Below are 57,028 nucleotides of genomic sequence, written 5' to 3'. Positions count from 1 at the left end.
CACCACCCTTCAAAGGTGCAGCACGCACCCCGCCTGCGGGCCTGCCAGAAAAAATTCGCGAAAAAATCTGCGTCGATGTCACAGGGGCCAATCCTGGCTCGTCATGTAGTCGGAACCAACGAAAGGAAACGGAACCATGACTGCCAAGATCGACCTTTTCGCCGCCGCTCCGCAACTGATGAAGAGCTGGACCAGCGTCTCTATGTCCGTCGCCGCCAGCCTCGAGTCTGATCTCATCGAACTCGTCAAGATCCGCGCATCCCAGATCAACGGCTGCGCCAACTGCATCAACATGCACACCCAGGAAGCGCGCGCCAAGGGCGAGACCGAGCAGCGTATCTACCTGCTGTCGGCCTGGCGCGAAGCCCCCTGCTATTCCGAACGCGAGCGCGCCGCGCTAGGCTGGACCGAGGCGCTCACTCGCCTGTCGGAGGGCCATACCCACGAAAGCGCTCGTCAGGCTCTGCAGAACCATTTCACCGAGGAGGAGCAGGTGAAGCTCACGCTCATGATCAACGTCATCAACGGCTGGAACCGCCTGGCCGTCGGCTTCGGCCTCTGGATCGAGCCGGCAGCGGCAAAGGCAGTCGCCGAGGTCGCCGCCTGATGACGGGCAACGCCCAGCTCGACGCAGCGGCCGGTTTCGACCCGCTGCGTCCGAAACTCATGCGCGTTGCCTATCGCATGCTCGGCTCGGTCGCCGACGCCGAGGACATAGTGCAGGAGGCCTTCATCCGCTGGATGGGGGCCGACCGCTCCGCGGTGCGCGAGCCCGAAGCGTTCCTGCGAAGCACCGTCACCCGGCTCTGTCTCGACCAGCTGAAGTCGGCGCGGCGCCAGCGCGAGACTTATGTCGGCCCCTGGCTTCCCGACCCCGTCGTCGAGGAGGAACCGGAAGAGGACGTCACCCTGCCCCTGATGCTCGCTCTGGAGCGCCTGTCGCCGCTCGAGCGCGCCGCCTTCCTGCTGCACGACGTCTTCGGCCTCAGCTTCGAGGAAGTCGCCGCGACGATCGAGCGCGACCCGGCCGCCTGCCGCCAGCTCGCCGCCCGCGCCCGCACCCATGTCCGCGAGGCGCGGCCCCGCTTCCATGTCGAGCAGGCGCGCGGCGTCGAACTTGCCGAAGCCTTCTTCACCGCCTCGCGCAGCGGCGACCTGAAGACGCTCGGCGCCATGCTCGCCTCCGATGTCAGCATCCACGCCGACGGCGGCGGCAAGCGCCCCGCAGCGATGCGCCCCATCCTCGGCTTCGAGGCGGTTCTCGGCGTGCACGAAAAACTGGCGGTCGCCTTCCGCACGCAGATCTCGACGCTCGTGCGCTCCGGCTTCATCAACGGCCTGCCCGGCTTCGTCACTCGCGAAGCCGACGGCGAACTGCAGTCGACAGCACTAGAGATCGAGGACGGTAAGGTCGTGGCGATCTACATCGTGCGCAATCCCGACAAGCTGGGGCATCTGCACTAAGAGCATTTCCAGGAAAAGCGCGAAGCGGCTTTCCGTCAGGAAATGCTAAAAAACAGAGAGATAGAGCGTTTTCGTCTAAATCGGAAACGTTCTACAGCGCCGCGCGTCTTAGGTCGCTGTAGCACTTTGAATTGCTGCATGTTTTTGTCCTTAAATCGAATAGGATCTAAGGATAAAAACATGCAGTAGGAGTTGTGGATCGCATGCTCGGACGTGGTCACGCCGGCCGATAAATCTGCGCCACCGAGCCCCCCGGAAACGCTGTTGAGCTGATCAGCTTGAGGCGCTTTGGCGGGGCGACGTCAGAGAAGATCGGCAAACCCCTGCCGAGCACCACCGGATGCACCAGCAGGGCGTATTGATCGACCAGACCTTTCGCGATGAGACTGCGCGCGAAGGCGGCGCCGCCGTGGGCGAGGATCGGCTTGCCGTCCCGGGACTTCAACCTGGCGATCTCGTCGGCCAGATCGCCGCTCGCCACATAGGCCTCACTCCAACTGTCCGCGCCGGGCTGCAGCTTCCCCGAATGCGTGCTTCCCGCGTCGGTCCGGGCATCTTCGAGCGCCCTGGTCGCTTCAGCCGCTTTCAGGACCGCCGGCCCTTGTTTTGAGAAGACGGCCTTCGGAATCCGGTTCATCGGCGGCGCGAATACCTGTGTGGAGGTCGGCCAAAATGCCGCCATGTCCTTAAAGGTGCGGCTGCCCATGATGTGTAGGCTGGCGTTCCCCACCGTCTCCACCGACCAGGCAATGGCCTCTTGATCGCCGCTGAACACCCATTCGATTTCGCCCTCGGGCCCGCCGACAAAGCCATCGAGCGACACGGACATCTTCAGGATCAACTCTCTCATTGCTTCTTCCTCACGCTGGTCCGACCCAAGGACGGGCGAGATCAATCGGTTCCGACAATTCGCATTCGCCAAGCCGAAAAAATCTCGACCAACTCCGTGTCGCTTCTTCGGCCTGCGCAGGACGATCGGAATTACCGGTTGAGCGCAACCGGTATGGTTCCTGTTGCCGCGCCTCGGTCACCCACGCCGCCATTGTCCCGTGGCCCGTTAGCGGCTCCCAGGAAGGGCGAAACGATTTCCCGTCAGGAAATGCGTAAAAACAAGGGCTTAAAGCGCAGAAGGCGAATCTGAAAGATCGCGACGTGTATCAATGCATGTCGCGCAAAAGCGTGCAGCGGTGTTGCGGGAAACCGTGTCGTCGCGCGCTCATCGTCTCGGGCCGAGGCCATCGAGCAGGAAGTCGAGGCCTTTCCTGAAAGCACCGTCCCAGTCGTTATCCAATAGCAGACGAGAGCGTTCAATCGTCGGGTAGTGTTCGCTGAGACCTGCAAGGCGCTGCTGCCCGGCGGCCCTGTCCTCGTCCGAGAGGTCGAAGCTCGCCCGAGTGATGGTAGCGCCCATCACATAGTTCCAGAGCGACCATATCGCGACGTTCAAGTCCGCGTCCGAAACACCGGCTCCCGACAGGGTCCTGCTCAGGAGTTCCAGGCGATTGAGCATGTTCGGGCCGAGCGCCCGGCGCGGCAATAGCGATGCCGACCAGGGATGGCGCAGCATGACGGCGCGCCAGTCTTCGAGCATATGAACGACGTCCCCGCGCCAGTCTTGAGCCTCGACCCTATGCGACGGCCCGCGATATTCGAGCACCGCGTCGAGCGCCAGATCAAAGACCTCGTCCTTGTTGCCGACATGCCAATAGAGGCTCATCGCGCCGGCGCCGAGGCGATCGGCCAGCCGACGCATCTTCAATCCGTCGACCCCTTCGGCATCAAGCAGGTCTACCGCGGTCGCCACGATCCGTTCCAGGGAGAGCGGCGCTTCACTGCGTGGCTCCTGCACAGGCTGGAGTGACGCAGCCTTCCGCTGAGGCCGTTTGCTCTGAGTGCCGCTGCGTTTGGCTGCCATCGTTTTTCCTTGCTGATCAGAGCGTCGTTTTAAGCCGACAATCCGCCGAATGTCGATCCTGACCAATTGACGCGTACGTTGTACGATGCAATTTAATCGTACAACGTACGAGTCAATCGCATCGGCAATGCGTTCAAGTTCAATCCTGCAGGCCGTGAGCGTCGGTTGCTCACGGTCCTCTCGGAGCCAAGAGAAAATCATGTCACGCGACAGCAAGCATCTGCTTATCGGAGGGCTAATCATCATGAGCATGGCAGTTCCCACTGCGACGACAGCGAATGAGAATGATCTCAAGCTGACCATCGTCAATCCGCAAAACCTCTACGACCCGACGCCGAACGGCTACAGCACGGCGGTGATCGTGCCCCGTGAAGGCCGGGTTGCCTACATCTCCGGACAGGGCGGCCAGGACAGCACCGGCGCCCTGTCGCCCGACTTTGCCGTCCAGGTCAGGCAGGCCTACGCAAATCTGCGCACCGCCCTCGATGCGCTCGGCGCCAAACCGGATCAGGTCGCCAAACTCACGGTCTTCGTGGTCGATCACGACATGTCCAAGCTCGAGGTCCTGACCAAAAACGTCAAGGAAATGTTCGGCGCGTCCCTGCCGGCGCAGACGCTGATCCCCGTCCCCAAGCTTGCCATCGACCCCATGCTCTTCGAGGTCGAAGCCGTCGTCATGCTGAAATAGCGGCGGCGACGCATGAGGCGCGATTGGCAACTGTGTGAGCGGATACCAATGGGTACTTACGGGGACCGTCGTCGCGCCAACAGGCACGCAACTGCTCTAAGAGGCGCGTCTGCGGAGATTCTTCCATGCTTCAGCGCGCGCTCACGTCGTCGCGCCGTTTACGGCCCAGCAATGCCGGGACGTCAGGCTGCACGCCGGTCGCAAAGCGATCGGCGTCAAACTTGCGAGTCGATCGGCAGGAGTTTCACGAGGTCGGCGATGAGCCGCCGGCGGAATCCCGTTTCGGGCTCGTCGCCGTAGCTGACGATCTCGCCGTCCCGCACCGTCTTCCAGACGATCGCGCCATTAGGATCAAGGAAGACGTGGTAGCTGTTGGCGGGCGCGACGCCGGTCGCCATATAGGCCGTCAGCCTCGAGGCAAGCTCCGAACTCTCGATATACAGGCCGGCTTCCGTGTTGATTACCGCGGATCGCGGGTCGAGGTTGAAACTGCCGATGAACACGGCCTTGTTGTCGAAGACCATGGCCTTGGTGTGCAAGGCCGCCCGCGACCGCCCGGAATGGTGCGACCAGCCTGACCGGAATGCGTCGGTGTCCGCGCGCAGTTCGTAGAGCTCCAGGCCGTTCTCGAGAAGGCGCCTGCGGGTCTTGGCATAGACCGAATGCGCGGCGATCTGGTTGTTCGAAGCGAGCGAGTTGGTCAGCACGCGCACCCGAACATGGCGCTCGTGCAGCGCCTTGACGATCGCCTGCGCCCCGGCGGGCAAGGCGAAATAGGGCGCCTCGACGAGCAGTTCCTCCTTCAACTCGGTGACCCGCCCGCGAATGAAGGCGGTAACGTCGTCGGCCGCCTTGCCGCTGGCGATTGCTTCCGGGTCGTCGGCGATGATCCGCCCTGGCGCCCACACGAGACCGTCGCGCAGCTCGGCGCTCCGGGTCGCCAGCTCGCCGAGATCCTGGTCGATCGGATAGGGGTATTCGGCGGCGGCAATCTCCTGGCGCAAGCGGGTCAGAATGGCGTCGAGATCGGCGGCGCCATAGGTGCGCTTGACGATGGTCGCGATCGGCCTCGTCGAGGCGCTGTTCCAGTATCGGTCGAACACCCCCGACAGATCGTCCACAACGGGCCCGACCGCCAGCACATCCAGATCGCGAAAATTGGCGACGGTGTTCACGCCATAGTAGTCGTCGCCGATATTGCGGCCGCCAACGATCGCCGCCGAATTGTCGGCCACCATCAGCTTGTTGTGCATGCGGCGGTTGACCCGGCGGAAGTCGACAAGGAAGTCTAGCCTGGACCACCTCCGGTTCTTGGTCGGGTTGAACAGACGGATTTCGACGTTGGGGTGGGCGTCGAGGGCAGCTTTGACCTGATCACTGGCCTTGTAATAGGGATCGTCGACCAGGAGCCGCACCCTGACCCCGCGATCGGCCGCCCGCATCACCCGGTCGACGATGATCCGGCCGGTTGTATCGCCGTCCCACACATAATACTGCATGTCGAGATGTTTCTCGGCCAGGTCGGCCAGCGCCAGACGCGTGATGAAGGCATGTCGCGCCTCGCTCAAGAGGCTAAAGCCGGAGAGGCCAGGATGCGCGGCAGCGGCCGGGCTGAAGAACTGGCTCAACCGGGTTAACGCGGTATGCTCGAACCCCGTCATGGCCTTCATCTCTGGTTAGCGGCGGCGGCGCCTAACGCATGTCGCGCAAAAGTGCGCCGCGGTTTTGCGATAACGACATGCGTAAAAGCAAGAACTTAGAGCGCGGCAAGCGAATCCTAGAGATTGCTACGCGCTTTAGCCCTCTTCAAGAAGCTTCATGATCTCCGCCTTCATCGTCGCGTCGTCTTGGGAGGCGAGAATCGATTGATGTAGCCGGTTTTGCGCAGATCGAATTCGACCAATCCACGTCGCCAGAGTTGACCAATCTCGGTATCGACACGTCGGCAGTCGACCCAGTCATCGCTCTGGACGCACCCAATTTGGCGTCAGGGAAAATGCGCCAATGGACAGTGGGCGCGGCATGTTTTCCCCGTCTATATTGGGCTGAAACGATAACACGGTTCAGATGCAATGTCGTCACCGTTCACTGTGGGCGGTGCGAGCGAGGGTGCCGACTGGGGGATGATGGCGATTCGCGGCTGGCGATCGTCGTGCAGCGAAGGTGACGGGATCACGCGGCGAGATCAATGCGCTTGCTGAGCGAGGCCTCGGCGCTGCCCTCCCTTCCAGCCGAACTCAATGACTTTTCCGCTCGATGCAGGAAGGAGGCGAGGCTGAAATTGTCGCAAGCCACCGCTCGCTGTCCGCCCCCTTTTATCAAAATACTAACGCCCTGGTTGCTAAATGGACGAACGCGCTCGCTCTCGTTACCGGTGGGATCTTCTGCCGCAGGAGTGGCCGGTTGCCGAGGTGCCGATAGCCATGTGGCCATTCGAAGATGACGTGTATCCGGAAGGGTATTTGCTGCCTGTGGATGTGACCGGGACACCACTGCGATGGAGGGACTTCGGGCGGCGGCACGGGGTTGCCGTTCTGCATTATGGGCACTACGGGCTGTTCGCCGCCGACAATGTCCGGCTGCCGGATGGTACGCGCGGTCGGGTGCGCCTTGCGCCCCAAGGCCCTCATTGGCGGCGACCGCTCAACGATCATAATCGCGCCTGGTCCAGCGCCGCCGTGGCAATCCCGGTCCACTGGCGTTGGGGCACGCTGACGATAGGCCCCGACGATGTCGTGTTTGAGGACGATCAATCGTTGCCGGAGTACATGTTGCAAGGCCGCAACGAACGCCTCGATTACGATCTCTGCCAAAGTTCCGAGATCCGAAACCTCGCCCTGACAATGGAAGGGTGCAACGCGCTTTACGGCTTGCTCGTTGAACGACATTGGGCGCGTTCTCCCGACGATGAGAGCTGCTCATATACGCGGAAAGGCGCGGCCAGGCTGCTTGCAAAAATTCGCGGCCTCGGCGAGACATTCTATGATTTCACCAGTCCGGGCTGGCTGTGTTACCGGGGCTATGCGGCCGAGCACGAGAGGATAAGCCGTCAGCTCGAACGGCTCGGTTGGCACGATGTTACCGAGAAACCCGCCTCCCTGTCGGCAGACGGAGCTGGTGCGTCTGACGGGATGCCGGAGCTTCTGCGAACAATGGCGCTTTTCGTTGTCGGCACCATGGTCGCCTTTTTCATCCTGCTCGCCATCACAATACTCGCCCCGGTCTAGCGCGCCGCCACAATCTCTGCCTCCCTATCCAGCGGATAGATCGGCCGGCGCACGCGTTTGAATGCCCGTGCCCCGATATTGGCGGTGCTCAGACCATCGGCGTCGACCTCGATGATATCAGACGCGATCGGGCCGAAGGCGGCGCGGAAATGTTGCTGCGACTTGACGACGACGATGTCGTAGCGGGCGGGCTCGATGCCGACGGCGCGAAACAGGTTCTGGTCGAGCAGCTGCTGCCGCTCGCTCGAAATCAGGATGTCGATGCCTGAGACATGGAAGCGCACGCTTGGGCCGAGCGACGCCGGCAGGCCCTGGAACATCGGCCCTTCGAAGATGATCCGGCCATCGGAGATCGCCTGCACCGTGCCCCTCACCCGGATCGGCCCGCCGCCGACCGCAGGGTCGATCTTGCAGCCGAGCGTCACCTCCCGCTCGGCGCCGAGGCCGGCTTCGATCAGTTCGGCCACCACAGCTGGGTCGCACATCGCCCCGAAGGCTGCGTTTTCGACACCCGCCTGCAGCAGGCCTGTGAGCAGGCAGGTGGAATCGCTGTAGGCGCCGCAGCCGGGATTGTCGGAGAAATCGGCGATCACCAGCGGCCCGGGCTCGCGCTTGGCCGCGAAATGTTTCGCGATGGCGCCCGGCAGCGCGGCAAGCGGCAATTGCTGGTCCTGATGCTCGCGCCGCCGCCAGATCTCGTCGCAGAGCCGCTCGGCGTGCGCAATGGCATCGGCGTCGGCAACCCGCGCCTTGTCGTAGCAGATCACGGCAGAAGGTCCGGTGTTGTGGATGTCGGCGTCGTAGAAGCCGGCATTGATGGAGGTCGCAAGGATCCCATTCTCCTCAGCGATGGCATCGGCGATCTCCAGGAGTTCGGTCATGGCGCAGGCATGGGTCGTGCGGCCGTCGTTGCAGCCATTGATCATCGGCGGCTGGCGGATGGCGATGGCGGGCGTGATCTCCCTGCGCATCGCCGCCTCCAGCAGCGCGCCGGCCTTGTGGCCGCACTCGGCCATGTCGACATGCGGATAGGTGCGGAACGACACGGCAATGTCCAGCAGCGCGGCCATGTCAGGCGCGGAATTGGCATGAAGGTCGAAGGTGGCAGCGATGGGCAGATCGGACCCGACGATGCCTCTGACCGTCTCTAACAACTGGATCTGCGCATCGTCGGCCGTTTCGGTGCACATGGCGCCGTGAAAGACGATGAAGACGCCGTCGAGTTTTTCGCCGTTGAGCGCCGCCGTCACATCTTCGACGAAGCGCAGCCGCGTTTCCTCGTCGACCCTTCCGCCGGGCTCCGCCCGCGCCGCCACCGTATAGACCGACTCCCAGCCATAACGATCGCAACAGTCGATGAAGCCGCCGATTTCCGAATTGGTGCCGCGGCAATTGTCCTCGATCGCCGCGCCCTTGAAGTAGTGGCACATCTGAAAATCTTTAAAGCCGGTCTTCAGCTTCGAGAACGTGTTGGTTTCCTGGTTGAACTCGAGAACGGCGACCTTGAAGCTCATCGCATGCACTTTCATGTTGGGACTGGGAGAAAATCGAGGAAACGGGCGCCGGGGAAGCGCGAACACCCCGGCGCCGCGCCCACCGCTTGCCGCGCCCTGCGCTGAGCGCAACGCACAACACGCGAATTCCTTGTGAGAGGCGTGCAACACACCCTGACCCTCTCCCCGCAGGCGGGGAGAGGGAACGAGGCCGCCACGCGCGCATCACCTTGCGCACTCATTCACTGTTGCGAACGTTGCGGGCGCGGCAGCGACGCCGTCACCTTGTCGTGACAGAAGAGAAAGCTGAGAGGGCTGGCGGCTGTTGGGGTTGCGAGCGGGTGCCGCAATGTCCCTTCCTCCCGCATGCGGGGAGAAGGTGGCCGGCAGGCCGGATGAGGGGCTTCGATGAGCCAATAACGATCCTGCTCTAGCCCCTCGCCTCACCGGAAATATTCGGTCGTGCTCTTCGGCCGCGCCATGATGTCGAAGTCGAAATACTGTTTGCGGATCTTCTCGTAGGTGCCGTTCGCCATGATCGCCTCCAGCCCGGAATTGAGCTTGGAAAGCAGCGCCTCGTTGCCCTTGCGCACCGCCATGGCGTTGCCCTGGGCGGTGTCGAGAATGAAGCTGTCGCCGACGAAATCGCAGCAGCCGCTGTCGTCCTTGGCCAGCCAGTCGGTCAGCGCCATCTGCCCTTCGAGGATCAGGTCGAGGCGGCCGTTGGCCATGTCGAGAAACACTTCGCTGAGCGTTGGATAGAGTTTTATCTCGCTGTCGGGAAAGAACTCCTGCAGCGCCTCGACCGCCACCGAGCCGGACTGCGTGCCGATCACCTTGCCCTTCAGCGCCTCCGGTGAAACTTGCGCCAAGCCCAGGTCCTTGCGGGTGATGAAGCGCATGGCGTTGAAGTAGTAGGGCTTGGTGAAGTCGACTTCCTTCTTGCGGTCCTCGTTGATCGCCATCGAGGCGATCATCACGTCGAACTTCTTTGCCTGAAGGGCGGGAATGATGCCGGACCACTCGTTGGTGCTCCACACGCATTCCATCTTGATCTCGGCGCAGACCGCCTGGCCGATATCGTAGTCGAACCCTTTGATCTCGCCGCTCGCCGTCACATAGTTGAAGGGCGCATAATCGCCTTCCGTGCCGATCGCCAGCTTGTCCGCCGCAAGGCTGGTGCCAGCCATCGCACAGGCGAAGAACATCGCTGCCGCACTCATGAACTTCTTTTGCAACTCGTTCCCTTTATTGTTCTTCTCGGCGCCTCCCGGAATATCGCTCGCAAAGCCGCACACCGGGTTACACCCAATGCGGATTTCGCTTGTTATTCCGTAAACTTGCTGCCGATCGTTGTTGCATTTTCGCTTTATTATTCATCGACAATGGGGGATGCGGCAGCGCTTCGCAATGTCAAAGAAATAATCCCAGCCATCCAAAAAATTCATATATACCTGAGCGATTGAACCGCCTTCCGGAGAAACCCATGCGCGATCTGCCGAGCCTGAAATCCCTGCGCGCCTTCGAAGCGGCGGCGCGCAATGGCAGCCTCACGGCGGCGGCAAACGAGCTCTGCATCGGCCAGGGCGCCATCAGCCACCAGATCCGAATTCTCGAAGACAATCTCGGCCTCAGCGTGTTCGTCCGGAAGCAGCACGGCGTCGAACTGACGCCCGAGGGTGCCCTGCTCTTTGCCTCCTGCAACCGCGCCTTCGACGATCTCGAAGGCGTCGTCCAGCATATCCGCCCGCGCAACACCCAGAAGATCCTGCGGGTCAAGGTCGGGCCGTTCTTTTCGATGAAGCTGATTGCGCCACGCATCTCTGAGTTTCTGGCCGAAAATCCCGGCCTGCAGATCCACCTCTCCCACCTCGAAACCAACACGCCCGCCTCCGGCACCGCCGACGTCATCATCGACTATTGCCTGCACCCGCCACCCGCCCGGTTTTCGCAGCGGCTCTTGCGCGAGCGCCTGGTGCCGGTCTGCGGCAAAGCCACTTGGGAGGGGCAGGCCGACAAGCACGATCTTCTCTCGGGCAACCGCCTGCACTATCGCGGCCTTCAGGAATGGCAGAGCTGGATCGCCTCCTCCGGCCTCCGGCTTTCGCCCAGCCGCCAGGACCTGATCTTCGACGACCAGCACATCATCCTCGAGGCGGTCAAGGAAGGACAGGGCGTCGCCCTCGTCGACCGCACTATGGTCGAATATGAGCTCAGAACCGGACAGATCTGCCTGGTGCACGACCACTATTACGAACCGGCAGAGACCTACCAGTTCGTCTGCCAGGAAGAGCTGTTCCGTACCAAACCGGTGACCAAGAGCTTTCTCGGCTGGCTGCTGCAGGAAATCGACGAGCGCCAACGCCGCTATGCCGAGATTGCCCCGGCCGGCTCCGCTGGCTAAGGCGCGGAGTGGCCGTGACGGGGCAACCGTACCGCTCCGCGACCACTATGCAGCCGACGCGATCTCACCCTCGGGATGACGACGTCGCTGGGCCGGCGTCAGGCAGCGAATGCCCATACCGCAGACCGAGAACCAGGGGCACGGCGATCGCATAGATGACGACGACCGTAAGCCAGATTGCACCGGGCCATTGCTCCCGGACGACGAAATAGAAGCTTGAGAACGCCAGCGGCGCCACGATCGAGGCGAGGCTGACGGCCGACGTCAGCACGCCCTGGAACTGGCCCTGCTGGTCCTCGTCGACCTGCCGGGTCGCCAGGGATTGCAGCGCCGGCGTGCCAATGCCGCCAAGCGCGAAAACCGCCATGATCGCGAAGATCATCCAACCCTCTGTCGCAAACGCCATGACAACAAGCGCAAGACAAACGCCAGCGATGCCCGTCAGGATGGTGGCGCGCTCGCCGAGCAGTTTCACGACCGGACCGGGAAGGAAGGCCTGGGCAAGGGCCTGGCAGACGCCAAAGGCGCCGAGTGAAAGGCCGATCCAGAGCCCGTTCCATTGAAAGGTGTCGCTGCCCCAGAGCGCCCAGCAGGTGCCATAAGCGTCGCCGGTGGCGCTGAAGATGAAGAAGGTGAGGATGACGGGAAAGCAGGCTCTTCACAGAAAACACCCAGCGCAGCGGCCGAAGCGGGTTCAGCGCTGCAAGATCGATCTTCTCCCGGCTCGGCGCGCGCGACTCCGGCAGGATGAAGAACGCCAGCAGCAGATTGAAGCCGTTCAGCACGGCCGCCGCGATGAATGGCAGCCGCAGCCAAGTGTCGCCCAAAACGCCGCCAAGCACTGGGCCGATGATGAAGCCGATACCGAACATGGCGTTGAACAGGCCGAAGCGCCGGGCGCGCTTATCCTCCGGCGAGATGTCGGTGATGTAGGCTGATGCCACCGACATGTTGGCGCTCGTCAGGCCGGCGATCGCGCGGCCGATGAAGAGCATCCAGAGATTGGGTGCAAAAGCCAGGAACAGGTAGTTGATGGCGGCACCGCCAAGCGAAATCAAGAGCACCGGCCGACGGCCCAGCCGATCGCTGAGCGCGCCGAGCACCGGCGCAAAGATGAACTGCATCACCGCGTAAAGTGCGGTCATGATGCCGATATAGGGGGCGACGTTGTCGGCGTGGGTCACCTCCTTGAGCAGCGAGGGCAGGATTGGAAAGATGAGGCCGATGCCGATGGCATCGAGGACAATGGCAGTAAAGATGACGATGAGGGGTCTGGTCATGACAGGTTCCGATGGACGCAAGCATGCGGACGCCGCCAGGCGCCATGAGCTCACGATAAGGCCCGACAGAGGTCAGGCGTTTGATGTTCTGGGAACCGCTGGCCGATCCATACGTCAGGCGTACGGATGGCGTGTGCTTGACCGCCTGGACGTGAATTCGTCCACCTGTTTACTCCGCCACTGAGCGGATCAAGGGAAGCAGTCGCTTTTCGCGATGGGCGATATTTACGCCAGACGATTGCGCGCGGCAAGCCCCCTGCTGCTGGCGCGTGGTGGCTGGCAGCTTCTTGCCAGGCGTCGGTTTGGACCTGGCCCTGCCAAAACGGCGGCACCAATGCGTCCGTCCTAGTCCTGCCTTCTTTTGGAAAGAACGCGCCTCCGGCCCGACAGCGGAGGACTTGCGCGCCATGGCCACGACCCGGCATCCTCGGCTGCCGTGGCTGAAAGCCAGATTGTAGGCCGTTGTGTTGAGGTAGCCGGCTGCGTCTACGCAGAGCCGCCATTTGCCGCGGCTGGTGAGGCCGCAGGCGCCTGTTGCGCTCGCGCGGTCCTCTGAAGGTGGATGGAAGGACAGAGCAACCATCTGACCAGCTCGCGCCGCCCGGCGCGCTTCACGCCAGGCGCGTCGCCCGCGAAAGGGATGGTCTCAGCCGCGGCGCGCCGCTTCGATCGCCGCCACGTCAATCTTCCTCATGGTCATCATCGCGTCGAATGCACGCTTGGCCTCAGCACCGCCTATGGCGAGCGCATCGGTCAGCACGCGCGGCGTGATCTGCCAGGACAGGCCCCATTTGTCCTTGCACCAGCCGCATTCGCTTTCCTTGCCACCGTTGCCGACGATGGCGTTCCAGTAGCGGTCGGTTTCTTCCTGACTGTCGGTTGCGATCTGAAAGGAGAAGGCTTCGCTGTGTTTGAACGTGGAGCCACCGTTCAGGCCGATACAGGCAACACCCGCAACCGTGAATTCAACGACCAGCACATCTCCCTGTTTTCCATCCGGATAATCTCCAGGCGCACGGATCACAGCGCCTACTGCGCTGTCGGGAAAGGTCGCGGCATAAAAGCGGGCCGCCTCCTCCGCGTCCTTGTCGTACCATAGGCAGATCGTATTCTTGGCCATTGTGTCGTCCTCTCACTGTTCGTTGCCCAATCCGGCCTGAACGACTTGAAGTAGGAGGAAAACCGCCTGTCTCCAGCCCGGACACCCAATTTGATGGGAAAAATGAGACAAGCCGGCCAGTTTGCCGAACCGTTTGCCTGGCGCGGCCCGGAGCCTCGCCGCATGGGCCGCCGAGGACTATGCCGGAGCGAAAGCCTGGTCCGTGCGCGACCTACCCAGCCTGCGCCGTCCCATGAGAATGGATCACCGCCTCGGCCTCCTTGCCGTAGAGCTCCTCGAAATGGTCGAAGTTCTTGGAGAAGTAGCCGATCCCTTGCGTTGCCGAACGCAACGCCCGCGCCAGCTCGTCGAGCGCCGAGCCCGGCACCAGGGCGCGAAAAACGTCCCAGCCCTTGGCCGCCTCGTCGCGGTCGAAGCCGAGCACCTGGCCCTTGAAGGTCGAGACAACCGGCACCAGGCTGCCGGAATAGATCGACGGGATGTGGATCTCGACGCGCACCACCGGCTGCATCAGCACGGCGGAGGCCTGCGACAGCGCCTGGCGCACGCCCATCTTGGCAGCAGCCCGGAAGGCGAATTCGGAGCTGTCGACCTGATGGTGCTGGCCATCCGTCAGCGTCACGCCGACATCGATCACCTGAAAGCCGAGCGGCCCCTTCTCCATCGCCTCGCGTGCGCCCGCCTCGATCGCCGGGATGAAGTTGCGTGGCACCGCGCCGCCCTTCACCGTCTCGTTGAAGCTGAAGCCGCCGCCGCGCTGGTTGGGGTGAACACTGAGCTTGACGTCGGCAAACTGCCCCGCCCCGCCCGTCTGCTTGCGGTGGCGGTAGTGCACGTCTGAGGGTTTGAGCACCGTCTCGCGATAGGTCGGGCTCGGCGGCCTATCGGTGACGCCGACATGGAAGACATCGGCCAGCGTCTTGCAGAGATCGCGCAGATGCACCGGCCCCTGCACGCAGATCAGCTGCGCGCCTGTGCCCTCCTCCTGCATCACCTTGAGGCTGCGATCGGTCTCCGCCAGCTTCGCAAGCGTACCGGAAAGCTTGGTCTCGTCGCGCTCGCTGTCGGGCACCAGGATGCGCTCCAGCATCGGCGTCGGCGGCACCGTCCAGTCAGGCGCCTCGGATGCGGCAGTGCCGGTCAGAAGCGCCGGCACCGGCAGGTGGTCGGATTTGACGGCGGCAAAGATCGTGCCAGGCTCCGGTGTCCCTGTGGCAAGCGGTTTTCCGGTCGCCGGGTCCTGCACCGAGCCGACACCGCCGCCGCCGAGTGCCGCACCCTGTTTGATGCCGTTTGAAAGCGCGCGGACAAGCACGGTCTTGCCGACATTCTGGCGGTGATAGGCATGAAAGCTGACGGCAGCGAGGTTCGCTTCGGGAACCTTGCTCGCCTCGCCGAGCCTTTTTCGCAGCGTGTCGACCGGCGGCGCCTCGTGCCTCAGCGCCTTCATCAGCCGCAGGATGCCGTTGCTGTGGCTCGCCGCGCCGACGAGAACAGGGATGATCCGGTTTTCCCTGAGCAGCCGCGAGGAGATGGCATAGATCGTGTCGCTGCCGGGCTCGCGATCCTCGATCAGCTCTTCGAGCAGCCAGTCGTCGAATTCCGAGAGATGTTCGAGCAATTCGGTGCGCGCTTCCTTCTCGCGCTCCAGCGTCGTATCCGGGATCTCGATCAGCGCCGAGGTCTGGCCCTCGCGATAGCGCCAGGCCCGCTCGGAGATCAGGTCGCAGCTGCCGACGATCCTGTCGCCTTCGCGGATCGGCACCTGCCGCAGGATCAGCATGTGGCTGGAATAGTCCTGCAGCGCGGCGATGACATCCCGCAACCGGCCGCGCGGCTCGTCCATGCGGTTGACGAAGATGATGCAGGGCGTGCCCGATGCTTCGATCACCTTGAGATAGGGCGCTGCCAGCACCGCCTCCTCCGGCGCCGGCGAGACGCAGAGCACGCAGGCGTCGCTCGCCAGAAGCGCGTGCTGCGCGTGCGCGAGCGCCTCGGTGCCGCCGGGCGCATCGAGCGCGCACCAGGCTTCCTTGCCGATCTCGAATTCGGTGATGTTCAATCCATAAGGTGACGTGGCCTTTCTGGAGCTTTCCCCCAGCGCAGCCAGTTTTTCCACCAGCGTGGATTTTCCGGTCTGCGAAGGCCCAACTACCGTGAAGCAGCGCATCGGCGATCCTCCCCTGTTGCGGAGCGCCGTGCGTTTCGACGCCCTGCCTTCTATTAAGTCTAGCGCATCTTTTGGGCTTTCAATGGCCTTGGGCAAAAACGGAACACGAACCGTGCTTCAAAGCACGCCACTTGGCGTTCGCAACACTCCAAAAACTGATTGCATAAGTGCATCAGTTTTGCCATAAGTTCCCCAGTAAAATCCGACCCATCAGCGTTGCGCCGGGTTACCGGACGCAACGCCCGCCTGAACCGTCAGCATCGGAGATTGTCCGCATGTCGCTCACGCTTTATCTGCATCCGCTCGCCTCATTCTGCCACAAGGTGCTGATCGCGCTCTATGAGAACGATACACCCTTCGAGCCGAGCCTGGTCGATCTTCTGGATCCCGTGGAGGCGGCCCGTTTCGCTGAGCTCTGGCCGGTCGGCAAGATGCCGGTGCTGCGCGACAGCGCCCGCGATGTCACCATCCCGGAGACGTCCATCATCATCGAATATGTCGATCGCCATTACCCCGGCAGCCAGCCGCTGATCCCCAGGGATAGCGACGCGGCGCTACAGGCGCGGCTCTGGGATCGCTTCTTCGATCTCTACATCCATGTGCCGATGCAGAAGATCGTCACCGACACGCTGCGCGCCCAGGGCGAGAACGACCATCGCGGTGTCGCAGATGCCCGCGCTACGCTCGGCGTCGCCTATCGCATGGCCGACCGGCATTTCGCAATCAACGCCTTTGCCGGCGGTGCCGCCTTCAGCCTTGCAGATTGCGCCGCGGCCCCCGCACTCTTTTATGCCGGAATTGTCGAGCCCTTTGCCGACGCCTATCCGCATCTCTCCGCCTATTTCGAACGGCTGCTCGAACGCCCTTCGATGACCCGCGTGCTGGCCGAGGCGCGCCCCTATTTCCACATGTTTCCCTATAAGGATCTCATGCCCGCGCGCTTTCTTGCCGGGGCCTGAAACGGCCTCGAAACCGCCGCCCGCCGTCGGACGCCGCACCCTAGAATTGTGGTTGCGGCTCGGCCTGCCCGCTGCCTTCCGGGCCGCTGTCCCTCGCCTTCGCCGGCTGCAGAACCTCGAGCGTGCGCACCAGCTCCCAGGCCGCCTGAAGTTCGGTTTCAAACAGCGCGATGCTGACATCGATCGGCTCAAGCCTCGCGCGCGAAGACGGTATTTCCCGGCGGCCGATCTCGTCCTGTACCCGGTAGAGATCGGCGCGAAGCGCATCGACATTCAGTCCGAGCGAGTGCAGCACGATGTTGATCTTGCGTTGCAGGTAGCCCCGCGAACCGGCGCTGAGCTCCGAGCGCAAACCCAGGATCGACAGAAAATTGACGAGGAAGAGATAACCGTCGGCCCCGAGATCGGCCTCAGGATAGCGCGGCAAGGCGCGCAACGTCTCGGAAAAGCGTGGCCGCGAGCACAGGAAGATATCGATCCGGAACGCCGTGTCGATCAGCTCGGTCCATTCCGCTTCATCGAGCGGGCCAAGCTCACTCAGTTCATGGTCAAGGTTGAAATAGGGCATCGAGCGCCTGGCGAGGATGAGCGCCAGCCGGACGGTAGAAGGCGACATCGGCGAGCCGCGCGCGGCTTCCGCCTCCGCCAGGCGCACGATGCCGGCGTCCGGCACGCCCCGTTCGATCTCGCCCCGGCTTGCCAGATATTCGTAGCGCAGCATCGACGTCTGGAGATAGGCGAGCCAGGCAAGCCGCACCTGTCTGGATGCGGCCCAGCGCGCCAGAAGATAGCCGCTGCCGACAACGGGCAAGTTGTAGAGGCGCAGATCGTGCCGCTCGAAGCAATTGTGCTCGAAACCGGCAAAGCTCTCCAGCGACAGTTGGGGGCTTGCCACGTCGCTCACCGCAGGCACTCCTCGATGTCGTCGAGTACCCGGCGATAGCCGGCATCGCTCTTGCAGACATCCGTGTGGTTGCGACGATCAACGGTATAGAACGGCGGATCCTGCGCAAAATCGCCGGGTTCGACGATATTTTCATACTGGCCGATCGTGATCTTGGTCGCGACCAGACATCGCAGTCGGCCCCGCGCCAGCCGCGTCAACGTCCCGGCTTCGATATCCCTTATGAAGTCCGATTTAGGCCGAAGGTCTTCCAGGATCGGTGCCTTGTAGAGCAGGCCGCATCGCAGCGCCGCCAGTATCCCGTGCCCCACCATCATCCCGCCCGCGTTGTGCAGCGCGTTCGATCCCTTGTGAGCAGGCGCAAAGAGCAGAAGCTGGATGTGATCCGCATAGGCGTCGTTGGCGCGGGCGAGATCCAGCGCCACCTGCCGCATGATCGCGCCACCCAGCGAATGCGCCACCACGACGACCCGGTCGTAGATGAAGGGCTGCCGCTGCGCTCCGTAATAGATGTAGCGATTGGAAAATTCGGCCGGCTCGGCCAGCAGCTTGCGAAACAGATCGAGCACCCAGCGACTGATCACACGCGCCCGGCTGCGCACGCTGTCATAACCGAGGAAGAGAACGTCCGCAGAGGAAAAAAGCGCATCCCGCCGGATATAGGCACTGGCATTGTGCCACGTCGCCTCCGCGGCGCCGGTAAAACCGTGCAGGAAAACGACCAGCGTTCCGGGCGTATCGAGGCACCAGAAGGCCGAACTGCCCACGCCGAAATCGATCCGGCCGAGACAATAGTGATTGCTCATTGCCCGCCCTTCCAACGCCTCTCCGCCCGCCATGATACAAGGCATTGCCCGATCAAGCGATGCATCTATTATAAGTAGCATTGCGGCGCCGCACGCGCGGACGTTCTCCCGTTCGACGCGGAGCCGACGCCTCATCCGCACCGTCACCTTGTTCCGCCTCGCTCCGCCCCTAATTTGTCACCCAACAGCAAAGGCCGACACCACAGGGAAGAGGAAAGCCAGATGGAATACCGACTGCTTGGCCGCTCCGGCCTGAAAATCTCGACGATCACCATGGGAACGATGACGATCGGTGGCGGCGGCAAGTTCGCGCAGGTCGGCAGTGTCGGTCTCGACGAGGCGCGCCGCTATGTCGACATGTGCCTCGATGCCGGCGTCAACCTGATCGACACCGCCGATATCTATTCCACCGGCGGCTCGGAGGAAATTATCGGCGACATCCTCGCCGGCAAGCGCAAGAACGGCGTGCTGGTTGCCACCAAGGCGCGTTTCAACATGGGGCCGGGCCCGAACGACGGCGGCCTCTCCCGCCACCACCTGATTGCCGCCTGCGAAGCGAGCCTCAGGCGGTTGAAGACCGATGTCATCGATCTCTACCAAGTGCACGAATGGGACGGCCAGACGCCGCTCGAAGAAACGATGGAGGCGCTCGACACGCTCGTTCGCCACGGCAAGGTGCGCTACATCGGCTGCTCCAACTATTCCGGCTGGCACATCATGAAGGCGCTCGGCATCAGCGCGCTCGACCGCCGCCACCGCTTCGTCAGCCAGCAGATCCACTACACGCTCGAAGCCCGCGAGGCCGAATACGAACTGCTGCCGATCAGCATCGACCAGGGCCTCGGCGTGCTCGTCTGGAGCCCGCTTGCCGGCGGCCTGCTGTCGGGCAAGCACCGGCGCAACCAGACGCCGGAGGGTACCCGCCAGCTCGCCGGCTGGAACGAGCCGCCGATCCGCGACGAAGAACGGCTGTGGAAGATCGTCGACATGCTGGTAGCGATATCAGGCGAGCGCGGCGTCTCGCCAGCCCAGATCGCCCTTGCCTGGCTGATCGACCGCAAGGGCGTCACCTCCGTCATCATCGGCGGTCGCCGGGAGGAGCAGTTCCGCGACAACCTTGCCGCCGCAAGCCTCAAGCTTACCGATGAGGAGCGCGAACTGCTCGACGCCGTCAGTCTGCCGCCGGTCATCTATCCCTACTGGCACCAGCTGCGCAGCGCCAAGGACCGACTTGGCGAAGCCGATCTTTCGCTGCTGGGCCCGCATGTGTGAGAGCACGCTATTGCCAACGCGGCGAAGCGCGTTGCCCCTCATCCGGCCTGCCGGCCACCTTCTCCCCGCATGCGGGGAGAAGGAAACCCGCGGCGCCCTACCCATTCACATCGCGCCATACCAAAGCCTCCCGATCACCATGAGAGGGATCGCCGAGTTGCAACCCACTCTGTACCGCGTCCCCTCTCCCCGCCTGCGGGGAGAGGGTTAGGGTGAGGGGCCAATCTGCGACAGCAGTGAGTGGCAAAACTGCGAGAGCCCGGCGAGAACCCACCCGGCCACGCGTCGCTGTCGGACACCACACCTCCCCTTGACTTCCAGCTCAAAACCCCCATTTTATATCATATGATACGGCACGGGATTTCATAGGAGACGTTCATGCCCAGCGCACAGCCGGTTCTTGCCCCCGACCGCGACGCGGCAAGACATGAGGAAGCCGTCATCGTCAGGGCGGTGGTGAAGGCCTGCGACCTGTGGAAGCTGACCAACCGGGAAGCGTCGCAGCTCTTCGACGTGCCGATCGCCACCTGGAACCGGATGAAGGCCGGCGACTTCAAGGGCAAGCTCGACCAGGACAAGCGCATGCGTGCCAGCCTGATCGTCGGCATCTTCAAGGGCCTGCGGCTCTATTTCAACGGACCGCTGACCTATCAATGGCCAAAGGCGGTCAACACCGGGCCGGTCTTCGACGGCCAGTCGCCGGTCGACCTGATGATCGAGGGCGGCATACCCGCGATGATGAAGGTGCGCCGCTATCTCGATGGCCTGCGCGGCGGCCTATGATCGCCGAGATCGATTTTACCGATCCGGCCACCATCCGGCTGATCTCGACCGCCTATATCGACGAGCCGGCCGTCAAGCCGCTCTGCGACGACGAGGACGACATCGAGATCCTCAACCGGCTGGAGGCGCTGACATCCGCGCGGCTGAGCCCGCTGGCGCTACCCGCCGGTGTCAACCCGGCGGAGCTTCTGAACGAATCCTTCGGCTACGGCTGGTCGCTGATCAACGCCGCCTTCTGCCACGCCCGCCCGCCGGGCAACCGCTTCAACAACGAGGACCGCGGCGCCTGGTACTGCGCCTTCGGCGACACCGCGCTCGAAACCTGCCAGGCCGAGATCGTCTATCACCGCACCCGCGCGCTTGCCGACGCCGGTATGTTCCAAGACATCGGCGCCTACCGCGAGCTGATCGCCGGCTTCACCTGCCGTTTCCACGATGTCCGCGGCGAAACCGATGCTACCTATCTCGACTCCGACCCGACCCTTGCCTATCCGGCCGGTCAGGCACTCGCCGCCACTGTCTACGCGGAAGGCGGCAACGGCCTGATCTACCCCTCCGCCCGTCACCTCTCAGGCGAATGCATCGCCGTCTTCCGCCCCGCCGTCATCCAGAACATCCGCCAGGGCCAAACGATCACCTTCGAGTGGAAGGGTTCGCCCGAACCGACGATCCGGCGGGAAGGCTGAGGGTGCCGCAGCGGAGCTGCGGACGCAAAGTCATCTGTGATGCGGAAAGATCTAAATCCACTGACTGCCTAAAAACTCCCTCATTCCGGCCTTGTGCCGGAATCCAGCCAGCCCAAGTCCTTGGGCTGAAAGGTCTTTTGACCTGACAGCCGCCAAGTCGCTGGATGCCGGTACACGGCCGGAATGAGGGAGAGCAAGTCGCGCGCTCCGCCCTGAGCGGAACGGTTCGTCGGAACCAACCACTCAGCACCGGGGCTCGGGAATAGGTCGAAACGCCATCAGGCGGTAAGTTTGGAATGCCGGGAATGCGCTACTGCATGTTTCCTTAGATCCTATTCGATTTAAGGATAAAAACATGCAGCAATTCAAAGTGCTACAGCGACCTTTGCGCGTCTAATAAGACGCGCGGCGCTGTAGCAACGCACGCGACATCATCAATGCGCAGATGCACCACGCTCCCGCTCGCGGTCCATTCGAGCTTGTCAGGGCGTGATTACTGAGCGGCCTGGCAAGCCCTCAGGGCCTTGAAGGCTGCGTCGGTTCCGGCCAATTTTACGACAATGGGATTGCCGCCCTGGGGCGTAATCGTCACAGCCTTCTTCTTGGCCAGGTCATAGATGAAGTCAGCATTGTTGACCCATACGAACGCGCCGCGATAGCCGTCTATGGCTTGGCCCTTCGCCTCGCCGCTGAACTGCTGGCCATCGACATCGAACAGGACCGCAAGCTTTTCGTTTGCAGCAACATTAGCATCAGCTTTGGTGTAGAGCGCCATGTAGCCACGCAGCGCGGCCGTTGCATCGATGCCCATCTGAACTTGTGTACCGTCTGCGTTTGATTTTGTGATCAAGCATCCTGGCCCCATGTTGTCCTTCACGAGAATGTCCCAGCCGGCTTCTGAACCGTATTTGGTCTGGGCCATCACACCGGTTGCAAGGAGGGTCGAGAACGCCAGCGTCAGTCCAATTGCAATCTCCGTTTTCATAGCAATCTCCTTATGTTTAACAGGAATTACCAAGCCAAGCGCGGAAGGACGCCGTTTATAGCAGCGCCCAACAGGCTGCGCTGCAACGGCTTCAACACGAGTTTGCGCGCAGGAGAAAAGCGAGCAACTGCGGCTTTCTAATGGAAACGGGCGAAATACTATCGGCGCTGTCGCCTGGATTGCACCGGCAATCAAATAATTCGGTGGATTAACCCTTCATTAATCTTGGAATCGCCGAAAAATTGATAACGTGAACGTGGCTGCTTGCTTTTGGGCACCGCTGCCAATCGTAAGGCATTGAGGCAACCTTAGGGCGTCCGGCAACGGGCGCTCTTTGCGTGTAGCTCTTGAAAAGTTTCAACGATCACGCCTGCTGGAATGACTTGTGACGCGGACCCCGATACCGCAGCGCGTCGGCAATCAATGCAAATGCGGGCGACGTTTGCCGGCGGCTCGGGTAATAGAGGTGGTAGCCGGCAAAGGGCGGGCACCAATCTTCCAGAACCTGCACCAGCTGGCCCGAGGCGAGATAGGGCGCGACGGCATCTTCAGGCAGGTAGGTCAGGCCCAGCCCGCCAAGGGCCGCGTTCAGCCTGAGCGCGATGTTGTTGAAGACGAGTTGGCCCTCGACCCGCACCTTCACCTCGCGGCCTTGCCTCTCGAATTCCCAGGCATAGATGCCGCCATGGGTCGGCAGGCGCAAGTTGATGCAATTGTGCTCCGTCAGGTCCTGCGGCATTAGCGGCATTTTCCGTGTGGCGAAATAGGCGGGTGCGCCGACCACCGCCATGCGCATGTCGGGCCCGATGCGCACGGCGATCATGTCCTTGGCCACCTGCTCGCCGAGGCGCACGCCGGCGTCGTAGCGCTCCGAGACGATATCGGTCAGGCCGTAGTCGACGATCACCTCGACATGAACATCCGGATAATCAGGCAAGAGCCGCTCCAGCGCCGGCCAGAGGATGCGATCGGCCGCATGCTCGCCGGCGGTGATGCGGATCGTACCCGCCGGCTTGTCGCGAAACGCGCTGAGCGCTGCCAGTTCCTGGTCGATCTCATCCAGGCGCGGCCCAATCGACACCAGCAGCCGCTCGCCAGCTTCGGTCGGCGAGACGCTGCGGGTCGTGCGCGTCAGGAGCCTCAAGCCCAGCCGCGCCTCGAGCCCGCGGATGGTGTGGCTCAGCGCCGACTGTGAGACCCCGAGCTGCGCTGCCGCCTTCGTAAAGCTCCGTTCCCTTGCTACAGCAAGGAAGGCGATGAGGTCATTGATCGGCTGGCGCGGCATTCATGAATTCCCCTCATAAGCTCGTGCGATATTTACCATCTAATCCTGATCAATCCCACGCCCTAAATTGCTGCTGCATGTTTCCTGAGATCCTATTCAATCTAGGGATAAAACACGCAGCAATTCAAAGTGTTACAGCGACCTTTGCGCGTCCAATAAGGCGCGCGGCGCTGTAGTGACGACAGCGACGACGTCAGGCCCGACCACGGCCGCGTCGCCATTTGCAAAGGATCGACGCCATGAACATCAAACGAAGCGGCTCGCAGCCCTCGGCCAAGGGACCGGCGGATTATTTCACCGGCACGGTGCGCATCGATGCCCCCTTCAACGGCTCGTCCCCTGCCCGCGTCGGTGGCGCCACCGTCACGTTCGAGCCCGCCGCCCGCACCGCCTGGCACACCCATCCGCTCGGCCAGACACTGATCGTCCTATCCGGCCTTGGCCGCGTCCAGCGCGAAGGCGGTCCGGTCGAGGAAATCCGCCCCGGTGATATCGTCTGGTTCGAACCGGGCGAGAAGCATTGGCACGGCGCCTCGCCTTCCGCCGCCATGACCCATGTCGCGATCGCCGAAGCCCTCGACGGCAAGGTCGTCGACTGGATGGAGAAGGTCAGCGATGCGGACTATGGCGCCGAAATCAGGGCCGACTGATCGCCATCTCCCGGAGCGCCCTCGCCAGCCCGGCCGTGTGCGCCATTTCTAGCCCAAAGACATCATCATTCGAGACAAGGAAAAGCCCCATGGAAAAGCGCACACTCGGCAAAAGCGGCCTTGAAGTCTCCGCCCTCGGCCTCGGCTGCATGGGCCTCAGCTACGGCTATGGCCCGGCAACGGAGAAGCAAGCGGCAATCGCCCTCATCCGCACCGCGTTCGAGCGCGGCGTCACCTTCTTCGACACCGCCGAGGCCTATGGCCCCTACCAAAACGAAGAACTGCTCGGCGAGGCGCTCGCGCCGATGCGCAACAAGGTGGTGATCGCCACCAAGTTCGGTTTCGACTTTGACAACCAAGGTGGCCAGAGCGGCATGAACAGCCGGCCGGATCAGATCCGCAAGGTCGCCGATGCGGCACTGAAGCGCCTGAAGACGGACGTCATCGACCTCTTCTACCAGCATCGTGTCGATCCCAATGTGCCGATCGAGGACGTGGCCGGCACGGTGCAGCGGCTGATCAGCGAAGGCAAGGTCAGGCATTTCGGCCTTTCCGAAGCCGGCGCCGAGACCATCCGCAAGGCCCATGCGGAACAGAAGGTCGCTGCACTCCAGAGCGAGTATTCGCTGTGGTGGCGCGAACCGGAGGCCGAAATCCTGCCGCTGCTCGAAGAGCTCGGCATCGGCTTCGTACCCTTCAGCCCGCTCGGCAAGGGGTTCCTGACCGGCGCCATCAACGCCGACACCACCTTCGACGCCAAGGATTTCCGCAATGTCGTGCCGCGCTTCACGCCGGAGGCGCGCAAGGCCAATCAGGCGCTGGTCGATCTCCTGGGCCAGATCGCTGCCCGCAAGGGAAAAACGCCGGCGCAGGTAGCACTCGCCTGGCTGCTGGCGCAACAGCCTTGGATCGTGCCGATCCCCGGCACCACCAAGCTGCCCCGGCTCGAGGAAAACATCGGCGCCGCGGCCGTACGGCTGACCTCGGACGATCGCGGCGAAATCGACGATGCGCTCGCCAAGGTCACCATCGAGGGCGATCGTTATCCGGCCCACCTGCAGGCGCGCGTCGGCCGCTGAAGAAGAGGCAACAATGACAGAGAATATCAAGGACAAGGTGGTCGTCATCACCGGCGCCAGCAGCGGCCTTGGCGAAGCGACGGTGCGGCGGCTTGCCGGTGACGGCGCCAGGCTGGTGCTGGGCGCGCGCCGCATCGACCGGCTGCGGGCGCTTGCCGACGAGCTATCGCTCGGCAAGCAAGCTGCCGTTCAGACCGACGTAACGTCGTTCGAGGAGGTCAAGCGCCTGGTCGATCACGCCGTCCGGCTCCATGGCCGCATCGACGTCATGCTCAACAATGCCGGGCTGATGCCGCACTCGCCATTGGAGCGCTGCAAGGTCGAGGATTGGGACCGCACCATCGACGTCAACCTCAAGGGCGTGCTCTACGGCATCGGTGCTGCACTTCCTCACATGAAGCAGCAGAAGAGCGGCCACATCATCAACGTCTCCTCGGTCGCCGGCCACAAGGTCGGCCCCGGCGGTGCCGTCTATGCCGCCACCAAACACGCCGTACGCGTGATTTCCGAGGGGCTGCGGCAGGAGGTGAAACCCTACAATATCCGCACCACCATCATCTCGCCGGGGGCGGTCGCGACCGAACTGCCCGACAGCGTCACCGAGACTGATGTCGCCGAGAATGTCCGCGCGCTCTACGAGCGTATCGCCATCCCCGCCGACAGCTTTGCCCGCGCCGTGGTCTACGCCATGAGCCAGCCGGAGGATGTCGACATCAACGAGATCCTGTTCCGGCCGACCAGCCAGGAATATTGAAGCCGCGGGAGGGTGGCGCCTTGCCGCCCTCCTCTCGTGATCCCTTCGATCGCGCAAGCTGCTTCCTGCGCAAATACCGCTACAACGACCTCGGCAGCAAGACGCCGCGCCTCTCGACGAGACGCGGCGTTTTTCTTTTGCGGGTGGCGCAACGAGGAGAACCGGGCGAAAGCACCTGTCGAGGCAGCAGCGTCAGCCGGCTGCTACGGAGGCAATTGCCGCCGGTTTCGCTCCCTGGCCAACCTCGCCCAGCATCCAGTCGCAAAACGCCAGAACCCGCGGATCCTGGCCAGAGCTTTCGGGATAGACGAGGTGATAGGCATAGTCCTCGGCGACGCTGACGCCGATGTCGAACAGCTGCACCAGCCGTCCCTCGGCAAGTTCGTTGCGGATCATCGCGAGATCGACAAGGCCGACAGCGCCACCATCGATAACGGCCTCGACCACATGGCTGGTGTCGGTAAAGGCCACGCATCGGCTGTCGTCGAAATCATCGATGCCGGCAGCCGCCATCCACATGCGCCAGTTCGGCCACAGCATGCCTTCGGTATAGCATTCGACATGGCAAAGCGTCTGAGCGAAGAGATCGCGTGGCGTCTTCGGCCGTCCGCTGGCAGCGATCAGCTTCGGGCTGCAGACCGGGGCGATCACCGCCTCGAACAGGCGCTCAGACCGCGTCTGCGCATAACGGCCGGAGCCGAAGCGGATGGCGATATCGACATCGTCGGCGTCGAAATCCCTGACCTCGTCGCTGATGTCGAATGTCAGCTCGATCGTCGGGTTGGCGGCACGAAATTGCGACAGCCGCGGCAACAGCCAGTTGGTGGCAAAACGCGGGCTGAGCGACACGCGCAACTGCTGGGCGCCGCGCGCCATCCGGCGCGCACGGCCGACCGCCCGCTGCAGCGTCTCGAGCGCCTGGACCGCTGCCTCGAACACCACGGCGCCGGCCGGCGTCAGCTGGATGCTGCGGCTGGTGCGGGTGAACAGCACGAGGCCGAGTTGATCCTCGATTTCCTTGATCTGGTAGCTGACCGCCGCCGGCGTCAGCCCGACTTCGTCGGCCGCACGGGTGAAATTGAGATGGCGACCGGCAGCCTCGAAGGTTCTGAGCGCGCGGGTTCCTGGCAGCATTCGGCTCATGGATCTTCAAGCTCCATTTAACAATGCATCGAGAACTATTTGTTTTTCAATGAGCGATCAATCGGTGATGATCGAAAGCATTGATGATCGAAGCCATCGGGACCGCAGATTTCCGTCTCGCGGCGCCCAAATTTCCATGGAGTGAACATATGTCAGTTGGCTTGACCCCGAGCGATGGGCGGGCAGATAGCGCTGCCCTTGCGCCCGGTCAGAACGACGCGCTGCATTGGCCGGCGCGCCTTTGGGTAGCGCTCTTCATCTTCAGCGGGGTGATCCTGCTCGACGGGCTCGATATCTCGATGATTGCCGTAGCGATCCCCGAAATCCAGCATGAGTTCGGTATCAGTGCAGCCACCGCACAATGGCTGGTCAGCGCCTATATCCTCGCCTTCGGCGGCTTCCTGCTTCTGGGCGGGCGCTGTGCGGATCTGTTCGGCCGCAGGCGTGTGTTGGTCGTCGGGCTCGGTGTCTTTGCCGTGGTGTCGCTGTTCGGCATGGTCACCAACGACCCGATCCTTTTGATCGTTTCGCGCTTCATCAAGGGCATGACCGCAGGTTTCACCGGACCGGCGGCCATGTCGTTGCTGACCACGACCTTCCCGGAAGGCCCCCACCGCAACAAGGCTTTCGGCATCTTCAACCTCTTCGAGGCTTCGGGCTACTCCTCCGGCCTGCTCGTCGGCGGGCTGCTCGCCGGGCTGGACTGGCGCTACATCTTCGTGCTGCCGGCGCCGATCGCGGTGCTGTTGATGCTGGCTGCTTTGCGCTTCCTGCCGCCGGATGCGCCGCGCGCCGAGCGCCTGCGGCCGGATGTCGGCGGCGCGGTCACCCTCGTCGCCGGCATGCTGCTGCTCGTCTTCACCGTCGCCTCGACGGCCGATGCCGGCTGGACCTCGCTGCGCACGACCGGTGGCCTTGCGCTCTCCGCCCTGCTGCTCATCACTTTCCTGCTGATCGAGCACCATGTCGAGCAGCCGCTGATCCGGCTCGGCATCTTTCGCAACCGCGGCCTAGTAGCCGCCAATGTCAGCGCCGCCCTGCTCTATGGCGGCGCGATGGGCTTTCAATTCCTGATCGCTCTCTATCTGCAGAACCTCCAGGGTTGGAAACCGATACATATGGCTTTGATGCTCCTGCCGGCCGGTCTCATGGTGGTCATCCTCGGGCCGAAACTGGGGGCATTGATGAACCGTTTCGGCGTCCGTCGCGTGTTGATGGTTGGACTTGTGGCTTTCGTGCCCTGCTATCTCCTGATGCTGCGGATCGGCCCGACGCCTGACCTGTGGACCGTATTGCTGCCGGCATCGCTGCTCTGGGGCATTGGCTTTGCGCTCAGCATCTCGGCGCTGATGGTCGTCGGGACCAGTGGTGTCGCAGACGAGGAACAGGGGCTGGCCGCCGGACTGCTCAACAGCTCGCTGCAGGTCGGCGGCGCCTGCGGACTTGCCGTCGTCACCGCCGCGATCATGCCCGGCACGCAACTCGCCATGCTCTATCCCGGCGTCATCGTCATCCTGGCCTTTGCTATCCTGACGCTGCTGGCGCAATTGATCCATCGCCGCCGCTGAGGAGGCCGGCGCCGGCGCCGACCCGATCAACGGTCGGTCGCCGGCGACTACGTGTAAGGCATAATCTTGCAACCTCCGTCTTTCCTCGCTATGCCCTTCGCCATGGAACAGCTCGTCGAAATCGGAAATACGCGTGTTCTCAGATGCGCAGACGAAGGCGGCCTGCTGCGGGTCGCAGGCGACGCCAATGATTTTCTTGGCGATGCCTGGGCCCATAGTGCCGATATGCTCGCGATCCCGGTCACGCGCCTCGGCCCGGATTTCCTCAACCTCAGCACGCGCGTCGCCGGCGAGGTCTTCCAGAAGTTCGTGAACTACCGCATGAAATGCGCCATCGTCGGCGATATCTCTGGGGCGCTTGAAAGCAGCAAGGCGCTTGGCGACTTCGTTCGCGAAACCAACAAGGGCAATGCGCTCTGGTTTGTGCACGATTTCGATGCGCTTCGCCTCAAGCTCGCCAGCGCCGCCTGACCCAGCTTTCCCGAATGCATGTCGCGCAAAAATGCGCTGCGGTTTTGCAATGACGACATGTGAAAAACCCGGAACTTAAAGCGCGGCAAGCACACCCCGGAGCTCGCGGCGCGCTTCAAGCGAACGGCCCGCCCCGTGGCGGTTACTCAAACTTCTCCGTGCTATCCGCCTTGCCCTTGACCCAATATCCCGATGCCTTGATCCAGGAGAGCGGATAGCCACGTTCCTCGGTGAGATGCGCGCGGATCGCCCGCGTCACCGAGGCTTCGGCCGCGACCCAGACGAAAGTGTTGGGCTCGATGACGACAGAGCTAAGGATGGCGAGAAGCGCCGAGGCGTCGGTCGCCTGATGCAAGGGGCGATAGACCCAGTGGCACGTCAGGTCGGCCTTCGTCTCGAACGCCTGTTGCTCGGCAGCGTCAGCGACGGCGGCAATGCTGGTGATACGGGCGCCGGCAGTGGCCTCCTCGATCCGCCGACCGATCGCCGGCAGCGCTGTCTCGTCGCCGATCAGCAGCCAGCGCTCGACGTTGGAAATAACCGCCGAGCCGCGTGGGCCGCCGACGCTCAAGCCATCGCCCGGGCGCGCGTTCATTGCCCACTCCGTGATCGGCCCGGCCTCGTGCAGCGCGAAATCAAGCACCAGCGTGCGGGCGGCGGCATCGTAGCGGCGCGGCGTATAGTCCCGCCGCTCCTCCGTGCCCTCGGCTGAAGGCACCAGGATCTTGACGTGATCATCGGCGCCAAGGCTGACGAAATCGGCAAGGTCATCGCCAGAGAGCGTGATGCGCAGCATGCCGGGCGTGATCCGCTCGACATCGGTAACAGTGAGCGTGCGTCGCTTGAGATCGTGACGCACACGCTCGATCCTTGGGGTGGAAGCACTGTGGAAAGAGGGTTGGCTGTTGTCCATCTGTATCCTCTGGGGGCTCGCAAATCTCGATCCGCAGGACACAGTCGCGCAGATCGAAACATGAGAGCCGTTCGATCATACGCGTTGAGTGACGTTAACGCTTACGTGGCCGGACAGCGCCCGACCATTTCGCCCGTTGTAGCCGACATGCCGCCCTTCTGCAACGCGTTCTGAACGCGCTACCAAGAGCGACAGCGCCTCTAGAGCGTTCGGACCAAACGGCGTCGCCGAAACGCTCTATCTGTTTGTTTTTGCGCATTTCCCGACGGAAAACCGCTTCGCACTTTTCCTGGAAAGGCTCTATCCCGCCTTGTCGACCGCCGGCGGCGTCCATGTGCCGTCGACAACCGTCGGCTTTGGCCAGTAGGCGCGGATGTAGAGCGAGAAATCCCCGTCCTCCGGCGCCGGCAGCCAGTTGTCGCGAAGGTCCTCCTTCGGCGGCTCGGACTGGACGTAGATCGTCAATGATCCATCGGCATTGTATTTCAGTGACTTGTTCTTGGTGCCGAGAGAATAGCGCTTGATATCGTTCGGCTCGAAGAAGTGGTGCTCGTTGTAGAGCGTCAACGACCAGAATCCATTGACCGCAGGTGCTTCGCCCTTGGCAAAGGTCACGGTGTAGCTGTTCTTGCCGTTCAGGCGTGCGCTCGCCTGATCGAGATCCTGGTAGAAATACTTGGTCTCGGATGGCGCGTTGACGAAGATGTTCGACTTGGCGACGGCCGTACGGGTGTAATAGTCCGTGCCGAACGCCGCGTTGTTCGACGTCGTCGTCCAATTGTGCGTCAAGGGCAGGCCGTAGTTGCGGAACTGGAACAGCGGCTTGACCAGCCGCTCCTCTGCCTCCACAGCCGCCTCGTCCACCGCTTTGCGAATAGCCGGGTCGGCCTTGGCCGCTTCAGCGACCGCAAGCACCTGGGCGTAGCGCGCCTCTTCGCCCGGCAAGGGCGGCGCATCGGCGAGAACCAGCGGCAACTCGTCGATGAATTTCTCCGGCACCACCCATTGCGTTTCCGCCGATCCGTCACCGGAGGCCGGCACCTTCTTGACCGTGCTCCAGTCGACCGACTTCATCGTGCCGTCGAATTCCGACAACGGATAGAGCGTGATGCCCTTCAGCACCTCCTGGATGGCTGCCTTGTCCTCAGGCGTATCGTCCTGGAAGACGCGCGGAATGACGTTGGCGGTGTTGGTCGAGGCGCGGAAAACCTTGGTGATGCCCTTGGGAACCTCCCCCTGCCAGTTCGGCCCGACGAGCAGGTAGAATCCCGGCTGCGTGCCATACATCTTGCCGAGCTGGGCAAAGCTGTCGGTCCTGAGGTCGACGACCTGATAGACCCAGAAGCGATCCTTGAAGTCTGGGACCTGAATGACAACCGGCGATTGGTCGAGCCCCAGCAGCCCTGCGCCATAGACCACGTCCTGGTTCGGGCAGGCCACCAGCCGCTCATCCGGCTCGATATAGTCCGTCAGCATCGTCAGGCTGTTGATCGGCGCCATCGGGGCGGCACCGGAATAGATCCGCTGCGGAATCTTGGAAAAGGCCAGCCGCCGATTGAACATGTTGACCATCGGCCATGCCCAGAAATAGGCATCGCTGACGACGAGCTTTGCATAGTCGGCGGTGATCCGCGTGCCTGAAACCGGGCCGGCGGGCATGGAGGTGGCCCAGGCGGGCGAGATCCGTACCGGTTCTGCCGCTGCTTGGCGAACAGCAAGGATCGCGGCAATCGCGGTCACGGCCAGGATCGGGCGATGGGTTGTGGTGGTGACCATAAGAAATTCCCAGGGAAATGAAGCGACGGGCGCCGATTGGCAGACCGTGGATTACTTGACCTTCTCCAGATCGCCGGGCTTCCAGCTCTTGTCGAAGAAGGCCTTGGTCGGGCCGTAGAGGCGCAGGATCGTGAAGAAGCCCTGGTCGGGAATCGTGGCGATCCAGTTCTTCCCCTCACCCGGCGACTTCGGCCCGAAATAGATATCGGTCGAGCCGTCGGCATTCTGGACCGGCTTGTCCATGGTGTTGAGCGAGGGGAACGGCTGGCCGTTGTCAAGGCCCGATCCGGTGACCGGATCGTAGACCGTCACCGACCAGAAGATCTTGGCCGGGATATCCTTGGGCAGGGTCAGCTTGTAGTTCACGTCGCCCGAGAGATAGTCGCCGTCGGCGTCCCTGAAGGCATTGGGATATTTGGCGCCGACATTCTCCATGTTGATCGCCATGCCCGGGCTGGTCGAATAGGCATAGGTGAAGAAGCTGGAGCGGGCATCAAGCTGGTTGTAGCTGTCGGCGGTGAAATCGGCATTGGTCGAAAACGGGTTCAGCCACTGTCGGTCCTCGTAATATCTCAACGAGGTCGGCCCATAGCCTAGGCCATGCGCCATGCGCGAGGCGGTCTTGGCCGCATCGTCGAGCAGCTTGCGCATCTCTTCGTCGGGCGCAAACGCCTGCCCCTTGATGATGCCGAGATCGGCGGCCATGCCGCGCATCTCGAAATCCTTGGGGTCGACATATTCGTGCTCGACGAAGCGCGCCAGCATGTCGAAGGCCGCGCCATCCTGCGGATAGAGCATGTTGACCGCCACGCCTGAGGCATCGGGGAACTCCATCTTCTTCGCCGTCGCCTCCTTGCCGAGCGGATAGATGCGGGTCTGTTCCATCACCTTCACCGGCTCTTCCAGTTGCTTCGGGTCCTTGAAGAAGCCGCGCCAGAAGACGAAGACGCCATAGGTTCCGGAGCGATAGGTGAAGTAGCCGTCGGGAATTCCGCCCTCATAGTCCGGCGGCAGGATCAGATACTTTCCGCCCTTGCCCTGGTCCGGTCCGGGCAGCCCGACATCACCCGCCCATTTGCGTCCGCCGATCTCGCCTTCAGACGGGATCGGCCGCTGGAAGAAATCGTCGAGGATCCCCTGAAGTCCGGGCGGAACCTCGATCACCATCGGCCCGTCTTGCTTGAGGTCGAGATAGCCGAGCCCATAGATCACATCGGAATTGGGCGTGGTGATCAGCGTCTTGGCATCAAGCCGCTTCTTGAAGATCGGCAGGACATTGTAGCCTTTGCCGAATTTGGCCTCCGAGCCTTCCTTCATGCCGTACATGTTGAGCGCCGGCAGCGCCCAGAGATAGGTCTGCACCGCCCGCTGGAAGATCAACTCTTTCTGCAGCGCGGTGACGCTGTCCGGCGACAGATATCCCTTGGTGTAGGGCGCGCGCGCCAGATCGCGCGCGTCGGCAGCGACAGTGGTTGAGGTCATCGTCGAAAGGGCGAGAAGGCCCGCAGTCAGGCCAGTAGCTAGAATAGTGTATCGTGGCATCGTCCGCTCCTGGAATGCTCGATCACAAGATCACATCGATGGAGATGACAGAAGAACGTAACAGTTACGATGGCGGCGTAACGACAGATTCAGGGCGGGCGGGGCCAATCGCGGCCAGCCAAAGCGTGTCCCGCTAAACAGCATTCCTGTGCCGTCACCAGCCCGGCCGTTTCCGCTCCGCTCAAAGCGGAAGAGACACCACAAAGCTCAGCAAATTCAGGCGGGATTGCTGACAAGCCATGCATTGTCCTCGACAGATCGCTGGGACGGCCTAGCGAGGAACCCTCACTCCTGTGCTTGTCACAGGAGTCCAGTCAGTCCAAGTCCTTGGACGGAAAGGTCTTTCGATCCGACAGACGTCGGATCGCTGGATCCCCGTCACAAGGGCGAGGATGAGGAAGAGTGAGGGGCTCTTCCCATCAAATCAAAAAAGGCGCGCCCGTTTCCGCGGACGCGCCTCTCTAGGAGAAACCGGGTGGCTACCGTCAGGCCGCCAGTGCCGCGGCTTCGCCGCGCACGAGATCGCTGAGACGGCGGATGCCCTCTTCGATCATCTTGTCGTTGGCGCAGGAGAAGGAAACGCGCAGCGTGTTCTCGCCCGAACCGTCGGCAAAGAAGGCGCGGCCGGGCACGAAGGCGACCTTGGCCGTCTCCAGCGATTTCGCCAGAAGCGCCGTTCCGTCCATGCCCTTGGGCAGCGTCACCCAGACGAACATGCCGCCTTCCGGCTTGGTCCAGGTCACGCCATCGGGCATGTACTTTTCAAGGGCTGCCAGCATGGCGCTGCGGCGGTGCTTGTAGACCCTGTGGATCTTGGCGACCTGCGCGTCGAAACCACGCTCGGCAACCGTGCAGATCGCCATCTGGTTGATGGTCGAGGAATGCAGGTCGGCCGCCTGCTTCAAGAGAACGAGCTTGCGGATCACCGTTTCCGAGGCGCAGACCCAGCCGACGCGCAGACCCGGCGCCAGCGTCTTGGAGAACGAACCGCAATAGACGGTGCGGGTGTGGTTGATGTCGCCCTTGCGGGCGATTTCCAACGCCAGGATCGGCGGGATCGCCTCGCCGTCGTAGCGCAGCGACTGGTAGGCGGCGTCTTCGATAACGGCAATGTCGAGCTCTTCGGCAAGGTCGAGCACCCGTTCGCGCCCTGCCCGGTCCACCGTCTCGCCCGTCGGGTTGGAGAAGTCGGCCGAGAGATAGGCGAACTTGACGCGGCCGCCGGCGGCTTTCGCGGCCTCGGCATAGGCCGCAGGCGTGCGGTTGCCGCCCGGGTTCAGCTGGTCATAATGCGGCTCATAGGCGTTGAACGCCTGCAGCGCGCCGAGATACGTCGGCCAGGTCACGAGCGCCGTGTCGTTGGGCGACAGGAACAGCTTGCCGATATAGTCGAGGCCCTGCTGCGAACCCGAGGTGATGAAAATGTTGTCGACACCGGCTGGAATGCCGATCTTTTCCATCTGCTTGGCGAGCCATTCACGCAGCGGCTTGTAGCCTTCGCTGACGGAATACTGCAGCGCAGCGCTGACGGCGGGGCCGGAGAAGATCTCCGCATATGCGTCCTTGAACTCCACATCCGGAAACAGCTCGGGATCGGGAATGCCACCGGCAAACGAGATGATGTCGGGGCGGTCGAGCAGTTTCAACAGTTCGCGGATTTCCGAGGCGCGCATCCTGCTGGCGCGCGTCGCGAATATATGGTCCCAGTCGAGCATTGGGTCGTTTCCTCAAGGATTATTGGAGCGGGGCAGCGCCTCCAGGCTTCGTCCCGCAATCATTCTCATTGTGCTTCGACAGGATCACGGCGGCTAATTTATGTCAATGTTATTGACCTAAATCGGCTTCAATTTCTGCCTCACGCCATCTCACTTGACGTCAATTGAGTGACGGAGCGTAACCCACCGTTCCACCGAACGAGACTGGCCTTCGTAGCCCTGATGTTACTGTTACATCCTTGTCCGCCTCACGCACGGGGCGCAGACTTCCGTTCGTCCACCGATTGCAGACCCAGGCAGCATTTCCGACCCTTCAACGACGTGGAGTAAAGACGCCATGAGCACGCATCCCGACGACGATCAGCAGCAGAACGGACATCCCCTTGGCGTCAGCCGGCGCAATCTTCTGCTTGCCGGCAGTGCGCTTGCGGCAGCGGCGCTGACCACGTCAGGTGGGGCGACGCCGGCCGTCGCGCAGCAATCCGCCCAACCCGCCGCCGCAGGCGCCAAACCGAACATCCTCATGATCATGGGCGACGATATCGGCTGGTTCAACCCGAGCATCTACAACCGCGGCATGATGGGTTACCGCACGCCCAATATCGACCGCATCGGCAATGAAGGCGCTGTCTTCACCGACTGGTATGGCGAGCAGAGCTGCACCGCCGGCCGCGCCGCCTTCATCACCGGCCAGTCGCCGATCCGCACCGGCCTCACCAAGGTCGGCCTGCCCGGCGCCGATGTCGGCCTGCAGCCGGAGGACCCGACGGTCGCCGAATTCCTTAAGGCGCAAGGATATTCGACCGGCCAGTTCGGCAAGAACCACCTGGGCGACAAGGACGAATTCCTGCCGACCAATCATGGCTTTGACGAATTCTTCGGCAACCTCTACCATCTCAACGCCGAGGAAGAGCCTGAGAACCCCGACTATCCGAAGAGCCCCGAGTTCCGCAAACGCTTCGGCCCGCGCGGCGTCATCCACTCCTATGCCGATGGCCGGATCGAAGACACCGGTCCCCTGACGAAGAAACGCATGGAAACGGTCGACGGCGAGTTTCTGGTCGCAGCGCTCGATTTCATCGATCGGCAGAACAATGCCCAGAAACCGTGGTTCTGCTACTTCAACTCCACGCGCATGCACGTTAACACCCACCTGAAACCCGAGTCCGCAGGCAAGACCGGCAAGGGCGTCTATGCCGATGGCATGGTCGAACATGATGGCATGGTCGGCGAACTCCTGAAGAAGCTCGACGATCTCGGCCTCGTCGAAAACACCATCGTCATCTACACCACCGACAACGGCGCCGAAGTGATGACCTGGCCGGATGGCGGCAACACCCCGTTCCGCGGCGAAAAGGCGACCAATTGGGAAGGCGGCTACCGCGTGCCGACCTGCATCCGCTGGCCTGGTGTGATCAAGCCGAACACCGTCTACAACGACATGTTCTCGCACTACGATTTCATCCCGACCTTCTGCGCGGCCGCGGGAGAGCCGGATATCGTCGCCAAATGCAAGGCCGGCTACGAGGCGGGTACCAAGACCTTCAAGGTGCATCTCGACGGCAACAACCTCATGCCCTTCTTCCGCGGCGAGGTGAAGGACGGGCCGCGGCGCGAATTCCTCTATTGGAACGACGACGGCGAACTGGTCGCCGTGCGCTTCCAGGACTGGAAGGTCGTGTTCAAGGCACAGGAAAGCACCGGCATCGGCGTCTGGCGCGACGAGTTCACCACGCTCCGCGTGCCCAAGCTGTTCAACCTGAGGGCCGATCCATTCGAGCGCGGCGACGAGTCGATCGAATACGAATCCTGGTACTTCGCCCGAGCCTTCGTGGTGGTGCCGTCGCAGGCGATCGTGGCGAATTGGCTGTCGAGCTTCCAGGAGTTCCCGATCCGCCAGAAGCCGGCAAGCTTCAACCTCGACGACGTGATGAACAAGCTGTCCGCTTCCGGCAGCAAATAGCGCCGGGTCATGAGGTCCGGGCCTTCGGGTCCGGGCCTCCTGCCCTGCGAACACCGCTACAGCGCCGCCCGTCAAATATGACGCGCAAAGAACGCTGTAACGCTTTAAACTTGCTGCATAATTTCATCCTTAAATCGAATCCGATTTAAGGGATTATGCAGCAATCAGCCCGCAGCCTCGAGGCTTGCAAGAGCGTCGGCGATCCGCGGCGGCGCCTTGGCGCGCGCATACATTCGCTCGAGATAGGCCTTGAGATTGGGGAACCCGTCGATCAGCCCGACCTCATTGCCCCAGTCGATGACATAGACGGTGACGCAATCGGCGATGCTGATGCGGTCGCCGATGACGAACGTACGCCCGTCCATGTGACGCTCGAGCACCTCAGCCATCGCCACAAACTCCTCCTTGGCAAGCGCAATGTCCTCGGGCAGACGCTTGTCTTCGGGGTATAGGAATGTGTGCTTGGCGATCCGCCATAGCGGCTGCTCCAGCTCGGTGACGGCAAACAGCGTCCAGCGATAGGCCTGCGCCCGCTCGTTCAAGTCGGTGGGCATCAGCCCCTTGTCGGCGTATTTCTCGGCCAGATAGAACACGATCGCGGCGGATTCCGTCAGCACCAGGTCTCCGTCGACCAGTACCGGAACCTTTCCGGCGGGGTTGAGGCGCAGAAAATCGGGGTGACGGTTTTCGCCGCCCAGCAGGTTGACCGGCACGAACTCGAAGTCCGCATCAAGCTCCTGAAGCGCCCAAAGGGCACGAAGCGAACGTGTCGGACCCAATCCATAGAGTTTCATCATCTTGGCTTTCCTCGATTTCAATCAGCCTGCAGCGTCGCTGCACTGTCAAAACGGCGGCCCCGAATGGCTGATCTCATGTTTGCGCACATTCCCTGCATCGAATTTCACATCGGTTTTGGGCGGCTTCGCTATTTTTCTCCAAGCCCTGAGGGCGGCTTCGGATTCCCACAGTTCCATCATGTTAACACGGGAAGGATCGACGGAGTCTTCGCTGATCGACAGGTCGAGGCAGCCTACAGCGCCGCGCGTCTTATTAGATGCGCAAAGGTCGCTGTAGCACTTTGAATTGCCACATGTTTTTATCCTTAAATCGAATAGGATTTAAGGAAACATGCAGTAAGAGGAATACCAAGTGACGAGCACACGCGACGATACCATGGCCTTCTACCGCGACAACGCCGAGACTTATGCGGCACGCGACCGTCAACCGCCGACGGATCGTCTCGCCGCCTTCATCGCCCGGCTTTCGCCCGGTGCCGCTGTGCTCGATCTCGGCTGCGGTGGCGGCCACGACAGCCTGCATCTGATCGAGGCAGGGCTCGAAGTCACGCCCTGCGACGGATCTGCGGAACTGGCGCGCGCGGCAGAGCGGCGGATCGGCCGCAAGGTCGAGATCGTCACCTTTCAGGACATCGAGTGGAGCCAGAGGTTCGACGCCATCTGGGCGGAAGCCTCGCTGTTGCACGTGCCGCGCACCGAATTGCCTGACGTGCTGGTGCGGGTGCACAGGGCCTTGCGGCCGGGCGGCCTGCTGCAGGCGAGTTTCAAGGCGGGCGAACGGGAAGGCCACGACCGCTTCGGCCGTTACTTCAACTATCCCTCGGCAGCCTGGCTCCGGACCTGTTTCGAATGGGCCGGATGGTCGAACATCCACATCGAAGAAGCGGACGGCGGCGGCTACGACAACCAGCCGACCCGCTGGCTGCATGTGACGGCCACGGCTGACCACGCAACGCCTCGAAGCGGGCTGCTTCCCTCCTGCGCACGCAGACGGACACTCCGCGCGTCGGTCAGCACCATCGATCGAAAAATGAAAGGACCACGCGTTCAGGAGGACTGTACCGCCCGCAGCAACTGCCGCTTTGCGCGGCTACTGCCTGTTTCCTTAAATCCTATTCGATTTAAGGATAAAAACTTGCGGCCATTCAAAGTGCGACAGCGACGTTTGCGCGTCTAAATAAAACGCGCGGCGCTGTAGGGGCACGGGCGGATCAGCACCAGAAAGCAAAGGCCGGCGACCCGCTCTAACGACGCGAACAGTTCAAGCCAAAACCTTATCTCAGGCTTCGCGACTAAAGTAACTCAGGATCAGAAGCGTGCAGATCGCGCCGATGATCAGCGCATCGAAAAGTGCAAAGTGCTCCAGAATGTTTGGCATGGTACATCCTCCTTCCCACTAAACCTATGAGAGCATAATTTTGTTCCAATGGAAAGCTTTTCAGGAAAATATACTTTATTGATCAACGTCAATTCAGAAACACAATCTTGCAACGCAACAGACAAATACTGCAACGCACAAACGGATAACCAGTCAAATTCCACGGAAACCTCAACCAGAAAGAGTATCGCGGAGGTAACAGTCATGGCTCGCAACCGTCCCCAGGCTGGCTGGTTGCGTTACATGGCCGCGCCGACCAGTCCGGCCACGAACGTCTCCCGATAGGCTAAAGCTCAGGTGGGCCCGATGGCCGCCGCACCGTACAGGCAATGATCGCCGCAGGCCGACCCTCAGTCTTGCTGAAAGCTCACCGGGTTAGCGTCCGCGCTCGAATTTCGGTTTTGCCTGACGTGCCGTCCGCCGTGGCTTGAAAAGCATATCCTTGGCGGCAAGCATCGCCCCGACCGTGATCATGACGCAGGCGACCGCGATCGACCAATGGAACATGCCAAACCCTGCCAGCAGCAGGACGATGACCGAGAGCAGCGGCGCGGCATAAGAAAGAGCGCCGAGGATCATGATGTCGCCGTGCTTGCAGCCATAGTCCCAGGCGTAGAAACCCGCTCCGAGCGGTATAGCGCCCAGAATGGCGATCGCGGCCCATTGCACCGACGTTTCCGGCCAGACGGTGGTTTCCAGTGTCAGATGCAGCGCAAGCGCAACGACTGCGGTGATCAGGCAATAACCCGCCACCACATCGGTTGGCACCTGGCCGAACCGGCGCGACAGTACGGAATAGCCGGACCAGACGAAGGCGCAGAACAGGGCGATCAGATGGCCAGGCTTCACGCCCTCGGCCAGCCCGACGCTGCCGCCCTTGGTAATCACCAGAATGGCGCCGGCGAGACCGAGGATCACGCCGAGAATGTGGTGCAACTGCAGCCTCTCGCCCGGCAGGAATGCCGCAAACACCACGATCAGCAACGGCCACAGATAGGCGATCAGGCTCACCTCGACCGGCGGCGCCGACTGGATCGCGAAGAAATAGGCGCAGTGGTAGATGCAGAGCCCGGCAGTGCCGAGCGCCCAGACCTGCCATGGCTGGCGCAGCGACTTGATTGCGGCCGGACGAAAGACCCAGCTCGAGGCTCCGACAAGCCCGCCAAGCAGAAACGTCATCGCGGCCAGCTGAAACGGCGGGATCGGCCCGGCAGCGGTGGAAAGAAGCGCAAGGAACGACCAGGTCACGATCGCCAGAAAGCCGATCAGCGTCGGTATCGTCGTCATGTCGCATGGCCTCCATCCGCAAGCGCATGTTTTCGCATGGAAAGGGCGTTCTCCACTGCCGCATACGGTCAATCGCTAACGGAAATGCGACGTGGCGGCGCGTTGGGGCATCGCCCCCTTTGTCACATCAAGCGGATTGATGGTTGCGCGCGCTGCACCGCCTTGAGCTGGCGCCACCTCCAGGAGAAGTCATGCGGAAATTCGAGGCGCGACCAAGAACCATTGCGCCCTATATTGCGGGCCGCCGGCGCGTTGCGCCGAACGATCGCGACCCGAAACCGCGCGGGCGGTTTCGGGTCGTCGATAGGAGGCAACATAAGGCCGGAAGCATTGATCCGTCCTCACGCGCCGTGCGTCAGGCGGCCGGCTGGACCGACTTCACGCTGCCGCTGGTGTCGACGATGCAGTTGAACTTTCGTCCGCCGGCGTCGAGATCGACGCTGTAGGATGTCGCGTCCAGCTGGCGCGAGCTTGTGGGCAGAACCTTGCTGCTATCGACCTTGGCGGTGCCGGCCGCCGCATTGGCGCAGATCAGCTGCAGATCGGCCGGCGCCGTCTGCAAGCTCGTGCGCGCCATTTCCTCCGGCTTCGGGGGCGCCGACTGGCAGCCGCCGAGAATGGCAAGGCCAACGCCTGCCGCGACAAACAAGTTCCTTGAACGCATCGTCCCCTCGATCACAAAAAGTCCTCCCCTTCCAGATCCTGTGGCTTGCTGCCCGGCCTACCCTTGTCTCAAAGGCAGGCTGAGATCAGACACCTGTCGCAACGCAATTTCCTAAACAGTCCGGTTTCATCACGCCTGCGAGACGCACCTGCCCGACACGCCGTCAGGTTCGCTGCCGCCGGTTTGTCTCGTCAAACACCCTTGTAGAGTGCCGCGCCCTGCATCAGCACGATCACCTTCGCCCCGACCTCCACGCGTGAGTGCAGGTCGGTGACGTCATCATTGTTCATGCGGATGCAGCCGGACGACACGTCGAGCCCGATGGTCCAGGGCTCCACCGTCCCGTGGATGCGGTAGATCGTGTCCTGGTCGCCCTCATAGAGATAGAGCGCGCGGGCGCCGAGCGGGTTGTCCGGGCCGCCGGGCATGCCTGCCGCCCATTTCGCAGCGTTCGGATCGCGCGCCACCATTTCGGCCGGCGGCGTCCAGGTCGGCCACTCCGCCGTGCGCCCGACGCGCACGATGCCGGCCCAGCCGAAGCCCTCGCGGCCGACACCGATGCCGTAGCGGATCGCCTGCCCGCCGGGCTGGACCAGATAGAGAAAATGCTGGTTGCCGTCGATGATGATCGTGCCCGGCTTTTCCGCCGTGCGGAACGGCACCACCTGCCGGCGAAAGGCCTCGGGCAGCTGATTGTTGCGGGCAAAATATTGCCGCGCTTTCTTCTTGTCGTAGTTGACCCATTTCTTGGTCCTGGCGTCATAGATCTGGGTCTGCGCCAGCGCCACCAGGGGGCCGAGACAAACGCCTGCGGCCAGCATCACCAGCCCGAGCTTGCGCGCCCGGGTCATGAACCTGGCGCGTCCTGCATCGGCTGCGTTTCGATCCGGTGTTGTCGTCATGGTTTCGCCCACCCGTCGATGCGTGCCGTGTTGTCGTCCACCCATTTCTTCGCGTAGTCGGCCGGCGCCTGCCGCTCGACCTCCAGCGCGTAGCTCATCTTCGTCACTTCTTCCGGCGAGAAATCGACCTGATCCAGGAACTTGGCGATGTCAGGATGTTTCTTGCCGAAGCCGGTGGCGTAGGCGATCTGGAAATGCGCCGCGTCCCAGGAGGTCGCAGCCGTCGACTTGCTGATCCACAAGGGGTCATCCGCACCGACGATCTTCCACTTGGCCGGATCGTGCGGCGGCTCCTCGATGCGCGCAATCTTGTGCAGCTCGAAGACGTGGTGCGGAGCATAGCAGTAAAACACCATCGGCCGCGCCGTCGCGATCGCCGCGTCAACCCCTGCCATTGCCACCTCTTCTTCCGCCTCGAACAGCGTCAGGTTGGCGCCATAGCCATAGCTGTTGGCCCGGGTGCGCTCGATACCGGTCGAAAGCCAGGTCGGCGCGCCGATCCAGAGCTCGCCCTTGCCGTCGCCGTCGGTGTCGAGGATCTTGGTCTTCTCGGGGTCGCTAAGGTCGGCGATCGTCTTGATCGTCGCTGCCGCCTCCGGCGTGGCACAGAGCCCCTGCCAGGCGGGCACGCTGCGTGCGCTGAGCGTTGCCACACCCTTGTCTGTCACATATTTCTTGACGATGTCCCCGAAATTGGGCTGCCAGACTTCCGGCTGGATATCGACATCGCCGGTCTCGAAGCCGACGAAGGCGTTGAGCGTGCCGAGCTCCTTGACCTCGGCATCAAGGCCGAATTTCTTGGCAATGCTGACCTTGAGGATATTGGCCGTCGCCTGGCCGGACGGCCAGTTGGGCATGGCGATCACCAGATCCGCCGCCATCACGGGGGCAGCGGAGCCGAGCAGAAGCACCAGGCAAGCAGACATGCAGAACTCTAGACGTCTCTTCACAGTCCCCTCCGAACAGCATTGACCGATCGACTTGAATGACTTGCGAATGCGTATTGAAAGCGGCACAGGCAGCGGGCGTACCCGCACCCCGGGAGCGGGCGTACCCGCACCCCATCGAATGCAACTGTTCCTGTATCCGGGCCGCTTACCGGCCCCGGCGCCGTTTTCCGCCGCCCTGTCTTCTTTGGCCGGCAGGATGCCTACAGGATCGACATCCGTCAACGCCCGGTTACACCGGACGTTGAAATGGCTGTGATTTTCTCTATCAGCCGGCAGTTGTCCCCAGAGCTGGCGAGCTATGGTCCAACCGTTATTTGACCGCAGGCAGTGCAGCCACCCGGCCGCGCCATCGCCGCCAGTCGAGCGTGGCGGCGACGGCGGCCGAAACCACGATCAGCAGCTCGGCCATGAAGGTCCAGTGGAAGAGGAAGTTGAGATACCAGGGTTTGTAGAGCGCCTGGACGTGCACGAGGTTCACGCGAAGATCCGATAACGGATGGAACCAGCGAATATCGGCGGCGACCGAGTCCAGGAGCAGATGCAACAGCACGTTCGCGAGCCCGACGCTGACGAGAATGAGCTGATTGCGCCTGCCACTCAGCGTCAACGCCAGCGCCAGAGCTGCTGCGGCAGCCAGCCAGAACAGCGGCGTGTGCGTCCAATAGTCATGGTGCGCCGTTCGCCGGCCGTCGACCAGATAGAAATAGGCGAGATCACAATCCGGCAGCACCGAACAGACATTCCCTGTGGCAATGATCGCGCCGGATTGAGTCGGTCTACCACGCGCGATGAAACGGCTGAGCAGGTAGCCCGCCGGCAGATGAGCAACGAACAAGAACGATCCCCCGGACAATTGACGCATGACGCGAACAGGAACGCGATTGCAACTCATCTGGTCGAATTCGTGGCGACCTTGCGTTAGACGCAATTAAAGCTCACAGTATCTTATCGACATTGGCCATTATGGCTTTTCGCGGCGTCAGAGGCTCTCGACCCGCCATCTTTCCCCATATCGAGCGTTGAAGTGTGCGCGCCGCGCACGCTCGACATCCCTCGAACGCCCATGTGCTGACATGATCACAGGAACGATCATGCGTTTCGACTTCAATCGCGGCTACGGCTTCGTTCAGCCGGAAGACGGTGGTCGCGCAGTCTACGTCGATGCGCGGGCGCTCTATAGGTCAGGCATCAAATCGATCTTTCCCGGGCAGACTTTCCGCTTCGAGATCTGGAAAGACGAAAAGGGGCGCATCGCCGCCCGCAACCTGCGGCTCTGACGCAGTCGAAACAGATCGTCCTACTGCCTGTTTCCTTAAATCCTATTCGATTTAAGGATGAAAACATGCAGCCACTCAAAGGGCTACAGCGACCTTTGCACGTCTAATAAGACGCGCGGCGCTGTAGTCGCAACGCCGCGCAAATGCCGGCGATAGAGCACATTGCGCAAAAGTGCGTAGCGGTTTTGCGATCACGGCATGCGCAAAAACAAGAGCTTGAAACGCAATAAGCGCCCCTCGGAGATCGCGGCCCGCTTTAGAAGGAGACGTCATGTTCAGCCGAACCAAGCACCGCACCGTCCACTTCAGTGAACCCTTCCAATTGCCGGATGTCGAAGGAGTGCTCGCGGCTGGAGACTATGAGGTGGATGATGACGAGGAACTGATCGAAGGCATTTCGTGGCTCGCCTATCATCGCGTCGCCACCTTCATCAAGGTGCCGGCAACCGCGGACAATGACCATCGCATGCGCATGGTCGCAATCGCGCCGGATGAGCTCGATCGCATCATCGCTATCGACCGCGCCAAGCATGCCTTCGTCCCGGCACCCCAACCCTGAAGAGGTCAAGAACCAATGCCCGCACATCGCTTCGCCGTTGGATTATCGGTCCGTCTCAGGGATCGCAGCCATATCTCGCCGATTGCCGCGGAAACCTACCGCATCACCGCCATCATGCCCGTTCGCGACAGCCAGCCCCAGTACAGAATTCGCAACGACGAACTTGGCCAGGACCGCGTCAGCAAAGAGGAAAACCTGGAGCCGATCGAGTGGGGCATGCCCCGCCACTAGATCGCTTCGGAAACGCTCTATCTGTTTGTTTTTACGCATTTCCGGACGGAAAACCGCTTCGCACTTTTCCTGGAAATGCTCCAACCGAGGAACCGCCATGACCTATTACGGAAAACTGAGACAGCTGCTCCAGTGGAAAGGCGCGCCGGCCATGGTGCCCATCACCAAGCCGCCGACGCGAAAACCGTCTCTCCGCAAGCCAAAAACCCTGTCGGACGACGAGCAGAAGGGTGCGAACGAGAGCGCCGTCAAATCGCGGCGCGGCCGCGAAACGCTGGAGCGGCATCGCCTCTTGTGAACGGTGGCAACGGGATTTGTTTGAACACGCGCCACGACGGCAAGGGCGCAGGCAGACGGGCGAGCCCGAGGGCGCGGTCGTCTGTGACGACGGCAATCGCCACGCGTCGCAGTCTTGCGGGCTGAAAAGCGCCCAAAGAAAAAGGCCGGGAAATCCCGACCTTCTCAATATCGTCTCAATGGCCAGTGCCAGTACATCCGTGGTCAAGGACCAGAGACGAAATATCGGTGATTACGCAGCCGACAGGTTGTCGGCAGCGCTCTTGCCCGAACGTGCATCGCGAACGATGTCGAAACGGACCTTCTGGCCTTCAACGAGCGAGCTCATGCCAGCGCGTTCAACAGCAGAAGCGTGCACGAAAACGTCGGTTGCGCCGTCGTCCGGAGCGATGAAGCCAAAACCCTTGGTGGTGTTGAAGAACTTTACGGTTCCAGTATTCATAAGAAATTCCTTTCAATCAAAAGTTCGCCTCCCGACTTTGGGCCGGACAAGGCAGTAAGATCGATTTTGATAGGAAAGGTCAGCTTGAACGCCGGTCGGCGAGAAAACAAAGCTCAGCAAGCAAGATCGATGGCAGACCCTTTACAGGCACATTGTGTTCTTAGCAAGGAGCAAGATCGACTACGGAAATACGTAAGGGCTCCGTACACCATTTTCGATGGCCTAACTTGCGCGCATCCCGCCCGGCCGATGGCAGCCTTGACCGGGCACGCGGCTGGGTTGGTTTGTCGGCCGGGCGTGGCGTCCGCGCCCGCGATGCATTCCTCGGCGAGCGGCGCTGCCTGCCGGCAGATGCGCCTACTTGATCGTGCAGATGCCGTTGGCTCCGCCCTTACCAGTATAGGAGACGGCGGGCGAACCGTCCGGGTTGACGCTGAGCGAAATCGTCACCCCGCCGCCCTTGGCTTCGAAGTAGTTGTCGTTGAATTTCTTCAGCTTGCCTTCCTTGCCGTTGATATAGATCGGCCCGCCCTCATCGGCGTGCACCTCGATATTGCCAGGGCAGGAAGCATTGACCAGCGGAATGCCGGCAACGGCCTCGCCGGCCAGAGCAAATGCAGCGATTGCGGCAGCAGCACGCAGGCACGTCTTCATGACACTCTCCTTGGGAACCGTGGTCGACAGCACCGGGGGCAGAAACCGGCGGCCGGATCGTGGCAGCATGAGAATGGGTGTCAAGCAAGAGTGCAACCGCAGCAAGGCGTTGGCATGCGGCCCATTGCCGCCACCGCGACATCATCGACGGCATGCTCCTTCGTTTGGCATCTGGCTCAGGGAGCAATCCACGGCAGCTTTCAAGCGTCGCAGCGCCGTTCAGGCGTGATCTGTCGCGACGCCACGGCCAAACGAGAAAAGACCCGCCGCGGTCAGCACGCGACGGGTCTTTGGCAGATGCGGATCACCAACGGGGAGGCTCGTTGGGATCACGTGAACCAGCTGACTGGGAGGCGATCAGTTGGTTCGCATTGCTCTTGGCAAAGGTCTTTGCCTTGCATGTGTTGGATATTAGCCGAGCGATCTGCCAGGAGGTGTTCCCAGGGTAACAGGCACGAAAAAATCATCGGAAGCGGCGGGGCATGCTCAGCTTGTCCCTGCCCAATGTTCGCACCGGTCACCCCAACCGCCTCAGGCAACCACAGCATCGTCGACGACGGCCACTGAACCCTTGCCATGCCGACCGCCCTCTTCCCCCCAACGACACAAGGCGGCGGCCGCAACGTTGAGCGCCGCGCCGCGCTCCGTCAGGGAGTAGACAACCTTTGCCGGCAGCGACGAATAAACCGTACGATCGACCAGTCCATCCGCCTCCAGCTCGCGCAGCTGCTGGGCCAGCATCTTTTCGCTGATCGCCGGGATGGACTGGCGTAGGCGGCCAAACCGGCGCGCCGCCTTTCCAAGCTCGCAGAGGATATCGACCTTCCACTTGCCCTCGATCGCCTTGAGTGCGGTGGCAAAGCCGCAATTTTCCATGGTCGGGTTCACGATATCCTCCTTACTATCCGGGGAGTAAGCACTTACCCCACGGTAAGCGCTTACCGGCCGGTGCGTATTGCGCACGTCCGGCGCCACCATACCTCTGGCCAGCGACGGCAAAAAAAGCGTCGCGCCAACGGATATGGAGTTTTGCAATGAAGCCATCAATGAGTGTTTTGGGAACGGGACGCATGGGATCGGCGCTGGCGCGCGCCCTGCTCCAGGCCGGGTATCGCACCACGGTCTGGAACAGGACAAGGGAGAAAGCCGAGCCGCTCACGGCACTCGGCGCCACCTTAGCGCCGACCGTCCGCCAGGCGATTGACGCGTCCGAGATCGTCATCGTCAATGTCAGCGACTATGCCGCCACCGCAGCGTTGCTGCGCGCAAACGACGTTGCGCCCGGCCTGGCAGGCAAGCTGATCGTTGAGTTGACCTCGGGGACGCCTGAGGGCGCGCGCGAAACCAGCGGGTGGGCCGCGACCCATGGCGCCCAATACATCGATGGCGCCATCCTGGCGACGCCCGACTTCATCGGCACCGATGCGGGCACGATCCTGCTATCGGGCGCGCTTGAACCCTTCACCGCCAACGAGACTGTGTTTCGCGCGCTCGGCGGCAATGTCCAGCACATCGGCACCGAACCGGGGCGCGCCAACGCGCTCGATAGCGCCCTCCTCGCGCTGATGTGGGGGGCGCTCTTCGGCGGGCTGCACGCGATCGCCGTCTGCCGAGCCGAAGACATCGACGTTGGCGAACTGGGACGCCAATGGAAGGCGACCGCGCCCGTCGTCGAAGGGCTGGTCGCCGACCTGATCAAGCGGACCGGTGCCGGACGGTTTGCCAGCGACGCGGAAACGCTGTCGTCGATCTCGCCGCATTACGGCGCGTTCCAGCATCTCAAGGACCTGATGGAAGCGCGCAGCATCGATCGGACCGTAGTCGACGGTTATGACGCGATCTTCAGCCGGGCGATTGCATCGGGCCATCTGCATGACGACTTCGCCGCCCTCTCCCAGTTCATGGGCAAGGCGTAGCGCCCTCAAGCAAACAGGGAACATCTCACCTATTCCCGGACCGGCCGCCATTCCGAGCTGGCTAGGGATCAGCCCTTGGATCGGATCCGATCCAAGGAGAAATCATGCAGTAACTTTAAAGCGTTACAGCGTCGTTCGCGCGTCATGTTCGACGCGCGGCGCCTTAGCGCACCAGCGGCCCGTTTGCCTTTTTCCAGGCATCGATGCCGCCCTCGATATGGCAGGCGCTGATCAGTCCGGCGGCTTGCGCCGCCTGGACCGCCATCGCCGAGCGTTCGCCGAAGGCGCAATAAAAAACGATGCGCTTGCCCGTCGCAAGCGCCAGTTCATGCAGCATGCCGCCAGCGCCGATGTTTTCCCGCAGTTCCGGATAGGGTGCGTGCAGCGCACCGGGAATGGCGCCGTGCTTTTCCCGCTCCGCCTTCTCGCGCAGATCGACGATTGCGACATCCGAACGGCCCCTGAGCGCCAGGGCTTCCACCGCCGAAACCGCCCAGCCCTTGGCGGCGATCTCGTCCTGATGCAGGCCGACATGGATATTGGCCGGCACTGCCACATCCATCATCTTCGGGTTCGGCAGGTTGAGATTGTTCATCAGGTCGACATATTCGTCGACCGATTGCACCTTGAGGCGCGGATTGAAGCGCTTTTCCTCGCCGATGGTCGAGACCGTGTCGCCCTTATAGTCGTGGGCCGGATAGACCAGCGTGTCGTCGGGCAGCTTCAAGAGCTTGTTGAAGATCGAATCATATTGCTGGCGCGGGTCGCCGTTCTGGAAATCCGTGCGCCCCGTGCCGCGGATGAGCAGCGTGTCGCCGGTAAACACCCGCCCACCCGTCAGGAACGAATAGCTGTCGTCCGTATGGCCAGGCGTGTAGAGCACGTCGAGGCTGAGGCCCTCGATCGAAACACGGTCGCCCTCGGCCACCCGCATCGAAACCACATCGGCCGCCGTTTGCTCGCCCATGACGGTGATGCAATGGGTGCGATCGCGCAGCGCCCCGAGCCCGGTGATGTGGTCGGCATGCAGATGCGTGTCGACCGCCTTGACCAGTTTCAGGTCAAGCTCGCGCACCAGCTGCAGATAGCGGTCGACCTTTTCCAGAACCGGGTCGATGATCAGCGCCTCTCCCCCCTGCCTGGAGGCAATGAGGTAGGTATAGGTGCCGGACGTACTGTCGAAGAGTTGGCGGAAGATCATCGGTTTCTCCCTAGAGCATGTCGCGCAAAAGTGCTCAGCGGTTTTGCGATGACGACATGCGCAAAAACAAGAGCGTAAAGCGCAGCAAGCGAATCCTAGAGATCGCGACGCGCTTTAGTGCAAGCCCGCTGCATCCCGCGGGACAAATCTCATCCGCGGGATGTCTCGTACTTCAAGAAGCGGCTGCATGATCCTTGCCGAGACCGGCTCCGGCCCAGGGCGTCATGCAGTGGCGCGGGCGCGGCAGGCCGCCTCCCGCGATTACTTCGGCTGCGGCACGATCCGGATATAGGGTTTTGGTGCGCGCCAGCCTTCCGGATACTTCTGCTTGGCTTCCTCGTCGCTGACCGAGCCGGCGATGATCACGTCTTCGCCGTTCTTCCAGTTCACCGGCGTTGCCACCTTGTGCTTGGCCGTCAGCTGCAGCGAATCGATCACCCGCAGCACCTCGTCGAAGTTGCGACCGGTGGTCATCGGATAGATCAGGATCAGCTTGACCTTCTTGTCCGGCCCGACGACGAAGACGTTGCGCACAGTCTGGTTATCGGCGGCGGTGCGCTGCGTCGGGTCGCCCGATACCGGCGCCGGCAGCATGCCGTAGAGCTTCGACACGTTGTAGTCGACGTCGGCGATCATCGGAAAGTTCGGCGTGGCTCCCTGCGTTTCCGCGATGTCGCTGACCCAGCCGGCGTGGCGGTCGAGCGGATCGACGGAGAGCCCGATGATCTTTACCCCGCGCCGGTCGAATTCCGGCTTGATCTTGGCCATGTAGCCAAGCTCGGTGGTGCAGACTGGCGTGAAATCCTTCGGATGCGAGAACAGCACGGCCCAGGAATCGCCGATCCAGTCGTGAAACTGGATCTTGCCTTCCGTGGTTTCCGCCTGGAAATCCGGTGCGATGTCGTTGATTGCAAGTGTCACGATAGACCCCATCATTTGAATATGCTGGCTTCAGCCATACAAGGCGGGAAGTGTGCCACTTTTGGTGCGATAGGCAACTTCTAAAGATGAGGTAGAGAGACGAGAGGCGGCCGCCTTGCCGCTGTGGTAATCTGCGTCATATCAGTCTGTGCTGATATGACCGATTGCGTGGGACCGTGTGCGGTCATCCGGCGAGGAGCAGACCTCGGAGCGATGCCTTGGCATCGGTTAAGGATTGCGACGCGGCCGGTGGTCGACAGGCGGCCCACCCGAAGGGCCGGACACTTTTGGCCCGCTGATGGCGTCGACAATCCTTACCGGACCGCTTGGGTCCGGCTCCGGTTGTCTTCTTGCCGGAGAACAAAATCGCTCCGGCGCAGGAGGTCAATATCGGTGCAGGTTGGTATCAGGTCGGAGCTGCCATGAGCGATACGCGAAAAATTGCGGCCATCCTTGTCGCCGACGTGGTCGGGTACAGCCGGCTCGCCGGCGCCGACGAGGAGCGTATCCTGGCGCGGCTGCGCACGCTGCGCAGCGACCTGATCGACCCCACCATCGCCGTCTACAACGGCCGCATCGTCAAGCGCACCGGCGATGGCAGCCTCATCGAGTTCCGCAGCGTCGTCGATGCCGTGCGCTGCGCCATCGAGGTGCAGAGCGCCATGCTGGAGCGCAACGCCGGCGTGCCCGAGGACCGGCGCATCGAGTTCCGCATTGGCATCCACCTCGGCGATGTCGTCGAGGAAAGCGACGGCGACCTGATGGGCGACGGCGTCAACATCGCCTCGCGGCTGGAAGGCATCGCCCGCCCCGGCGCGATCTGCCTTTCCGAGGATGCCTACCGTCAGGTCAAGGCGCGGCTGGACCTTACGGCAACCGACCTTGGTGCCACGCAGCTGAAGAACATCGTCGAGCCGATCCGGATCTACGCGCTGGAGATCGGCGTTGCCCGCGCGGCCAATGGCCCCGCCCCTGCCCCGACGCCGGCAAAGGCGCAGCCGCCGAGCCCGTACCGCCTGCCGGAAAAGCCTTCGATCGCCGTGCTCGCCTTCGACAACATGAGCGGCGATGCCGAGCAGGAATATTTCTCCGACGGTATCAGCGAGGACATCATCACCGACCTTTCCCGGCTGTCGGAGCTGCATGTCATCGCCCGCAACTCGTCCTTCGTCTACAAGAACGCGGCGGTGTCCGTGCCTGAGGTCGCCAAGGCGCTCGGCGTGCGCTACGTGCTCGAAGGCAGCGTGCGCAAGGCCGGCAACCGCGTGCGCGTCACCGCGCAATTGATCGACGCCAACGATGGCGGCCACGTCTGGGCCAATCGCTTCGACCGCGATCTCACCGATATCTTCGCGGTGCAGGACGAACTGACGCGGGAGATCGTCACTGCGCTGAAAGTCCAGTTGACCGGCGGCGACAAAAGCTCGCTTGCCGGCGGCCGCCCGGTCGACGTCAAGGCCTACGAGCTGCTCTTGCGCGGCCGCGAGCAGGCGTCTGCGCACACGCTGCTCGCCAATGCTGCCGCACGCAGCCTCGCCGAAGCCGCTGTTGCCATCGACCCCGACTATGCCGCCGCCCATGCGCTCATCGCCTTCACCCATGTGCTCGACTATATCAACGACTGGAGCGCCGATCCCGAGCAGTCGCTGAGCACCGGCCGTGCGCTTGCCGAACGGGCAGTCGCGATGGCGGACGACCAGCCCGACTGCCACTGCGCGCTCAGCGTCGCCTGCATGTGGATGAGAGAGCTGGACCGGGCGCGGGACGAGGCGCATCTGGGGCTGGCGCTGGCGCCCAACTCGGTGCAGCTCCACATGGCGCTCGCCCATGCGCTGATCTTCTCCGGCGAACCGAAGGCAGCGCTCGACGAACTCGACATCTCCATGCGGCTCGACCCGCTCTATCCCGAAGTGCTTTTACAGTTCCTCGCCGACGCCCACTTTTCGCTCGGCGCTTACGAAACGGCGATCCTGGCGATCGAGGCCCGACTGATGCGAAACCCGCATTCGGAAACCGCCTTTGCCCTGCTCGCCTCCTGCCACGGCCATCTCGGCCATCTGGACCAAAGCCGCCAGGCCTGGAACCGCGCGCTGGAACTCAACCCCAATTTCTCCATCCCCCGCCGCCGCCGCGTCCTGCCCTTCCGCAACCCGGATGATTTTGAGCGTCGAGTGGAAGGGTTGCGCAAGGCGGGGCTGGTGGAGTGAGAGGCCGGGAAGCACTTTGCGTGCCTGGCTCGGCACATTCAAGACATACAGACTGTTTGCGAAAGTAGCGCAGCTAACCGTTCGGGTCACAACACGTGTGAAGGTCATCTCTGCAAGACATTGAACGACTGGATTGCGCCAAAGGTGGTCACAATGATCCGGATTGCGTTTGGTGGCCACATGGTTTCATGTGGCTCTTGCTCAATCTATCTCTTGACCTCGATTACAAGTGGATAGCCCTCGTCGTCCCACTCCAAAAAACCGCCGGCAAAATAGTAGATGTGCGTGTAACCCCAGGCGATCGCCTTGGCCGAAGCATAAGCGGCATAGGTGCAACTCTTGCCCTGACAATAGAAGGCGACCTCACCTTCCTTTCCCCCCACCATGGCAAGGCTTTCCTTTGATAGGCCGGTGACGAGGGATAGGTTGATGGCCTTGGGGATATGGCCATTGTCATAGTTAAGCGAAGCACGCACATCGATGAAGGGCACGCCGCGTGCGAGCAGCGCCTTTGCTTCCGTGACATCGATTTTTATGGTTCTGTCGACACTGAGTTCGCCCTTGGTCAGCGCCATAAACTTCACGTAGTCGTCAAGGGCGAGGTCTGTGCCAGCCCCCTCGGGCAATCCGGCCTTGCGGAGTCCCTCCTGCAGGCGCGTGATGTAAGGCCTATGGTAGCTGAATGCGCTACCATACCAATCATAAGCACTTTCCTGGACGGTGAGCGGATCGCCCAAGAAGGACATGGCCAGCGTGTTATACTGGTCGATCAGCGTCTGAATGCCGTCAGTGCGCCCGAGATGTCCGTAGCTTGCTATCAGGGTGGCGTAATCTGCCCGGAGATCGGACTTTTTGCCGATCACGCGTTCAAAGGTGTCGACGGCTTCGACATATTTTCCCTGGGAAAAGAACGAGACTGCGAGCATGCGCAGCGTTGCACGCGAGGGATGGGGATCGAACCTCATCGCCAGGCGGGCCTGCTGTTCCGCCTCAGTTGCGCGTCCCTTCGCGTTGAGAATCCGCGCCAGGCCGACATGGTTGTCAGGATCATTTGGCGCAAGCTTCATCGCCCGGTCGATGGCAGTGAATGCTTCGTCATAGCGACCCTGCTGCGCAAGCACCTGCGCCGATATCGCATAGGCAAGCGGCGTCGGCTTCTCCATAGCCTTTGCTAGATTTCTGATGAGGTTCTTTGAAGCGGTCTCCCGACGGTAAAAATCCCAGGACAAGATGCTCGTCCGCCAGTTTGCTGCTGCCAGTGACGCATAGGCGCGGCTATAGTTTGGATCGAGTACGATCGCCTTCTGGAAGAAGTCGGAGGCCGTGGCCGTTTCGGCCTCGCTGTCCCGGCGAAGATGATCCCAACCCCGCAACAGCGAATCGTAGGCTTGCGGATTCGTCGTTTCCGGCACCGCTGCCACGCTTCGCTCGGCACTCGTCAGCTTCACTGAAAGAGTTGAAACGATCTGTCCGATCACCCTGTCCTGCAGCCCGAACACGCCGCTCATTTCCCCATCATAGCGCTCGGCCCAGAGGTGATGTCCGTCGATCGCGTCAATCAACTGGGCATTGACACGAACATGGTTTCCCTCTCGACGTACGCTGCCCTCCAGGATGTAATGGACGCCCAGTTCCTCGGCCACCTGCTGAACTTTGGTGGGCTTGCCCTTGTAGGTGAAGGTCGAGTTGCGCGCGATCACGAAGATGCCAGACAGTTTTGAGAGTTCGGTGATCAAGTCGTCGGTCATCCCGTCGGCAAAATAGCTCTGCCCCGCATCAGAGCTGAGATTGTCGAATGGCAGGACGGCGATGGAGGGCGTTTGGGGTAGCGGAAAAGCCATCCGCGCAACGGACGCCGCGTCAGCACTTTCGCGCGTTTGGGCCAGCCAAACTGCTGGAACGCTTATCAGGAGCAGGAAGGCCAAAGCAGCCGGGATTCTCCAACGGCGAAAGCTTTTGAGGTTGAAGCGTCGCAGCCGAGTATTTCCCTCGAACCTCACCCGGTAGACACGGACGGGCCGCTGGATATTCTTCACATGCTGCTCGCCGATAAATTCCAGCGGCAATTCGAACTTGCCCTGCAAGTGATCGAAAGCAGTGCCAGATACGAAAAGTCCCCCTGGCTCACACATCTGCTCAAGGCGAGCCGCGACGTTGACGCCATCGCCCAGCAAATCATCCTCGTCGACAACCACATCTCCGAGATTGATGCCCATGCGGAGGAGAAGTCGACGCTGGACTGGGACATCCACTTGGCACGCAGCGACCTTACTTTGTGACGCGACTGCGCAAGCCACGGCGTCGACGACGGAGCCAAATTCCACGATCGCACCATCGCCCATGAGTTTCACGATGCGTCCGTGATAATCTTCCATAAAGGGATCGAAGATTTCGGAACGCCATGCCTTGATTGCAGCCAGGGTCCGGGCCTCGTCGGCTTCGATGAGTCGCGAATAACCGACAATGTCGACGGCAAGAATTGCCACCAGCCGCCGTTCTGCGCGAACTGCTTCCATAGCCACCTCTCCCAAAGGTGTAGAGAAGGCCTCGCTCTTGCGTTGGTCAGGGGCGGGAACTCTAGCTTCCGAAGCTACGCTTGTTTCCTCGCTCGTGCCAGATTTATTGCCTGACTCGGGACCTTGCCGGAATGGCCGCTTCGGGCCGATACTGTTGAAAAACTCGGTATTGCCGGTACTTGGGACGCGTGATTCAATCCTCTGAGTGATTTGCAGGGGATCAGGTGAATGATGGGATGTCAGNGCCGATACTGTTGAAAAACTCGGTATTGCCGGTACTTGGGACGCGTGATTCAATCCTCTGAGTGATTTGCAGGGGATCAGGTGAATGATGGGATGTCAGGCGGCTCCGGCGCAGCTCTTCTACGACTTCTGCCTCAAAGATCACGTCCCTGCTGACCATCTGCTGCGCGGGATAGACCGCCATCTCGACCTCGACAGCGTGCGAGCACMGTTGAAGCCGTTCTACAGCAACACAGGTCGTCCTTCGGTTGCCCCTGAGCTGATGATGCGGATGCTGATCATCGGCTATTCGATGGGTATCCGCTCGGAACGGCGACTTTGCGAGGAAGTCCACCTCAACCTTGCCTATCGTTGGTTCTGCCGCCTCGGACTGGACGGCAAGGTACCGGATCACTCCAGCTTCTCGAAGAACCGTCATGGCCGGTTCCGGCAAAGCGACATCCTGCGGCACCTATTCGAGACGGTGGTGGAACGCTGTCTTGCCCAGGGACTGGTGGGCGCGGAAGGGTTTGCCGTCGATGCAAGCCTGATCGCCGCAGACGCCAACAAGCAGCGTTCTGTGCCTGGTGCGGAGTGGGAAGTCAAAGACGATGCCAGCCGCTCGGTCCAGGAATACCTTGCAGTTCTTGATGATGCCGCTTTCGGTGCGGCATCGCCGGTGACGCCGAAGTTCATCTCGCCTTCCGATCCAGCAGCGCARTGGACGGGTGCCCACAAAGGCCATGCCTTCTTCGCCTACGCCACCAACTATCTGATCGATACCGATCATGGCGTCATTCTGGACGTGGAGGCGACACRTGCGATCCGCCAGGCAGAGGTCGGAGCATCCCGCACAATGCTCGACAGGACCGAGAACCGCTTCGGCTTGAAGCCAGACTATCTGGCAGCCGATAGCGCTTATGGTTCTGCCGACAATCTGGCCTGGCTGGTCAAGGAGAAGAAGATCGCGCCGCACATTCCTGTCTTCGACAAATCGAACCGGACGGACGGGACCTTCTCGCGTTCGGACTTCACCTGGGAGGCCGAGAATGATCGCTACGTCTGCCCTGCGGGAAAGGAATTGAAGCAGTTCCATCGAACCTATGCAACGCCCAGATCAGGGATCACGAGCGAAGGAACACGACTCTATCGCGCCAGCAAAAAGAACTGCGACCCGTGCGAATTAAAGCTTCGCTGCTGCCCGAACATGCCTATGCGCAAGGTGCCGCGTGATCTCAACGAGGATGCCCGCGATGTTGCCCGAGCTATTGCCACCACACCTGAATACGTGCAGTCCCGACATCGTCGCAAGAAGGTAGAAATGCTCTTTGCCCACCTCAAGCGCATTCTGCGGATGGCGCGTTTGAGGCTAAGAGGACCGTGCGGTGCGCGAGACGAATTCTTGCTGGCAGCAACCGCCCAAAACCTCAGGAGGCTCGCGAAACTCAGGCCGCAAAGGTCGCTATACCGCGCCATCGCCGCATGAGCGCGGCATACATCGATACCTTGCGCTAAGGCGCAGGGCAGATAACCGATGACCCCGCGCCCAAAAGACCAAATCGGGCGGATGGGCGGAAATCCATCGAGTTTTT

Annotated in this window: 50 protein-coding genes and 2 pseudogenes; 23 read left to right on the top strand and 29 right to left on the bottom strand. The window is 62.0% G+C overall.

Annotated elements, in window-relative coordinates; all coding sequences use genetic code 11:
- Positions 1–136 precede the first annotated feature (136 nt).
- Both ASD03_RS14775 and ASD03_RS14770 read left to right on the top strand, forming a co-directional pair.
- Positions 137–607, top strand: a complete 471-nt coding sequence (locus ASD03_RS14775; protein WP_025427530.1) for a carboxymuconolactone decarboxylase family protein — start codon at positions 137–139, stop codon at positions 605–607.
- On the top strand, positions 607–1,464 hold the full coding sequence (locus tag ASD03_RS14770) for a sigma-70 family RNA polymerase sigma factor (RefSeq protein ID WP_025427531.1): 858 nt from the start codon (positions 607–609) through the stop codon (positions 1,462–1,464). Before ASD03_RS14775 ends, ASD03_RS14770 begins: the two co-directional genes overlap by 1 nt.
- A 217-nt stretch (positions 1,465–1,681) precedes the next feature.
- On the opposite strand, the gene ASD03_RS14765 is transcribed toward ASD03_RS14770, so the two are convergent.
- Together ASD03_RS14765 and ASD03_RS14760 are read right to left on the bottom strand one after the other, a co-directional pair.
- Positions 1,682–2,314: a dihydrofolate reductase family protein gene (locus ASD03_RS14765; RefSeq protein WP_025427532.1), complete on the bottom strand. Its 633-nt coding sequence runs from the start codon at positions 2,312–2,314 to the stop codon at positions 1,682–1,684.
- 366 nt (positions 2,315–2,680) lie between these two features.
- Positions 2,681–3,379 (bottom strand): TetR/AcrR family transcriptional regulator C-terminal domain-containing protein, encoded by a 699-nt coding sequence (locus ASD03_RS14760; RefSeq protein ID WP_025427533.1) that lies wholly within the window; start codon positions 3,377–3,379, stop codon positions 2,681–2,683.
- A 199-nt stretch (positions 3,380–3,578) separates the two neighbouring features.
- On the opposite strand from ASD03_RS14760, the gene ASD03_RS14755 reads away from it, so the two are divergent.
- Positions 3,579–4,067, top strand: a complete 489-nt coding sequence (locus ASD03_RS14755; protein ID WP_025427534.1) for a RidA family protein — start codon at positions 3,579–3,581, stop codon at positions 4,065–4,067.
- Positions 4,068–4,282: 215 nt separating this feature from the next.
- Here ASD03_RS14755 and ASD03_RS14750 read toward each other — a convergent pair whose 3' ends face one another.
- Entirely contained in the window at positions 4,283–5,728 is a 1,446-nt protein-coding gene (locus ASD03_RS14750; protein WP_158268924.1) for a phospholipase D family protein, read from the bottom strand.
- 684 nt (positions 5,729–6,412) lie between these two features.
- Here ASD03_RS14750 and ASD03_RS14745 point away from each other — a divergent pair.
- Complete coding sequence (locus ASD03_RS14745; protein ID WP_025427536.1) at positions 6,413–7,294, top strand: hypothetical protein; 882 nt, start codon at positions 6,413–6,415, stop codon at positions 7,292–7,294.
- Here the strand turns inward: ASD03_RS14745 and ASD03_RS14740 are convergent.
- Both ASD03_RS14740 and ASD03_RS14735 read right to left on the bottom strand, forming a co-directional pair.
- On the bottom strand, positions 7,291–8,808 hold the full coding sequence (locus tag ASD03_RS14740) for a M81 family metallopeptidase (RefSeq protein ID WP_025427537.1): 1,518 nt from the start codon (positions 8,806–8,808) through the stop codon (positions 7,291–7,293). The two genes, ASD03_RS14745 and ASD03_RS14740, sit on opposite strands and share 4 nt — an antisense overlap.
- A gap of 422 nt (positions 8,809–9,230) precedes the next feature.
- Entirely contained in the window at positions 9,231–10,010 is a 780-nt protein-coding gene (locus ASD03_RS14735) for a transporter substrate-binding domain-containing protein (protein WP_225906315.1), read from the bottom strand.
- Between the two features lie 263 nt (positions 10,011–10,273).
- Between ASD03_RS14735 and ASD03_RS14730 the strand changes: the two genes are divergently transcribed.
- Positions 10,274–11,191: a LysR substrate-binding domain-containing protein gene (locus ASD03_RS14730; protein WP_057206207.1), complete on the top strand. Its 918-nt coding sequence runs from the start codon at positions 10,274–10,276 to the stop codon at positions 11,189–11,191.
- A gap of 64 nt (positions 11,192–11,255) precedes the next feature.
- Here the strand turns inward: ASD03_RS14730 and ASD03_RS14725 are convergent.
- The 3 genes and pseudogenes from ASD03_RS14725 to ASD03_RS14715 form a co-directional block, all read right to left on the bottom strand.
- Positions 11,256–12,471: pseudogene (locus ASD03_RS14725) on the bottom strand (TCR/Tet family MFS transporter).
- A 646-nt stretch (positions 12,472–13,117) separates the two neighbouring features.
- The gene (locus ASD03_RS14720) at positions 13,118–13,591 is read right to left on the bottom strand and encodes a VOC family protein (RefSeq protein WP_025427541.1); all 474 of its coding nucleotides are present in this window, start codon (positions 13,589–13,591) and stop codon (positions 13,118–13,120) included.
- Between the two features lie 211 nt (positions 13,592–13,802).
- On the bottom strand, positions 13,803–15,761 hold the full coding sequence (locus tag ASD03_RS14715; RefSeq protein ID WP_025427542.1) for an elongation factor G: 1,959 nt from the start codon (positions 15,759–15,761) through the stop codon (positions 13,803–13,805).
- A gap of 275 nt (positions 15,762–16,036) precedes the next feature.
- On the opposite strand from ASD03_RS14715, the gene ASD03_RS14710 reads away from it, so the two are divergent.
- Complete coding sequence (locus ASD03_RS14710) at positions 16,037–16,720, top strand: glutathione S-transferase family protein (protein ID WP_025427543.1); 684 nt, start codon at positions 16,037–16,039, stop codon at positions 16,718–16,720.
- Positions 16,721–16,760: 40 nt separating this feature from the next.
- Here the strand turns inward: ASD03_RS14710 and ASD03_RS14705 are convergent, their stop codons facing one another.
- Both ASD03_RS14705 and ASD03_RS14700 read right to left on the bottom strand, forming a co-directional pair.
- Positions 16,761–17,624 (bottom strand): hypothetical protein, encoded by an 864-nt coding sequence (locus ASD03_RS14705; RefSeq protein WP_025427544.1) that lies wholly within the window; start codon positions 17,622–17,624, stop codon positions 16,761–16,763.
- Positions 17,621–18,430 (bottom strand): alpha/beta fold hydrolase, encoded by an 810-nt coding sequence (locus tag ASD03_RS14700; protein WP_025427545.1) that lies wholly within the window; start codon positions 18,428–18,430, stop codon positions 17,621–17,623. Before ASD03_RS14700 ends, ASD03_RS14705 begins: the two co-directional genes overlap by 4 nt.
- A gap of 222 nt (positions 18,431–18,652) precedes the next feature.
- Here ASD03_RS14700 and ASD03_RS14695 point away from each other — a divergent pair, with 222 nt between their 5' ends.
- The 3 genes from ASD03_RS14695 (at position 18,653) to ASD03_RS14685 (ending at position 21,171) form a co-directional block, all read left to right on the top strand.
- Positions 18,653–19,702: an aldo/keto reductase gene (locus ASD03_RS14695; protein ID WP_057214240.1), complete on the top strand. Its 1,050-nt coding sequence runs from the start codon at positions 18,653–18,655 to the stop codon at positions 19,700–19,702.
- Between the two features lie 378 nt (positions 19,703–20,080).
- The gene (locus ASD03_RS40510) at positions 20,081–20,485 is read left to right on the top strand and encodes an antitoxin Xre-like helix-turn-helix domain-containing protein (protein ID WP_025427547.1); all 405 of its coding nucleotides are present in this window, start codon (positions 20,081–20,083) and stop codon (positions 20,483–20,485) included.
- Complete coding sequence (locus ASD03_RS14685) at positions 20,482–21,171, top strand: RES family NAD+ phosphorylase (RefSeq protein WP_025427548.1); 690 nt, start codon at positions 20,482–20,484, stop codon at positions 21,169–21,171. Before ASD03_RS40510 ends, ASD03_RS14685 begins: the two co-directional genes overlap by 4 nt.
- Before the next feature lie 493 nt (positions 21,172–21,664).
- Here the strand turns inward: ASD03_RS14685 and ASD03_RS14680 are convergent, their stop codons facing one another.
- Positions 21,665–22,156: a hypothetical protein gene (locus ASD03_RS14680; protein WP_025427549.1), complete on the bottom strand. Its 492-nt coding sequence runs from the start codon at positions 22,154–22,156 to the stop codon at positions 21,665–21,667.
- A 364-nt stretch (positions 22,157–22,520) separates the two neighbouring features.
- On the bottom strand, positions 22,521–23,441 hold the full coding sequence (locus ASD03_RS14675; protein WP_025427550.1) for a LysR family transcriptional regulator: 921 nt from the start codon (positions 23,439–23,441) through the stop codon (positions 22,521–22,523).
- A 239-nt stretch (positions 23,442–23,680) separates the two neighbouring features.
- On the opposite strand from ASD03_RS14675, the gene ASD03_RS14670 reads away from it, so the two are divergent.
- The 3 genes from ASD03_RS14670 to ASD03_RS14660 all read left to right on the top strand — a co-directional run bounded on the left by ASD03_RS14670 (position 23,681) and on the right by ASD03_RS14660 (position 25,924).
- Positions 23,681–24,091 (top strand): cupin domain-containing protein, encoded by a 411-nt coding sequence (locus tag ASD03_RS14670; protein WP_025427551.1) that lies wholly within the window; start codon positions 23,681–23,683, stop codon positions 24,089–24,091.
- An 89-nt stretch (positions 24,092–24,180) separates the two neighbouring features.
- On the top strand, positions 24,181–25,170 hold the full coding sequence (locus ASD03_RS14665; RefSeq protein ID WP_025427552.1) for an aldo/keto reductase: 990 nt from the start codon (positions 24,181–24,183) through the stop codon (positions 25,168–25,170).
- 13 nt (positions 25,171–25,183) lie between these two features.
- Complete coding sequence (locus ASD03_RS14660) at positions 25,184–25,924, top strand: SDR family oxidoreductase (RefSeq protein WP_025427553.1); 741 nt, start codon at positions 25,184–25,186, stop codon at positions 25,922–25,924.
- 192 nt (positions 25,925–26,116) lie between these two features.
- Here the strand turns inward: ASD03_RS14660 and gcvA are convergent, their stop codons facing one another.
- Positions 26,117–27,067 carry a transcriptional regulator GcvA gene (gene gcvA / locus ASD03_RS14655; RefSeq protein ID WP_025427554.1) on the bottom strand — a complete coding sequence of 317 codons (951 nt, stop codon included), beginning with the start codon at positions 27,065–27,067 and terminating at the stop codon, positions 26,117–26,119.
- Between the two features lie 149 nt (positions 27,068–27,216).
- On the opposite strand from gcvA, the gene ASD03_RS14650 reads away from it, so the two are divergent.
- Positions 27,217–28,635 carry an MFS transporter gene (locus ASD03_RS14650; protein WP_081788907.1) on the top strand — a complete coding sequence of 473 codons (1,419 nt, stop codon included), beginning with the start codon at positions 27,217–27,219 and terminating at the stop codon, positions 28,633–28,635.
- A 66-nt stretch (positions 28,636–28,701) separates the two neighbouring features.
- Complete coding sequence (locus tag ASD03_RS14645; protein WP_234907744.1) at positions 28,702–29,106, top strand: DUF4180 domain-containing protein; 405 nt, start codon at positions 28,702–28,704, stop codon at positions 29,104–29,106.
- Positions 29,107–29,248: 142 nt separating this feature from the next.
- Here the strand turns inward: ASD03_RS14645 and ASD03_RS14640 are convergent, their stop codons facing one another.
- The 4 genes from ASD03_RS14640 to ASD03_RS14625 form a co-directional block, all read right to left on the bottom strand.
- Positions 29,249–30,019, bottom strand: a complete 771-nt coding sequence (locus ASD03_RS14640; protein ID WP_025427557.1) for a siderophore-interacting protein — start codon at positions 30,017–30,019, stop codon at positions 29,249–29,251.
- A gap of 300 nt (positions 30,020–30,319) precedes the next feature.
- On the bottom strand, positions 30,320–31,795 hold the full coding sequence (locus ASD03_RS14635; protein WP_025427558.1) for a DUF1254 domain-containing protein: 1,476 nt from the start codon (positions 31,793–31,795) through the stop codon (positions 30,320–30,322).
- A 51-nt stretch (positions 31,796–31,846) separates the two neighbouring features.
- A complete protein-coding gene (locus ASD03_RS14630) occupies positions 31,847–33,337 on the bottom strand; it encodes a DUF1254 domain-containing protein (RefSeq protein ID WP_038576223.1) in 1,491 nt (496 codons plus the stop codon).
- 485 nt (positions 33,338–33,822) lie between these two features.
- The gene (locus ASD03_RS14625; RefSeq protein ID WP_057206203.1) at positions 33,823–35,052 is read right to left on the bottom strand and encodes a PLP-dependent aminotransferase family protein; all 1,230 of its coding nucleotides are present in this window, start codon (positions 35,050–35,052) and stop codon (positions 33,823–33,825) included.
- A gap of 337 nt (positions 35,053–35,389) precedes the next feature.
- Between ASD03_RS14625 and ASD03_RS14620 the strand changes: the two genes are divergently transcribed.
- Positions 35,390–37,015, top strand: coding sequence for an arylsulfatase (locus ASD03_RS14620; protein ID WP_025427561.1), 1,626 nt, complete (start codon positions 35,390–35,392; stop codon positions 37,013–37,015).
- 164 nt (positions 37,016–37,179) lie between these two features.
- On the opposite strand, the gene ASD03_RS14615 is transcribed toward ASD03_RS14620, so the two are convergent.
- Positions 37,180–37,812 carry a glutathione S-transferase family protein gene (locus ASD03_RS14615; protein ID WP_025427562.1) on the bottom strand — a complete coding sequence of 211 codons (633 nt, stop codon included), beginning with the start codon at positions 37,810–37,812 and terminating at the stop codon, positions 37,180–37,182.
- Between the two features lie 376 nt (positions 37,813–38,188).
- On the opposite strand from ASD03_RS14615, the pseudogene ASD03_RS14610 reads away from it, so the two are divergent.
- A pseudogene (locus ASD03_RS14610) lies at positions 38,189–38,749 on the top strand (class I SAM-dependent methyltransferase); the annotation flags it as partial.
- A gap of 816 nt (positions 38,750–39,565) precedes the next feature.
- Here the strand turns inward: ASD03_RS14610 and ASD03_RS14605 are convergent.
- From ASD03_RS14605 to ASD03_RS14580, 5 genes are all read right to left on the bottom strand, one after another.
- On the bottom strand, positions 39,566–40,477 hold the full coding sequence (locus tag ASD03_RS14605) for an EamA family transporter (RefSeq protein WP_025427564.1): 912 nt from the start codon (positions 40,475–40,477) through the stop codon (positions 39,566–39,568).
- Between the two features lie 355 nt (positions 40,478–40,832).
- The gene (locus ASD03_RS14595; protein ID WP_051509209.1) at positions 40,833–41,141 is read right to left on the bottom strand and encodes a hypothetical protein; all 309 of its coding nucleotides are present in this window, start codon (positions 41,139–41,141) and stop codon (positions 40,833–40,835) included.
- 191 nt (positions 41,142–41,332) lie between these two features.
- The gene (locus ASD03_RS14590) at positions 41,333–41,962 is read right to left on the bottom strand and encodes a L,D-transpeptidase (RefSeq protein ID WP_225906323.1); all 630 of its coding nucleotides are present in this window, start codon (positions 41,960–41,962) and stop codon (positions 41,333–41,335) included.
- Positions 41,963–42,039: 77 nt separating this feature from the next.
- On the bottom strand, positions 42,040–42,993 hold the full coding sequence (locus ASD03_RS14585; protein WP_025427567.1) for a glycine betaine ABC transporter substrate-binding protein: 954 nt from the start codon (positions 42,991–42,993) through the stop codon (positions 42,040–42,042).
- Between the two features lie 310 nt (positions 42,994–43,303).
- Complete coding sequence (locus ASD03_RS14580) at positions 43,304–43,828, bottom strand: metal-dependent hydrolase (protein WP_063991796.1); 525 nt, start codon at positions 43,826–43,828, stop codon at positions 43,304–43,306.
- Between the two features lie 256 nt (positions 43,829–44,084).
- Here ASD03_RS14580 and ASD03_RS14575 point away from each other — a divergent pair, with 256 nt between their 5' ends.
- The 4 genes from ASD03_RS14575 (at position 44,085) to ASD03_RS14560 (ending at position 45,358) form a co-directional block, all read left to right on the top strand.
- The gene (locus ASD03_RS14575; protein ID WP_057247483.1) at positions 44,085–44,270 is read left to right on the top strand and encodes a cold shock domain-containing protein; all 186 of its coding nucleotides are present in this window, start codon (positions 44,085–44,087) and stop codon (positions 44,268–44,270) included.
- Between the two features lie 271 nt (positions 44,271–44,541).
- Positions 44,542–44,829, top strand: a complete 288-nt coding sequence (locus ASD03_RS14570; RefSeq protein ID WP_025427570.1) for a hypothetical protein — start codon at positions 44,542–44,544, stop codon at positions 44,827–44,829.
- A gap of 15 nt (positions 44,830–44,844) precedes the next feature.
- On the top strand, positions 44,845–45,060 hold the full coding sequence (locus tag ASD03_RS14565; protein WP_025427571.1) for a hypothetical protein: 216 nt from the start codon (positions 44,845–44,847) through the stop codon (positions 45,058–45,060).
- Positions 45,061–45,157: 97 nt separating this feature from the next.
- Positions 45,158–45,358 carry a hypothetical protein gene (locus tag ASD03_RS14560; protein WP_025427572.1) on the top strand — a complete coding sequence of 67 codons (201 nt, stop codon included), beginning with the start codon at positions 45,158–45,160 and terminating at the stop codon, positions 45,356–45,358.
- A 231-nt stretch (positions 45,359–45,589) separates the two neighbouring features.
- On the opposite strand, the gene ASD03_RS14555 is transcribed toward ASD03_RS14560, so the two are convergent.
- The 3 genes from ASD03_RS14555 to ASD03_RS14545 form a co-directional block, all read right to left on the bottom strand.
- On the bottom strand, positions 45,590–45,799 hold the full coding sequence (locus tag ASD03_RS14555; protein WP_025427573.1) for a cold-shock protein: 210 nt from the start codon (positions 45,797–45,799) through the stop codon (positions 45,590–45,592).
- A gap of 357 nt (positions 45,800–46,156) precedes the next feature.
- The gene (locus ASD03_RS14550) at positions 46,157–46,453 is read right to left on the bottom strand and encodes a hypothetical protein (protein ID WP_025427574.1); all 297 of its coding nucleotides are present in this window, start codon (positions 46,451–46,453) and stop codon (positions 46,157–46,159) included.
- 531 nt (positions 46,454–46,984) lie between these two features.
- Positions 46,985–47,341, bottom strand: a complete 357-nt coding sequence (locus ASD03_RS14545; protein ID WP_081788870.1) for a helix-turn-helix domain-containing protein — start codon at positions 47,339–47,341, stop codon at positions 46,985–46,987.
- Positions 47,342–47,487: 146 nt separating this feature from the next.
- Here ASD03_RS14545 and ASD03_RS14540 point away from each other — a divergent pair, with 146 nt between their 5' ends.
- The gene (locus tag ASD03_RS14540; RefSeq protein WP_057206190.1) at positions 47,488–48,369 is read left to right on the top strand and encodes an NAD(P)-binding domain-containing protein; all 882 of its coding nucleotides are present in this window, start codon (positions 47,488–47,490) and stop codon (positions 48,367–48,369) included.
- Between the two features lie 163 nt (positions 48,370–48,532).
- Here ASD03_RS14540 and ASD03_RS14535 read toward each other — a convergent pair whose 3' ends face one another.
- Positions 48,533–49,570: an MBL fold metallo-hydrolase gene (locus ASD03_RS14535; RefSeq protein ID WP_025427577.1), complete on the bottom strand. Its 1,038-nt coding sequence runs from the start codon at positions 49,568–49,570 to the stop codon at positions 48,533–48,535.
- Positions 49,571–49,831: 261 nt separating this feature from the next.
- On the bottom strand, positions 49,832–50,491 hold the full coding sequence (locus ASD03_RS14530; protein WP_025427578.1) for a peroxiredoxin: 660 nt from the start codon (positions 50,489–50,491) through the stop codon (positions 49,832–49,834).
- 422 nt (positions 50,492–50,913) lie between these two features.
- Between ASD03_RS14530 and ASD03_RS14525 the strand changes: the two genes are divergently transcribed.
- Positions 50,914–52,698, top strand: coding sequence for an adenylate/guanylate cyclase domain-containing protein (locus tag ASD03_RS14525; protein ID WP_057206253.1), 1,785 nt, complete (start codon positions 50,914–50,916; stop codon positions 52,696–52,698).
- Positions 52,699–52,904: 206 nt separating this feature from the next.
- Here the strand turns inward: ASD03_RS14525 and ASD03_RS14520 are convergent, their stop codons facing one another.
- On the bottom strand, positions 52,905–55,214 hold the full coding sequence (locus ASD03_RS14520; protein ID WP_025427580.1) for a rhodanese-like domain-containing protein: 2,310 nt from the start codon (positions 55,212–55,214) through the stop codon (positions 52,905–52,907).
- Between the two features lie 328 nt (positions 55,215–55,542).
- Here ASD03_RS14520 and ASD03_RS14515 point away from each other — a divergent pair, with 328 nt between their 5' ends.
- Positions 55,543–56,922, top strand: coding sequence for an IS1182 family transposase (locus ASD03_RS14515; RefSeq protein ID WP_057214237.1), 1,380 nt, complete (start codon positions 55,543–55,545; stop codon positions 56,920–56,922).
- Positions 56,923–57,028: the final 106 nt, after the last annotated feature.

Source organism: Ensifer sp. Root127 (assembly GCF_001425225.1).
GTDB lineage: Bacteria > Pseudomonadota > Alphaproteobacteria > Rhizobiales > Rhizobiaceae > Ensifer > Ensifer canadensis.
Note: the sequence above shows the minus strand (reverse complement) of the source record. Positions and strands in the feature narration are given on the sequence as shown.

Coding starts and splice junctions, on each gene's coding strand:
- ASD03_RS14535 (WP_025427577.1), bottom strand. CDS start 49,570: ATGATCTTCCGCCAACTCTTCGACAGTACGTCCGGCACCTATACCTAC.
- ASD03_RS14745 (WP_025427536.1), top strand. CDS start 6,413: ATGGACGAACGCGCTCGCTCTCGTTACCGGTGGGATCTTCTGCCGCAG.
- ASD03_RS14635 (WP_025427558.1), bottom strand. CDS start 31,795: ATGGTCACCACCACAACCCATCGCCCGATCCTGGCCGTGACCGCGATT.
- ASD03_RS14715 (WP_025427542.1), bottom strand. CDS start 15,761: ATGCGCTGCTTCACGGTAGTTGGGCCTTCGCAGACCGGAAAATCCACG.
- ASD03_RS14620 (WP_025427561.1), top strand. CDS start 35,390: ATGAGCACGCATCCCGACGACGATCAGCAGCAGAACGGACATCCCCTT.
- ASD03_RS14540 (WP_057206190.1), top strand. CDS start 47,488: ATGAAGCCATCAATGAGTGTTTTGGGAACGGGACGCATGGGATCGGCG.
- ASD03_RS14590 (WP_225906323.1), bottom strand. CDS start 41,962: ATGCTGGCCGCAGGCGTTTGTCTCGGCCCCCTGGTGGCGCTGGCGCAG.
- ASD03_RS14565 (WP_025427571.1), top strand. CDS start 44,845: ATGCCCGCACATCGCTTCGCCGTTGGATTATCGGTCCGTCTCAGGGAT.
- ASD03_RS14560 (WP_025427572.1), top strand. CDS start 45,158: ATGACCTATTACGGAAAACTGAGACAGCTGCTCCAGTGGAAAGGCGCG.
- ASD03_RS14575 (WP_057247483.1), top strand. CDS start 44,085: ATGCGTTTCGACTTCAATCGCGGCTACGGCTTCGTTCAGCCGGAAGAC.
- ASD03_RS14765 (WP_025427532.1), bottom strand. CDS start 2,314: ATGAGAGAGTTGATCCTGAAGATGTCCGTGTCGCTCGATGGCTTTGTC.
- ASD03_RS14650 (WP_081788907.1), top strand. CDS start 27,217: ATGTCAGTTGGCTTGACCCCGAGCGATGGGCGGGCAGATAGCGCTGCC.
- ASD03_RS14695 (WP_057214240.1), top strand. CDS start 18,653: ATGGAATACCGACTGCTTGGCCGCTCCGGCCTGAAAATCTCGACGATC.
- ASD03_RS14680 (WP_025427549.1), bottom strand. CDS start 22,156: ATGAAAACGGAGATTGCAATTGGACTGACGCTGGCGTTCTCGACCCTC.
- ASD03_RS14670 (WP_025427551.1), top strand. CDS start 23,681: ATGAACATCAAACGAAGCGGCTCGCAGCCCTCGGCCAAGGGACCGGCG.
- ASD03_RS14775 (WP_025427530.1), top strand. CDS start 137: ATGACTGCCAAGATCGACCTTTTCGCCGCCGCTCCGCAACTGATGAAG.
- ASD03_RS14615 (WP_025427562.1), bottom strand. CDS start 37,812: ATGATGAAACTCTATGGATTGGGTCCGACACGTTCGCTTCGTGCCCTT.
- ASD03_RS14750 (WP_158268924.1), bottom strand. CDS start 5,728: ATGACGGGGTTCGAGCATACCGCGTTAACCCGGTTGAGCCAGTTCTTC.
- ASD03_RS14740 (WP_025427537.1), bottom strand. CDS start 8,808: ATGAGCTTCAAGGTCGCCGTTCTCGAGTTCAACCAGGAAACCAACACG.
- ASD03_RS14665 (WP_025427552.1), top strand. CDS start 24,181: ATGGAAAAGCGCACACTCGGCAAAAGCGGCCTTGAAGTCTCCGCCCTC.
- ASD03_RS14735 (WP_225906315.1), bottom strand. CDS start 10,010: ATGAGTGCGGCAGCGATGTTCTTCGCCTGTGCGATGGCTGGCACCAGC.
- ASD03_RS14625 (WP_057206203.1), bottom strand. CDS start 35,052: ATGCTCGACTGGGACCATATATTCGCGACGCGCGCCAGCAGGATGCGC.
- ASD03_RS14550 (WP_025427574.1), bottom strand. CDS start 46,453: ATGAAGACGTGCCTGCGTGCTGCTGCCGCAATCGCTGCATTTGCTCTG.
- ASD03_RS14675 (WP_025427550.1), bottom strand. CDS start 23,441: ATGCCGCGCCAGCCGATCAATGACCTCATCGCCTTCCTTGCTGTAGCA.
- ASD03_RS14730 (WP_057206207.1), top strand. CDS start 10,274: ATGCGCGATCTGCCGAGCCTGAAATCCCTGCGCGCCTTCGAAGCGGCG.
- ASD03_RS14640 (WP_025427557.1), bottom strand. CDS start 30,019: ATGGACAACAGCCAACCCTCTTTCCACAGTGCTTCCACCCCAAGGATC.
- ASD03_RS14660 (WP_025427553.1), top strand. CDS start 25,184: ATGACAGAGAATATCAAGGACAAGGTGGTCGTCATCACCGGCGCCAGC.
- ASD03_RS14605 (WP_025427564.1), bottom strand. CDS start 40,477: ATGACGACGATACCGACGCTGATCGGCTTTCTGGCGATCGTGACCTGG.
- ASD03_RS14595 (WP_051509209.1), bottom strand. CDS start 41,141: ATGCGTTCAAGGAACTTGTTTGTCGCGGCAGGCGTTGGCCTTGCCATT.
- ASD03_RS14755 (WP_025427534.1), top strand. CDS start 3,579: ATGTCACGCGACAGCAAGCATCTGCTTATCGGAGGGCTAATCATCATG.
- ASD03_RS14525 (WP_057206253.1), top strand. CDS start 50,914: ATGAGCGATACGCGAAAAATTGCGGCCATCCTTGTCGCCGACGTGGTC.
- ASD03_RS14685 (WP_025427548.1), top strand. CDS start 20,482: ATGATCGCCGAGATCGATTTTACCGATCCGGCCACCATCCGGCTGATC.
- ASD03_RS14720 (WP_025427541.1), bottom strand. CDS start 13,591: ATGGCCAAGAATACGATCTGCCTATGGTACGACAAGGACGCGGAGGAG.
- ASD03_RS14555 (WP_025427573.1), bottom strand. CDS start 45,799: ATGAATACTGGAACCGTAAAGTTCTTCAACACCACCAAGGGTTTTGGC.
- ASD03_RS14710 (WP_025427543.1), top strand. CDS start 16,037: ATGTCGCTCACGCTTTATCTGCATCCGCTCGCCTCATTCTGCCACAAG.
- ASD03_RS14760 (WP_025427533.1), bottom strand. CDS start 3,379: ATGGCAGCCAAACGCAGCGGCACTCAGAGCAAACGGCCTCAGCGGAAG.
- ASD03_RS14520 (WP_025427580.1), bottom strand. CDS start 55,214: ATGGAAGCAGTTCGCGCAGAACGGCGGCTGGTGGCAATTCTTGCCGTC.
- ASD03_RS14570 (WP_025427570.1), top strand. CDS start 44,542: ATGTTCAGCCGAACCAAGCACCGCACCGTCCACTTCAGTGAACCCTTC.
- ASD03_RS14630 (WP_038576223.1), bottom strand. CDS start 33,337: ATGCCACGATACACTATTCTAGCTACTGGCCTGACTGCGGGCCTTCTC.
- gcvA (WP_025427554.1), bottom strand. CDS start 27,067: ATGAGCCGAATGCTGCCAGGAACCCGCGCGCTCAGAACCTTCGAGGCT.
- ASD03_RS14700 (WP_025427545.1), bottom strand. CDS start 18,430: ATGAGCAATCACTATTGTCTCGGCCGGATCGATTTCGGCGTGGGCAGT.
- ASD03_RS14770 (WP_025427531.1), top strand. CDS start 607: ATGACGGGCAACGCCCAGCTCGACGCAGCGGCCGGTTTCGACCCGCTG.
- ASD03_RS40510 (WP_025427547.1), top strand. CDS start 20,081: ATGCCCAGCGCACAGCCGGTTCTTGCCCCCGACCGCGACGCGGCAAGA.